The sequence below is a fragment of the Parapedobacter pyrenivorans genome, assembly GCF_014636865.1.
Taxonomy (GTDB): Bacteria; Bacteroidota; Bacteroidia; order Sphingobacteriales; family Sphingobacteriaceae; genus Parapedobacter; species Parapedobacter pyrenivorans.
The window spans coordinates 215-57,066 of the sequence record NZ_BMER01000003.1; the positions used below are offsets into that span (position 1 = coordinate 215).

Annotated in this window: 57 protein-coding genes and 1 tRNA gene (1 of these 58 cut by a window edge); 19 read left to right on the forward strand and 39 right to left on the reverse strand. The window is 48.7% G+C overall.

Features of this window, described 5'->3' with window-relative positions; all coding sequences use genetic code 11:
• A partial coding sequence (locus IEV98_RS14700; RefSeq protein ID WP_194444873.1) for a choice-of-anchor Q domain-containing protein occupies positions 1 to 2,877 on the reverse strand: 2,877 nt, incomplete at its 3' end.
• A gap of 329 nt (positions 2,878 to 3,206) precedes the next feature.
• Between IEV98_RS14700 and IEV98_RS14705 the strand changes: the two genes are divergently transcribed.
• Both IEV98_RS14705 and IEV98_RS14710 read left to right on the forward strand, forming a co-directional pair.
• Positions 3,207 to 3,539, forward strand: a complete 333-nt coding sequence (locus tag IEV98_RS14705) for a hypothetical protein (protein WP_188506785.1) — start codon at positions 3,207 to 3,209, stop codon at positions 3,537 to 3,539.
• 53 nt (positions 3,540 to 3,592) lie between these two features.
• Positions 3,593 to 4,099 (forward strand): hypothetical protein, encoded by a 507-nt coding sequence (locus IEV98_RS14710; RefSeq protein ID WP_188506786.1) that lies wholly within the window; start codon positions 3,593 to 3,595, stop codon positions 4,097 to 4,099.
• Between the two features lie 19 nt (positions 4,100 to 4,118).
• Here IEV98_RS14710 and IEV98_RS14715 read toward each other — a convergent pair whose 3' ends face one another.
• From IEV98_RS14715 to IEV98_RS14805, 19 genes are all read right to left on the reverse strand, one after another.
• Positions 4,119 to 5,333, reverse strand: a complete 1,215-nt coding sequence (locus tag IEV98_RS14715) for an exo-beta-N-acetylmuramidase NamZ family protein (protein WP_307726860.1) — start codon at positions 5,331 to 5,333, stop codon at positions 4,119 to 4,121.
• Between the two features lie 5 nt (positions 5,334 to 5,338).
• Positions 5,339 to 6,190, reverse strand: coding sequence for a LamG-like jellyroll fold domain-containing protein (locus IEV98_RS14720; protein WP_188506788.1), 852 nt, complete (start codon positions 6,188 to 6,190; stop codon positions 5,339 to 5,341).
• 130 nt (positions 6,191 to 6,320) lie between these two features.
• Positions 6,321 to 7,613, reverse strand: a complete 1,293-nt coding sequence (locus IEV98_RS14725) for a hypothetical protein (RefSeq protein WP_188506789.1) — start codon at positions 7,611 to 7,613, stop codon at positions 6,321 to 6,323.
• A 9-nt stretch (positions 7,614 to 7,622) separates the two neighbouring features.
• Positions 7,623 to 8,930, reverse strand: a complete 1,308-nt coding sequence (locus IEV98_RS14730) for an ATP-binding protein (protein WP_188506790.1) — start codon at positions 8,928 to 8,930, stop codon at positions 7,623 to 7,625.
• Between the two features lie 6 nt (positions 8,931 to 8,936).
• Positions 8,937 to 11,687, reverse strand: coding sequence for a contractile injection system tape measure protein (locus IEV98_RS14735; protein WP_188506791.1), 2,751 nt, complete (start codon positions 11,685 to 11,687; stop codon positions 8,937 to 8,939).
• Positions 11,684 to 13,135: a hypothetical protein gene (locus IEV98_RS14740; protein ID WP_188506792.1), complete on the reverse strand. Its 1,452-nt coding sequence runs from the start codon at positions 13,133 to 13,135 to the stop codon at positions 11,684 to 11,686. The genes IEV98_RS14735 and IEV98_RS14740 overlap by 4 nt, the downstream gene beginning before the upstream one ends.
• 7 nt (positions 13,136 to 13,142) lie before the next feature.
• The gene (locus IEV98_RS14745) at positions 13,143 to 13,913 is read right to left on the reverse strand and encodes a hypothetical protein (protein ID WP_188506793.1); all 771 of its coding nucleotides are present in this window, start codon (positions 13,911 to 13,913) and stop codon (positions 13,143 to 13,145) included.
• The gene (locus IEV98_RS14750; protein WP_188506794.1) at positions 13,910 to 17,044 is read right to left on the reverse strand and encodes a baseplate J/gp47 family protein; all 3,135 of its coding nucleotides are present in this window, start codon (positions 17,042 to 17,044) and stop codon (positions 13,910 to 13,912) included. Before IEV98_RS14750 ends, IEV98_RS14745 begins: the two co-directional genes overlap by 4 nt.
• Complete coding sequence (locus IEV98_RS14755) at positions 17,041 to 17,448, reverse strand: GPW/gp25 family protein (protein ID WP_188506795.1); 408 nt, start codon at positions 17,446 to 17,448, stop codon at positions 17,041 to 17,043. Before IEV98_RS14755 ends, IEV98_RS14750 begins: the two co-directional genes overlap by 4 nt.
• A gap of 4 nt (positions 17,449 to 17,452) precedes the next feature.
• Positions 17,453 to 17,752 carry a PAAR domain-containing protein gene (locus IEV98_RS14760; RefSeq protein ID WP_188506796.1) on the reverse strand — a complete coding sequence of 100 codons (300 nt, stop codon included), beginning with the start codon at positions 17,750 to 17,752 and terminating at the stop codon, positions 17,453 to 17,455.
• 34 nt (positions 17,753 to 17,786) lie between these two features.
• Positions 17,787 to 19,574, reverse strand: coding sequence for a type VI secretion system tip protein VgrG (gene vgrG, locus IEV98_RS14765; protein WP_188506797.1), 1,788 nt, complete (start codon positions 19,572 to 19,574; stop codon positions 17,787 to 17,789).
• A complete protein-coding gene (locus IEV98_RS14770) occupies positions 19,574 to 20,224 on the reverse strand; it encodes a CIS tube protein (RefSeq protein WP_307726861.1) in 651 nt (216 codons plus the stop codon). The genes vgrG and IEV98_RS14770 overlap by 1 nt, the downstream gene beginning before the upstream one ends.
• Before the next feature lies 1 nt (position 20,225).
• The gene (locus IEV98_RS14775; RefSeq protein WP_188506799.1) at positions 20,226 to 20,387 is read right to left on the reverse strand and encodes a DUF5908 family protein; all 162 of its coding nucleotides are present in this window, start codon (positions 20,385 to 20,387) and stop codon (positions 20,226 to 20,228) included.
• A complete protein-coding gene (locus IEV98_RS14780) occupies positions 20,387 to 20,860 on the reverse strand; it encodes a phage tail protein (RefSeq protein ID WP_188506800.1) in 474 nt (157 codons plus the stop codon). Before IEV98_RS14780 ends, IEV98_RS14775 begins: the two co-directional genes overlap by 1 nt.
• Before the next feature lie 27 nt (positions 20,861 to 20,887).
• Positions 20,888 to 21,337 (reverse strand): phage tail protein, encoded by a 450-nt coding sequence (locus IEV98_RS14785; RefSeq protein WP_188506801.1) that lies wholly within the window; start codon positions 21,335 to 21,337, stop codon positions 20,888 to 20,890.
• 46 nt (positions 21,338 to 21,383) lie between these two features.
• Positions 21,384 to 22,883 carry a phage tail sheath family protein gene (locus IEV98_RS14790; protein WP_188506802.1) on the reverse strand — a complete coding sequence of 500 codons (1,500 nt, stop codon included), beginning with the start codon at positions 22,881 to 22,883 and terminating at the stop codon, positions 21,384 to 21,386.
• A gap of 20 nt (positions 22,884 to 22,903) precedes the next feature.
• The gene (locus IEV98_RS14795) at positions 22,904 to 23,608 is read right to left on the reverse strand and encodes a hypothetical protein (protein WP_188506803.1); all 705 of its coding nucleotides are present in this window, start codon (positions 23,606 to 23,608) and stop codon (positions 22,904 to 22,906) included.
• Positions 23,609 to 23,610: 2 nt separating this feature from the next.
• Positions 23,611 to 24,159, reverse strand: a complete 549-nt coding sequence (locus tag IEV98_RS14800; RefSeq protein WP_262892487.1) for a Pvc16 family protein — start codon at positions 24,157 to 24,159, stop codon at positions 23,611 to 23,613.
• 57 nt (positions 24,160 to 24,216) lie between these two features.
• Complete coding sequence (locus IEV98_RS14805) at positions 24,217 to 24,606, reverse strand: hypothetical protein (protein ID WP_188506805.1); 390 nt, start codon at positions 24,604 to 24,606, stop codon at positions 24,217 to 24,219.
• Positions 24,607 to 24,893: 287 nt separating this feature from the next.
• On the opposite strand from IEV98_RS14805, the gene IEV98_RS14810 reads away from it, so the two are divergent.
• Positions 24,894 to 24,981 (forward strand) — tRNA-Ser (locus IEV98_RS14810).
• Positions 24,982 to 25,400: 419 nt separating this feature from the next.
• Here the strand turns inward: IEV98_RS14810 and IEV98_RS14815 are convergent.
• The 3 genes from IEV98_RS14815 to pdxR all read right to left on the reverse strand — a co-directional run bounded on the left by IEV98_RS14815 (position 25,401) and on the right by pdxR (position 29,706).
• The gene (locus IEV98_RS14815) at positions 25,401 to 26,027 is read right to left on the reverse strand and encodes a response regulator transcription factor (RefSeq protein ID WP_188506806.1); all 627 of its coding nucleotides are present in this window, start codon (positions 26,025 to 26,027) and stop codon (positions 25,401 to 25,403) included.
• The gene (locus tag IEV98_RS14820) at positions 26,024 to 28,012 is read right to left on the reverse strand and encodes an ATP-binding protein (RefSeq protein WP_188506807.1); all 1,989 of its coding nucleotides are present in this window, start codon (positions 28,010 to 28,012) and stop codon (positions 26,024 to 26,026) included. The genes IEV98_RS14815 and IEV98_RS14820 overlap by 4 nt, the downstream gene beginning before the upstream one ends.
• 212 nt (positions 28,013 to 28,224) lie before the next feature.
• The gene (gene pdxR, locus IEV98_RS14825) at positions 28,225 to 29,706 is read right to left on the reverse strand and encodes a MocR-like pyridoxine biosynthesis transcription factor PdxR (RefSeq protein ID WP_188506808.1); all 1,482 of its coding nucleotides are present in this window, start codon (positions 29,704 to 29,706) and stop codon (positions 28,225 to 28,227) included.
• An 88-nt stretch (positions 29,707 to 29,794) separates the two neighbouring features.
• Between pdxR and IEV98_RS14830 the strand changes: the two genes are divergently transcribed.
• Positions 29,795 to 30,241, forward strand: coding sequence for a GNAT family N-acetyltransferase (locus IEV98_RS14830; RefSeq protein WP_188506809.1), 447 nt, complete (start codon positions 29,795 to 29,797; stop codon positions 30,239 to 30,241).
• A 29-nt stretch (positions 30,242 to 30,270) separates the two neighbouring features.
• Positions 30,271 to 31,002: a YggS family pyridoxal phosphate-dependent enzyme gene (locus IEV98_RS14835; RefSeq protein WP_188506810.1), complete on the forward strand. Its 732-nt coding sequence runs from the start codon at positions 30,271 to 30,273 to the stop codon at positions 31,000 to 31,002.
• A 109-nt stretch (positions 31,003 to 31,111) separates the two neighbouring features.
• Here IEV98_RS14835 and IEV98_RS14840 read toward each other — a convergent pair whose 3' ends face one another.
• From IEV98_RS14840 to IEV98_RS14855, 4 genes are all read right to left on the reverse strand, one after another.
• Positions 31,112 to 31,546, reverse strand: coding sequence for an SRPBCC family protein (locus IEV98_RS14840; protein ID WP_188506811.1), 435 nt, complete (start codon positions 31,544 to 31,546; stop codon positions 31,112 to 31,114).
• Between the two features lie 144 nt (positions 31,547 to 31,690).
• Positions 31,691 to 31,975 (reverse strand): chaperone modulator CbpM, encoded by a 285-nt coding sequence (locus IEV98_RS14845; RefSeq protein ID WP_188506812.1) that lies wholly within the window; start codon positions 31,973 to 31,975, stop codon positions 31,691 to 31,693.
• A gap of 11 nt (positions 31,976 to 31,986) precedes the next feature.
• On the reverse strand, positions 31,987 to 32,892 hold the full coding sequence (locus IEV98_RS14850; RefSeq protein ID WP_188506813.1) for a DnaJ C-terminal domain-containing protein: 906 nt from the start codon (positions 32,890 to 32,892) through the stop codon (positions 31,987 to 31,989).
• Between the two features lie 128 nt (positions 32,893 to 33,020).
• Positions 33,021 to 34,178, reverse strand: a complete 1,158-nt coding sequence (locus IEV98_RS14855) for a tetratricopeptide repeat protein (RefSeq protein WP_229738781.1) — start codon at positions 34,176 to 34,178, stop codon at positions 33,021 to 33,023.
• 108 nt (positions 34,179 to 34,286) lie between these two features.
• Here IEV98_RS14855 and IEV98_RS14860 point away from each other — a divergent pair, with 108 nt between their 5' ends.
• Positions 34,287 to 34,586: a hypothetical protein gene (locus IEV98_RS14860; RefSeq protein ID WP_188506815.1), complete on the forward strand. Its 300-nt coding sequence runs from the start codon at positions 34,287 to 34,289 to the stop codon at positions 34,584 to 34,586.
• Positions 34,587 to 34,790: 204 nt separating this feature from the next.
• Here IEV98_RS14860 and IEV98_RS14865 read toward each other — a convergent pair whose 3' ends face one another.
• Entirely contained in the window at positions 34,791 to 35,612 is an 822-nt protein-coding gene (locus tag IEV98_RS14865) for an alpha/beta hydrolase (protein WP_188506816.1), read from the reverse strand.
• Between the two features lie 11 nt (positions 35,613 to 35,623).
• Positions 35,624 to 36,508, reverse strand: a complete 885-nt coding sequence (locus IEV98_RS14870; protein ID WP_188506817.1) for a hypothetical protein — start codon at positions 36,506 to 36,508, stop codon at positions 35,624 to 35,626.
• A 69-nt stretch (positions 36,509 to 36,577) separates the two neighbouring features.
• On the opposite strand from IEV98_RS14870, the gene IEV98_RS14875 reads away from it, so the two are divergent.
• Together IEV98_RS14875 and IEV98_RS14880 are read left to right on the forward strand one after the other, a co-directional pair.
• Positions 36,578 to 37,918 carry an MBL fold metallo-hydrolase gene (locus tag IEV98_RS14875; protein ID WP_188506818.1) on the forward strand — a complete coding sequence of 447 codons (1,341 nt, stop codon included), beginning with the start codon at positions 36,578 to 36,580 and terminating at the stop codon, positions 37,916 to 37,918.
• A complete protein-coding gene (locus IEV98_RS14880) occupies positions 37,918 to 38,415 on the forward strand; it encodes a rhodanese-like domain-containing protein (protein WP_188506819.1) in 498 nt (165 codons plus the stop codon). The genes IEV98_RS14875 and IEV98_RS14880 overlap by 1 nt, the downstream gene beginning before the upstream one ends.
• Positions 38,416 to 38,435: 20 nt before the next feature.
• Here the strand turns inward: IEV98_RS14880 and trxB are convergent, their stop codons facing one another.
• The 3 genes from trxB to IEV98_RS14895 form a co-directional block, all read right to left on the reverse strand.
• The gene (gene trxB, locus IEV98_RS14885) at positions 38,436 to 39,389 is read right to left on the reverse strand and encodes a thioredoxin-disulfide reductase (protein ID WP_188506820.1); all 954 of its coding nucleotides are present in this window, start codon (positions 39,387 to 39,389) and stop codon (positions 38,436 to 38,438) included.
• Positions 39,390 to 39,478: 89 nt separating this feature from the next.
• Positions 39,479 to 40,468, reverse strand: coding sequence for a 3'-5' exonuclease (locus IEV98_RS14890; protein ID WP_188506821.1), 990 nt, complete (start codon positions 40,466 to 40,468; stop codon positions 39,479 to 39,481).
• Positions 40,469 to 40,679: 211 nt separating this feature from the next.
• On the reverse strand, positions 40,680 to 41,969 hold the full coding sequence (locus tag IEV98_RS14895; protein ID WP_188506822.1) for a serine hydrolase domain-containing protein: 1,290 nt from the start codon (positions 41,967 to 41,969) through the stop codon (positions 40,680 to 40,682).
• A gap of 335 nt (positions 41,970 to 42,304) precedes the next feature.
• Here IEV98_RS14895 and IEV98_RS14900 point away from each other — a divergent pair, with 335 nt between their 5' ends.
• On the forward strand, positions 42,305 to 42,952 hold the full coding sequence (locus IEV98_RS14900) for a DUF6266 family protein (RefSeq protein WP_188506823.1): 648 nt from the start codon (positions 42,305 to 42,307) through the stop codon (positions 42,950 to 42,952).
• A gap of 8 nt (positions 42,953 to 42,960) precedes the next feature.
• Here the strand turns inward: IEV98_RS14900 and IEV98_RS14905 are convergent, their stop codons facing one another.
• From IEV98_RS14905 to IEV98_RS14915, 3 genes are read right to left on the reverse strand one after another with little or no spacing between them, the layout of a single operon-like run.
• Positions 42,961 to 43,188 (reverse strand): hypothetical protein, encoded by a 228-nt coding sequence (locus IEV98_RS14905; RefSeq protein ID WP_188506824.1) that lies wholly within the window; start codon positions 43,186 to 43,188, stop codon positions 42,961 to 42,963.
• Between the two features lie 19 nt (positions 43,189 to 43,207).
• Positions 43,208 to 43,588, reverse strand: coding sequence for a hypothetical protein (locus IEV98_RS14910; RefSeq protein ID WP_188506825.1), 381 nt, complete (start codon positions 43,586 to 43,588; stop codon positions 43,208 to 43,210).
• Positions 43,589 to 43,618: 30 nt separating this feature from the next.
• Positions 43,619 to 44,167, reverse strand: coding sequence for an RNA polymerase sigma factor (locus IEV98_RS14915; protein ID WP_188506826.1), 549 nt, complete (start codon positions 44,165 to 44,167; stop codon positions 43,619 to 43,621).
• A gap of 103 nt (positions 44,168 to 44,270) precedes the next feature.
• Here IEV98_RS14915 and IEV98_RS14920 point away from each other — a divergent pair, with 103 nt between their 5' ends.
• Positions 44,271 to 45,407, forward strand: a complete 1,137-nt coding sequence (locus IEV98_RS14920) for a cysteine desulfurase family protein (RefSeq protein WP_188506827.1) — start codon at positions 44,271 to 44,273, stop codon at positions 45,405 to 45,407.
• Positions 45,408 to 45,483: 76 nt separating this feature from the next.
• A complete protein-coding gene (locus IEV98_RS14925) occupies positions 45,484 to 45,693 on the forward strand; it encodes a hypothetical protein (RefSeq protein ID WP_188506828.1) in 210 nt (69 codons plus the stop codon).
• On the opposite strand, the gene IEV98_RS14930 is transcribed toward IEV98_RS14925, so the two are convergent.
• Entirely contained in the window at positions 45,690 to 46,022 is a 333-nt protein-coding gene (locus IEV98_RS14930; RefSeq protein WP_188506829.1) for a tetratricopeptide repeat protein, read from the reverse strand. The two genes, IEV98_RS14925 and IEV98_RS14930, sit on opposite strands and share 4 nt — an antisense overlap.
• Positions 46,023 to 46,116: 94 nt before the next feature.
• On the opposite strand from IEV98_RS14930, the gene IEV98_RS14935 reads away from it, so the two are divergent.
• Genes IEV98_RS14935 through IEV98_RS14950 form a run of 4 tightly spaced genes read left to right on the forward strand, consistent with a single transcriptional unit; the run spans position 46,117 to position 49,773 of the window.
• Positions 46,117 to 46,854, forward strand: coding sequence for an electron transfer flavoprotein subunit beta/FixA family protein (locus IEV98_RS14935; protein WP_188506830.1), 738 nt, complete (start codon positions 46,117 to 46,119; stop codon positions 46,852 to 46,854).
• 39 nt (positions 46,855 to 46,893) lie between these two features.
• Positions 46,894 to 47,868 carry an electron transfer flavoprotein subunit alpha/FixB family protein gene (locus IEV98_RS14940; protein ID WP_188506831.1) on the forward strand — a complete coding sequence of 325 codons (975 nt, stop codon included), beginning with the start codon at positions 46,894 to 46,896 and terminating at the stop codon, positions 47,866 to 47,868.
• A 55-nt stretch (positions 47,869 to 47,923) separates the two neighbouring features.
• Positions 47,924 to 48,535, forward strand: coding sequence for a bifunctional nuclease family protein (locus tag IEV98_RS14945; protein ID WP_188506832.1), 612 nt, complete (start codon positions 47,924 to 47,926; stop codon positions 48,533 to 48,535).
• Between the two features lie 11 nt (positions 48,536 to 48,546).
• Entirely contained in the window at positions 48,547 to 49,773 is a 1,227-nt protein-coding gene (locus tag IEV98_RS14950) for a nucleoside permease (protein WP_188506833.1), read from the forward strand.
• Between the two features lie 2 nt (positions 49,774 to 49,775).
• On the opposite strand, the gene IEV98_RS14955 is transcribed toward IEV98_RS14950, so the two are convergent.
• Together IEV98_RS14955 and IEV98_RS14960 are read right to left on the reverse strand one after the other, a co-directional pair.
• Positions 49,776 to 50,252: an RES family NAD+ phosphorylase gene (locus IEV98_RS14955; protein ID WP_188506834.1), complete on the reverse strand. Its 477-nt coding sequence runs from the start codon at positions 50,250 to 50,252 to the stop codon at positions 49,776 to 49,778.
• Positions 50,252 to 50,713: an Xre family toxin-antitoxin system antitoxin gene (locus IEV98_RS14960; RefSeq protein ID WP_188506835.1), complete on the reverse strand. Its 462-nt coding sequence runs from the start codon at positions 50,711 to 50,713 to the stop codon at positions 50,252 to 50,254. The genes IEV98_RS14955 and IEV98_RS14960 overlap by 1 nt, the downstream gene beginning before the upstream one ends.
• Positions 50,714 to 50,906: 193 nt before the next feature.
• Here IEV98_RS14960 and IEV98_RS14965 point away from each other — a divergent pair, with 193 nt between their 5' ends.
• Complete coding sequence (locus IEV98_RS14965) at positions 50,907 to 51,581, forward strand: hypothetical protein (protein ID WP_188506836.1); 675 nt, start codon at positions 50,907 to 50,909, stop codon at positions 51,579 to 51,581.
• 224 nt (positions 51,582 to 51,805) lie between these two features.
• Positions 51,806 to 52,420 carry a hypothetical protein gene (locus tag IEV98_RS14970; RefSeq protein ID WP_188506837.1) on the forward strand — a complete coding sequence of 205 codons (615 nt, stop codon included), beginning with the start codon at positions 51,806 to 51,808 and terminating at the stop codon, positions 52,418 to 52,420.
• On the opposite strand, the gene IEV98_RS14975 is transcribed toward IEV98_RS14970, so the two are convergent.
• Positions 52,388 to 55,750 (reverse strand): DEAD/DEAH box helicase, encoded by a 3,363-nt coding sequence (locus IEV98_RS14975; RefSeq protein ID WP_188506838.1) that lies wholly within the window; start codon positions 55,748 to 55,750, stop codon positions 52,388 to 52,390. The genes IEV98_RS14970 and IEV98_RS14975 overlap by 33 nt on opposite strands.
• A 134-nt stretch (positions 55,751 to 55,884) precedes the next feature.
• On the opposite strand from IEV98_RS14975, the gene IEV98_RS14980 reads away from it, so the two are divergent.
• Positions 55,885 to 56,382 carry a TlpA disulfide reductase family protein gene (locus IEV98_RS14980; RefSeq protein WP_188506839.1) on the forward strand — a complete coding sequence of 166 codons (498 nt, stop codon included), beginning with the start codon at positions 55,885 to 55,887 and terminating at the stop codon, positions 56,380 to 56,382.
• A gap of 3 nt (positions 56,383 to 56,385) precedes the next feature.
• On the forward strand, positions 56,386 to 56,852 hold the 5' portion of the coding sequence (locus IEV98_RS14985; RefSeq protein ID WP_188506840.1) for a thioredoxin family protein. 148 nt of this gene lie beyond the right edge of the window; the window shows 467 of its 615 coding nt (coding positions 1-467); it begins with the start codon at positions 56,386 to 56,388; its stop codon lies off the right edge, out of view.

Sequence of the window (56,852 nt, forward strand, 5' to 3'; positions counted from 1 at the left end):
TTCATTTTCAACGATATTCGTACCTCCGGCGGTGGTACCGATGGAAATGCGATAGCCATCGGCGCCATCCGCGGCCGTCCAGGTAATCCCCGCTCCCAGCCCCGCATCCGTGGCTCTGTCTTCCGGACCGGTAATCGTCGTGCATTCCGGTGCAACTAAAAGCGTAGTGGTGGTGAAGCTGATTTCTGTGCAGCCGTCTGCTTCCCCGGCGGCATTATACGGGATGACGGTAACGTAGTAGGTCGTGTTTTCTTCCCAGTCGGTCGCGTGGTTGTATGTCGTACCGTTTACTTCTTCACCGTCAACGATATCCGCACCTCCGTCCGAAGTGCCGATGGAGATGCGGTAGCCATCAGCGCCATCAGCCGCCGTCCAGGTAATCCCCGCTCCCAGCCCCACTTCCGTGGTTCCGTCTTCCGGACCGGTAATCGTCGTGCATTCCGGTGCAACCAAAAGCGTGGTGGTGGTAAAGCTGATCTCCGCGCAGCCATCTGCTTCACCGGCGGCATTATACGGGATGACGGTAACGTAGTAGGTCGTGTTTTCTTCCCAGTCGGTCGCGTGGTTGTATGTCGTACCGTTTACTTCTTCACCGTCAACGATATCCGCACCTCCGTCCGAAGTGCCGATGGAGATGCGGTAGCCATCAGCGCCATCAGCCGCCGTCCAGGTAATCCCCGCTCCCAGCCCCACTTCCGTGGTTCCGTCTTCCGGACCGGTAATCGTCGTGCATTCCGGTGCAACCAAAAGCGTGGTGGTGGTAAAGCTGATCTCCGCGCAGCCGTCTGCTTCCCCGGCGGCATTATACGGAATGACGGTAACGTAGTAGGTCGTGTTTTCTTCCCAGCCGGTCGCGTGGTTGTATGTCGTACCGTTTACTTCTTCATTGTCAACGATATTCGCACCTCCGGCCGAAGTGCCGATGGAGATGCGGTAGCCATCAGCGCCATCAGCCGGCGTCCAGGTAATCCCCGCTCCCAGCCCCATATCCGTGGCTCCATCTTCCGGACCGGTAATCGTGGTGCATTCCGGTGCAACCAAAAGCGTGGTGGTGGTAAAGCTGATCTCCGCGCAGCCGTCTGCTTCCCCGGCGGCATTGTATGGCACCACGGTAACATAGTAGGTCGTGTTTTCTTCCCAGTCGGTCGCGTGGTTGTATGCCGTGCCGGTCACTTCCTCACCGTCCAAAATGTCAACTCCTTCTGAATTGGTACCAATATAAATCCGATACGCGGTTGCATTGGCGACTGCGCTCCACGTAATTTCCGCGTCGAGCGCAACATCTATGGCACCATTGGCCGGTGCGATAATCGCAGGACATGTTGGAAGAACAATCGTGGATGGGTCTATTTCATACACCCCCATATCAATATTCAGTCCTTGAGCCCGCGCATTCCCATCCAAATCTGAGGACGACGCAGCAGGGGTACCCGAAATACCATTAAATAATACAACCCTACCCGCATCAATTGCGGGACTGCCGGTTTGTAGCCTAAAATCATTGGTGTTGTCAACAAACAAAGGATTAACACCCAACTGATTAGCTGAAGCGATATACTGTTGTAGAATATTTTGACGGACATCCTGCGTGCTTAAATCCCTACTCAAATCTTCGGAATGGATATCCGCGCGGTATCCGCCAGGTTTTGCCGTATTCAGGTAAAAAATCGAGTTGAAAATATGGGTTACACAGTGATTATATTCAGACTGCGCGGCTTCGGACATAATCAATGCAGTATTGGTGTTCCTCACCAAAGTAGTATTCGTAATTTCAATAAACCTATTATTGAAAATCGCGCCACCCCTATCCGTTGCCTGATTGGCAACAAACAGCGAACTGACCACCCTTAGCCCCTCTTCGCTATAATTATATATCGCGCCACCCTGATCAGCGGTATTTTCGTTGAACGTTGCTCGCGCTATCGTGGACGGTTCCGCGAAGCGGTGATTATAAATAGCGCCACCTTTCTCTTGACTGCTATTTCCTTCAAAGCTTGTGGTGACAATTTCGATTCCTCCGAAATTGGTAGCCAAACCACCGCCATTTACTGCCCGGTTGCCTGCAAACCTACAGTTATGAATATTGGTAAGATCACTTCGTATGTATAAGCCGCCACCATTTTCCTCGCTCTCATTATCCTCAAAAATACAATTCTCAAAACGAGTCCCCTCCCCCCAGTTGTGTACGGCTCCACCTGTATATTTCGAATCATTATTCCTAAAAGTTGTATTGACTATCCGCGTATTGTTTCCGAATCGGATATGGATCGCACCACCGCCCATATTTCCAGATGAGCTCACATTTTCAACTACCCTGTTGTTTTCGAATAAGCAATCCGCTATCCGAATATCGTCGCACGACCATAGGTATATAGCGCCCGATCCGATCCGGTGAGCGGAAACGTTATTCCTAAAAATGGAATTGGTTATCGCTAAATTGTTGCTCCTGACATAGATCGCACCCCCGCCTGAGCCATCATTAACATCAACTCCCGTTGCGGCAAAGCCCTCCAAAAAAGTCAACCCATCGATTTCAACTCCTGCAGCGTCGATCTCCATGATTTGGATACTGCCACCACCATCCAACACCGAAGGGTTGGCAGTTATATTTCGATTTGCTCCTACGCCGGTATATCCACCGTTGATGATTAGCTGTTGGGTAATGGATAAAGTGGTTGTGATGGGGTACGTTCCACCGCGCAATCTTAATTCTGAGTTATACGCAGCCGTTGTTACGGCATGCTCAATACTGGAAGCATTTGCCCATGAGGAGCCATCACCTGTGCCATCCGGTGAAACATATATGATGGTCTGGCCCAGCACGAGCGTGCTTGACAACAGCCAGGTAAAAAAGAATGTCAATACGATACGCTGCATGATGCTGCCCTCATCCCTGTCAAAAAAACAAATTGAATTTTTTGTGATTTTATACCGGTAGATATCAGCTGCAAAATTACAACGCTGGAGATTCGTAGCATAGCATCGCACATATACGTCCTATCTACAAGGTTCAGAACGTTATATACAAACTATCTACAGATTAATAGATGCAGCCCAAATCCAGACCGTCCAGAATTCCATTTCCTGGCTATTGATATGATCTTCAAAAAAGAAAAATACGGTTCGTTTTTTTATCTTCGTATCAGGTTAGGATGTCATTTCTTCTGCTCATTAATCATCGAGGGCTGGAAATAAATTAATGTATTATGAACCTAAAAATCGAATCAGAAAACACTTCGTATCTACCGGTAGCTTGGGAATATCGAGAGGTTATTGATGAAGAGATGAACAAAAGGACTACGGGTAAGATTTTCTATTTCTGCCGTAGCGAAGGGATTTGCGAGGCAAAAGGCAGCGTTGCCTTCATGAAAGAAGAAAAACAGAAAGGCCTGTTTATCACGCTTGATACCGGGGCTAAAATAAGGGTGGATCGAATAATAACGTTGTTTGGGAAGCCAGGTGCCGCTTACGACGAATATGATTCGTATGCTAACGCCTGTTTGGATTGCATGGGCGGATACGAAAAAGACGCGCTTTAATGAACTACTGATTTCGCATGTAATCAGCCAATGAAATGGGCTAAATGATAGGTATGACAGTATTTAGTAAAGTCTTTTTTTGGTTTGTAACATTGTTTTCGCCAACCTGCCTCTGCGGCATCTCAACACCTGAGAACAAAAGCTCTGTTTCAGAATTTCAGAATAAACCTGTTGATGAGCGGCTGCACAATGACCTTGCTCACCTGTCGCCACTTGATTTTCTTATCAAACGGTTGCGATCGAAACAAAAACAGTTAACGGATACATTGACCACGAAAGGCTTTTTTGAGGGTAGCGAGCCGTTTTGGAGTCTCAAGATCATAAATAATCGTTACGAATTGCATTGCATCAATGATACGGAAATAGGTGTCTTAACCTTTTCTCAAAAAGCGAAACACAGCGAAAGTTTCTCGTTTAAAGCGGATAAAATATTCGGCACCATCCGGAAATCTAATAGTGGCGGATGTTTGATAGACATCACCGAGGAAGAAAATCCGACACATGAAATTGTATTCAGCTACAAAAACACAACTTACGCGGGTTGCGGGAAGTTTGAATAGAATACCCCCGCTCTCCTCACTAGGGATATAGTAAATATTGCTTACGCATTTCCTTGTAATGGCTCAAGCCCGGTTCCCAGGATTCCCTGATTTCCGTTTCACTCACTCCATCCATAATCTGCTTTTTAAACACATCATTTCCAATCAATGCCTCAATCCTTCCCATCGCTTTGCTCTGCGAGGAGTCGAAAAAGCGTTCTTTCTCTGGAAACGCTTCGTAAAATTCTATCATCCACTGCAGATTAACCTTTCCCGATTTATGTAGCGCTTCAATATCATATTTCCTCAGGTCCACGCCGTAGCAAACGTTATCCTGGTGTAAAGGTGTCTCAGACATCCCCGGTAAGCTCACCGGATTAAACGAAAATTCGTATTGTCCTTTCAACTCCGGTGCCCCAAGCACCGTAAAGGGCATGTAAGTACCCCTCCCTTGGCTGATAATCGTGCCTTCAAACAAGCATAGCGAAGGATACAAGATGATGGAGGCTTGCGAGTTGAGATTTGGCGACGGGCTTACAGGCAGTTCGTAATATAGGTCATGGCTATAGTTCTTTACCGGAATAACCTTAATATCACATTGAACGCCATCGGTCAACCATCCTTCACCATTAAGCATATGGGCAAATTCACCAATGGTCATTCCGTGCGTAATGGGTATCGGGAACTTTCCGATACCCGATTTAAATCGCATATCCAGTATTGGGCCATCGACAAATCCATTGGGATTGGGGCGATCCAGAATAAGCAATTTCTTATCATATGCTGCACAGGTTTCCATGATTTCTGCCAGGGTATTGATATAGGTATAAAATCGGCAACCCACATCTTGGACATCGAAGATGACGATGTCTAACGAGTCCATCTGCGCTTTTGAGGGTTTTCGATTCTTACCGTACAGCGATACAATAGCTATCCCTGTTTTCGGATCGATCTCATCGCCCACCGCCGCACCATTACTTGCATCTTGACGAAAGCCATGCTCGGGACCGAAAATCGTCTTTATATCGACCCCCAATGTAAGTAAGCTATCCACGCTCAATTTATCGCCGATGATGGAAGTCTGGTTAATAACCATACCTACCCGCTTGCCTTCCAAGTACGGAACGTAGGCTTCGATTTGATCAGCACCGGTAATAACGCGATTGTTGTCGAGTGCCTTAGTTTCACCTGACTTTCCGCGCTCCCCCATACAGGAGGACAGCATAATCAGCATAACAAGTAATGTGTTCGTCATTTGTATCATGGTTGTGCTAAGGAATAGTATGCTGTCAGCTTTCCGGCTACTAGGTTTAACTCGCTTTGAGTAAGCGGTCTGTCATACAGGAGAAACCTCGCAATTTCGCCGACGAATGACTCGGTGCCGGGATGTTCAATCGCATCCCGTTCTTGACCAATGGCTAGCTTTGAGGCGTTTGCCAACGTATTTACGGGAAACGGCAGGCTTGCAACAGGTGTTTTGGGGTCATTGATATACAGCGAGAGGGTAACCTGCCCGGTCCCAGCTTCCATATGCCCCATCAGCAGATAATAATCCTGCTGGTTGAGCTGCTCATTGCTTAGCACCATCGGATTATTGGCATCCCAGCGCCCGAACGTTTTGCCGCTTCTGCTACCCATCCAAACCTGATTATTATCAGCGAAACCTCCCCAGAATCCTTCGTAATTCCCCCCGTTTCGTAAGTTGCCAAAAAACGAATTCACATCTTTCAGCTCACCTGACTGCTTACCTGCCTTTATGACACAAAACCACGTATATCCACTACCGGTAATCAGATGGTCAAATGCATCTTCCTCTGCTGCCAATAATTCCTGCTTATTAAAAACAATGGTATTATGGCCATTTAATTCATGAACACCTGTTTTTAGGCGTGGCATTCCTGACCCCTTTATTTTCCGCCCGCCGTCTGTCTTCTCAAATGAACCAACGGAGAAGGTATCTACCTGGTTTATCCATTTTTCGACCCGATTGTCCGGACCAGCAACCACACCGCTATCAGCATTCAGGTCCACAATCAATCCCTTTTTAACAATGGGCGTGTCGATTTCGGTAGTTACGGTGCCCCAAAGGCAAAAGATGATGAGCGGGATCATATGATGATTCTATATTGTCAAGCAATTTATAGTTACGCAAAAAAGTAAAAAGCCGTGCCCCGCAAATTACAACTTAGCCGTCGGTTTTACAAACGTTGCCCCGCTTTATTCGTTACCTCTCGATATTCCGTTAGGGTATGCGGCGCTTTACGGCGAGTGCCCGTAACATCGGAACTACGAGGACGACAATGAGTGGGAATGCAAATATCAATACCGGATTCTTAGCAAAAAGCGTAAAAGTATCCTCCACGCACATGTACTGAAACATGTTGATGACCAGCGCCAGCACTTCCAATAGCAATACCGTACAAATGAGTAGCACGCTCTCCATGTTGTTGTTGACAAACATAGAGAATGATACGTTGAAAAAATAGAAGATGGACACGGTGACGAGCGCCACTAATACGCCGATGAAAATATAAAAATAAATCTCCCAATAGTTTTCCTGATAATCCACCCACAACAACTTGCTAACGTCTGCTACGCTAAACGACGTCATATTGGCAGTCATGGCGTCCCAGCTTCCGGGATAATATCTGGCGATATAATAGTGGCTTTTCAATTGGTCAAAAAAGCCCGGCGTCATATCAGCACGTATCAACCGCTTACCGAGTAGTACAAAATCATCGGTTGCGTTATTCTTTTCTAAAAGCGTCAGCGAACTCCCTTCTATACTTAATGCATACAGGAGATCTTCGTGGCTTGCGGTAGAATCTTGTTTAACGATAATTACATTGAGCTCGGTCTGTCCGAATTTGAAATCCTTACTTGCATCCATCGTCAGTCGGACTGTCTTAACAAACTGCACAAATTGTCGCTTGTCTTGAAAACGATAATCGGGAAAAAACAAGTGGATCCGTTTCACGCTATCGTACGCGGCCATCGATGAAAAAAGGGCGGAAATCGCTCGCTTCATCCGGATGGTGTCTCTCACAAAATGGTAGTCAGCATCCTGTTCATCAATACGGAGCAAGAATTCGGGTGTACACTGTCCGCCTTCGTTTGGACACCTGTAGCTTAGCCTATTGGCGGTGCCGGTTTCATCTAAATAGACCTCCCGCATGGCGAACTCGGGAGAGAGCCGATGTATGGAATCAAAAGGAAGCAGGTAATTGTAGTATACCTGTGCGGTGATGTCATCAATCTTGCCCAGCGAATCCATCAACGCATTGTAATAGTCAAATTGCTGCAGCAATGATGAAAGTGAAACCGTGTCTCCGAGCATCTGCTTAAAAAAGGGATCGAATCGACTCACAAAGATCGTGTCGCGGATGGTATCCCTGGGAAGTTCCTTGAGCCGCTCAAAAGTATCCTCTGTTTCCAAGTAATATTTTGGAAACTCATCGTCATAATTAATCTGCGACCATGCCGCTGAGCAGATGAGCATCAAAAGGAAAGATAGGCTAATTACGCGTGTCTTCATAACCAAATATTATTGTAAGACCAATTTGCTATGTTTCTCCTGCTCAGCCCGCAGCCCATACCGCAGTATTTCCTCGGTGAGTTGAGGTTTATCCGCCCCATGCAGTTTGATGGCGCATCGCTGCACGACGTTTGCAATGCTGCCTCCCGATAGGTCTATCGATGCGGCCAACCGCAGTAATTTGGCCGTTTCCGCATCACTCCATACCGATGGCACCATACTTTCCCACAACCGTAACCGCATGGCTTGATCCGGCATCGGAAAATAAAGCACAGTCTGAAAACGGCGAAAAAAAGCCTCATCGATATGGTCTTTCAAGTTAGAAGCTAAAATGACTGTACCAGGAAAATCCTCAATGCGTTGCAGCAAATAGGCAACTTCCTGATTGGCGTGGCGATCGTTGGCACTATTGGTTTCCGATCGCTTGCCAAAAAGCGCATCAGCCTCATCGAAGAATAGAATCCATCGCTGATGGGCGGCCCGATCGAATACTTTGGCCAGGTTCTTTTCGGTTTCACCGATATATTTTGAAACGGTCATGGAGAGATCAACCCGGTATACGTCAAGATGGTGCTGTTTACCAAGCAGCGTCGCCGTGAGTGTTTTCCCCGTGCCGGGGGGGCCATAGAACAGGCAGCGGAGCCCGGGCTTAATGACCCGCTCCAACCCCCACTGCTGCCTAATCTGGTCCCCTTCTGCAATCCAACACGAAATATCATCCAGCTCATCACTAAGGTAATGGGGTAGTACGAGATCATCCCATGTTAACAGCGTGGTAATGCGTTTGGCCGGAAAATCCACACTATAATCCGGATGGTAATGATCGTTGCCAAGAAGTCTGGCAAGAAATTCTTCAGAAAGGCAAAGACGGCCACTCAGCAATGGCTCATCGCTGCTCCCCGCCTCCAGTCGAAGGATGTTACGCCGGTAAAACCAATGTTCGCGGCTTAGCAAGCGTACAGCAAGCTGCCTACCGTCGGCACGCGCAATGGCAAGTATAAAGGCGGCAGTGTCACCTGTGGGCAGAAAGCCACTATGCGTACTTCCCCGCCAACCACCAAACTCGGTGTAAGGTCGGTCAAGCTGTTTATTCTGGATAAAAAACAAATCAAGTGCCTGAGGATAAATATGGGGCATGATGGCTAACAACAGAACCACCTGTTCTTCCCACCGTAAATCACAACCCACCAGATCCGAAAATTGGTCATCTTCCGGAATGGGAACGTCCTCCAAAGCCGTGTAGTCACTGTCCTGTTTAAAGTAAAGCGCAAACGCTGCATGCAGCAATGTTTGGAAGTAATGTATTTGAGCGTTCATTTTCACTTATCTCCAGTGTACGATCATGGGTTTCGCCATCCATGGGTAGCGAATGTTCCGAAATTGCCAAGGTACCGAATCGATCAGTACATCATAGGTTTGTTCTTCAACCGTGAGTTCATAGGTCTCTGCGGTTTCCACGAGCTTTCCACGCCTACACAGAAATGCTTCTCGAAACCCGGCAGGTGTGGTATGCTTCATTTTCTCCCAGTGGCCCAATGCGCCATTGATGAGTGAATCGATTGTCGCTATTTCTGCATCATTTAGCTCAATGGCCATCGGTACCGCCGTAGTAACCGGAAGACCGGCCAGCAGTTTCATCAATGGTAGCTCGTGCTCCTCCGCCTCCGCATTGCCAGTAGCAAGGTATTGCAGCACAAAAACGGCCCGCAATGCGGATTCGTGACTGGCAAATCGATTGGCTACAACCAGCTCCAGCATATTCACCAATCGTGGCAGAAAAGGCGAGAGCAATACAAGGCCTGCGCCATGCAGGTCGAACAATGGTTCGCTAAGCGGACGCTCCGATTCCCGTTTAGGTCGCTCAGGAGGGGCCGGCTCGATTTCGCTTTCACGCCAAGAAAAAGCCAACTGCTTTTTTGTATTAGCAAATGCGTAAATGAGCGGCTTCATAAATGTAGGAGCCATGCGTCGGAGACGGATATGATAATGTTGCAATTGGGCAAGTTCCGTTTCGGTGAGCTTACGGATAGAGAATAGCCACAACCAGCGCAGCAGCTGCATGTGGTCCCGCCTACTAGGGTGCCCTTCAGGTAAAGCGGACCATTGGCTGCGCAACAATTCTTCATCGTTGAAATCCACACGCCAAAGTGCTCGAAAGGCTTGCTTAAACCACTTCAGCCATTCCTCAACAACGGATACTTCTGCTGGTATCTTTCCTGTGGCAATCAGCGGTACCTTCCGCTTTTTCAACTGCTCCCGATCATAAAGGCGGTGGATGATATCGGCGAGCGGGCGAAGCAATTCATTCGACGAGCCAGCCAGCGCACCATAAAGATATTCCAACAACTCAGCTGTGTACAGATTATAATGTGCAGCGATTCGATGCAGGATAGCATAAGTGAATTGTTCACGGTTAAACGCCGAATCTGCTTGTTCGATCAATACAGCAAAAATGAATCCCCATTTCAGCCTCCGGAACTCCCCACCTGCCTTTCCCTGCAAAAGCCCGGCTTTTTCATGATGATGATCTAACGCCTGGGCACAGGCAATCACGTAGGTTGCCGCTGATGGATATAGCAAGCGCAACAAAACACTATCCTGCTCTTCTGTCAGGCGGTCCAACAGTGACTGTCGTTTGTCACGATTTGCCAATATAACCTTGAGTTCGCTTACGGCATCGGCACGAAGTTCGCGCGTTGCCGCGTATTGGCGCATGAGCTCGGCCAACCAAGTGACTGCCTCAGCACGGGCGGCCTCAGCGGGTGGTGGTTTGGCATGGGTCTCTGCCTGTAATGTATCCAGGGCGATACGTAGCGAGTTCGGCACGTGCAGTTGGTCCAGGACGCCGTAAAGGTAGGTCAGAATTTCCTGCCATTGGAGATTATAATGCGCCGCAATAGCGATTAGGACCGCTTTTATGAAATGTCTACGGTTAAAGCCGGTGCCTTTATCGTCGAGTAGTATTGGGAAGATAAATTGCCATTTGACTTGTTGAAAATCTGAACCAACACGCCCTTGGAGGTGTCCGTAACGATGCGCATGCGTCAACGTTTTGGCATAGGCGACAACAAAATCACCTTCTATCGGAAAAATAAGGTAGACGATCCGATGGATGGCATCTTCGCTGAGCGACCTGAGGAACACTCGGCTGCGCTCGGCACTGGATAGGTTCGTTAACAGCTGCTGCCTGGGGCTGATGCCCTGAGAAGACATCGACTCCGCTTTCAGTTCACGAAGAATGAGCAGCAACTCAATGGATTTATGTTGTCGGGAAAGGTAGTGATCCAACTGCGTAGTGACCAATTGAACCAGTGTCTGATAGTTAACATTATACTTAGCCGCTAGTCCACCAATGGTATGCTTTAAGAAAGCTTTACGGTCAAAATACGAACCTCTATCGGTGAGCAGATACCCCAGCACGATGCGCCAAACGGCACGCCTGTAGTCGGATTGCTTGGTATCAGGCCTTTCAATTAACCGGTATTTGGTAATCACCAGGTGGGCATAGGTACAGATAAACGCACTATCTGCCGGCACCAATAAACGTATAGTCTGGACGATTTCTTCATCGCGGAGCTGAAATGCCAACCGCTCCTGAAGGGAAGTGAAATGACCATATCGTTGGAGAAAACGTTTGAATTGCCGAGCGTATGTTTTTAACACATCTGTATAGAGCGATTTCAACGACCGTTGGCTGCCCCTCGCATGCCAGGGTAAGCTGCCATGAAGCAAGAGGTGGCACAACACCTCCAGATCATCGGCCTCGGCAGTCAGTCGTTGATAGCTTACTTCCGGAGCATCGGCAGCGAGGACATCGCGCAACGCTTCTTCGAGCCGTTCACGCAGGCGGACAGGAAAGTCTTCATCGAACCGATCCGGATTGATCACTCCCAGATCGACTTCCAGCCGTTTTAGATGAATGGTCATCCCGCTTTGCTCATGCGCATCGATAACGGATTCCATAATCGGCAGTACGTGCATTTCAAAGAACGTGTCCCAACGGCCATACAGCTTATGCGCAAACGATTCGTCTTGCGTATCAAACAGATGGTATAACTCAGCTATTTGGTTCATAGCAGTTCACGCAACTTGGATGAATGAGCAATAACGGCCGAAAGGTTTCGCGCTGCCCAGGCCTTTTTCCAATTGAAGTATTCGGATTCAAATTGCGCTATCCGAGGGGATGCTGCCCAACGGTAATGCACTAGGAGGTGGGCTGGAAGGCGCGCCGTAAACAGATCGGTAATTACCGATTTTCCGAAGCGCAGGCCAATTTGCTCATCAAGGACAACCGTAAGTTGTTGATGGTGCTTAGGAGGTCTTCCGGCAGCATCAAGCAGCAAAATATCTTCTACAATATAGAACGTTTCATGGAGTCTCCCTTTCTTCGCTGCCTCGTGGTGTTCCAGGTTTCCCAGCAGTGCACTAATTAGCTGCTTAACGGTTGGGATACTCCTCAGGGTCGTATCGGTGATATCCATCGCTTTGTTTCTTACCCTATTAAAATCGACCAAATGCTCAAGAAGATTAGCGCGCTGCGTGTTGGCAGCGGCATCCGGCTTGATTGTATGCGATGCTGGCAATGGTTGGGTATTTTCGCCATACACGACGTCAAGCACATCGAAATAAGCAGCCTTCGTTTGATGCATCACCAAGTGGTCCAAAAGCGTCTCTGACTGCATTTTTGCGTGGTCCAGCAGCCGCTCAGGATCTTTGATTTCCCTCGGCGAGAACGGCTTTGGTAGGTCTGCCGACAAGCCCAGCAAAACACCCATTTGTGCAACCTGCTGCTGCGTTAGTGAAAGCATCTGATCAAAAAGCATCAAATAAGCACTGAGTTGCATCAGTTGTGCATGCCGTTGCGGCGATATACCAGCAGGTGCCCCGCGATCGTTCACACCATAGCAATCAGGCAGATTATACCGAATAGGCCGATATTCCGGGGTAAATGGAGGAGCCGGTTCGCGATCTCGAAAGACTCGTGCTATTTGGATATCATCCGGCAAACCGCTTGCAGGTGCACGCTTATCTGATACATCGTCGAATCTGATTTTATTGAGTTGTTCGCCGAGGTTACGGTGGCGATGATAAAGCCGGAAAATTTCCGTACGTACCTGTTTAGCACTGCTGAGGTCATCCAGTACCACACGGATGGAATAATAGCCGTTGTCCAGCTGCACTTCGCAATCCCGGATACCCTGGATGTGGCTTTTCAGGAGCATTTCGTAATCTCCTGTGGTCAACACGGTCGGCGAAAATACCTGGTCCGCCGGCAAAAACCCCAATTGATCGAGGGATGGCTTTCGGGTGGATGGATCGACCAGGTAACTGCTGAAGTCGAAATCAAATTTATAATGTAAATCCAACAACCCGTAGCAAACAACCTCCATCAATGTCACACCGGGATCATGGGCATTATAATCGGTCCATCGTTTACCACTGAGCCGCTGCACCAATTGCAAAGTTTCCGTATTCAAACGGCTATAGGTACTTGCCGCCCTATCCCTTCTTCTTAACACCATGATGCCGTCATTTTTGATGTTGATTAACCATGGAAAACGGATGCCACATTTTCGGATTATCCCATAGACTGCTGATATGGTATTCGATCATCACTCCCTCGTCGTATTTGAAAAGGGTCTTCAATTGCAGCCGGCAGGAAAACGTACCTTTTACTTTCTGCCATCGAATGCATATGCGGTTGCCGAACAAACCATAATATGATCTTGTGCGTCGGATGCGCCTTTTGCTACCGAAGCAGTGCATGGCAAGTGCAGATAGCAACGCGTAACGGCCCTTGTTGTGGTGGCCACAACCCGCTGCGACCTCAAACATCCAGCAGCCTTCATGCTGAACTTGCTTTTCATCGAGCAAATCGTGCCATTTACCGTCGGCCGGTACCCGTCCGTTAGCGAATGCGCCTTTTCTACCAATGCTGTGCACCAATCCGTTAACCACCACATCGCCACCATGTTGGCCGATCTGCTTATCGTCGTCGTATTTGATTGTGATCGCAGGTTCGGGAGATGTGTCACCATCGCGACGCCGGATAACTAGATCTTTATTCGAACTGTTTAGTGCGATTTCCCAAATCGGATGGATATCTCCGGGTTTCAGAAAGGTAGAAATAACAACACCTTTTTCAGTTTGCGGGGCTAAACCAATGCCGATCTGAGGTGAACTTGAAAAGCCGTCGTCAAGGGTATTCAGTGTCGAATCGATCAGGTCACGAAACGCCGACTCCGTAGGCCTGCTACCGTTTTTGAAATATTCTTTCAGCGTATCCCGGTTTCTCCTCATAATACAAAGTTTTCGTCGATGCTCATTTCATTGATGCCAAATTGGCGATCCAATGTGGATGAAACCACATGATAGGAAGCGGGCACCATCACCGCGTGTTGTCGGGTGGGTGCTATGGACTCCTGCAGATTTACTTCGCTTTTGAGTATATAGCGTGTCTTATCTCCGTTAATCAATTGTATAACCTCCAACTGTTGGATATCCTTGATTTGTGGCAATACACTCAACTCGTCTTGAAGTTGTTGCAACGTAAACGTGTAGCCCAATATCGGCGCCTCATCGGTGCCACGCCACGGCGCAATGCAATGGTTGATCACATTAGTCGCAAGCAACTGGAAATTATCGTCAGCAGCGTGATCGAATAATACCACCTGACACCGAACCATCACTTCTTCGCAAATCGGATTGATCGCATCTATACGCGTCACATAGGCCGATACACGCGGACCGAGGTATTCTTCGATATCCAACAAAAGTTCTGGCGAACATCGTGCAAACGGCTGCGTCGCCGCGGGATCTGTTTGTGGTACGACAACCAAGGTGACCACACCTGGTGTCGTAGCTGTTCGTCCGTGATTTTTCTTGACGTCGGTAGCCGGCAAACACTTAACCTTCCGTACAGTAGGAAACTGTTGCAGTACCATTCGTTCAAAATCCCGTGGGGTAACGGCTCGCCCGCGATGTGAGCTGTATTCGGATACGCGTAGCAACTTTGCTTGTGCAGACTCTTGCGTAATCTCACCGGTAAATGGCGTGATCTGCTCAACGGTGGCGATGCCCGGGTGCTTGACTTCGGTTGCATCCAGTACGAACCCATCTGGCAGTGCTGTCTGAAAATATGCGGGATCTCGTTGTACCTCCACCGAATTGATGACAATACGTTTGATACTGGAAACGGCATGTTCGTTTTGCGTGATGGCCGCACAAAGCCAAATACGCCCATTGCAATCGCGTATGCCCTGTTCCGGCACTGCCGGCAACCGGAATTTAATCATTCCACTGGTCAGAAAATTACGGGTCGTATTTTTCAGTACGGTACCGCTCGGCAATTTTTGCCACTGGTAGCTATCACCCCAATACCATGTGACAACGGGTATTTCCTCGCGGCTCACCTCCCGGTTTTGGGGCATAAATTCGATATAAAACTGAAATTCATCGTGGCTCTTTGCTCCATCCAACTCAAACAGTAAATTGGCATCATGTGGTGTTGAATACGCAAATGGAAGCGGTGCTTTTTCAAGGGTTGGATAGATTTTCTTCGTACCGAACGGATGGACATGATAAAGCGCAGTTCCCTGCGGTGAGGGATCAATCAACACGTTTATCTCGTCTCTGGCTGTATAGGATAGCGAAATCCGTTTAATCAATGGATTAACCGGTGAATTAACACTGATTTTACGTCTCTTCCGCAGCGCCTGTTTGATGAGCGAGGTGGTAAATAAATCACGGTATACGTGTTCCCCGAATCCGATATCGGGGCCTTTCAGTTCGAAATTGACAAACCCCGCCTTAGACCGGAAGCCATAGTCATAGGTAGCTTCATCGATCTTGATGGGAGGCATATTGGCTACATTCACGTTCCGCAACATGCTTTCTCCAACAAGCTTTCCGGCCGGCTCAGGTCCACCCGATGGCAGTTCGTCCTCGGTCGCAAAGAGAAAGAGCGGCTTGCGTTGATGTGTATCCCGCCACTTGTAATCCGCGAGGTAGCTCGGTTGTATTACGAAAGATCGGTTATCAATATCGGCTCCGTAGTGCGCATAATGTGATTGGAGCCCCCCCGGGATGATCGGCAATTGCTGCCATTCGATAGACAAGTCTAACGACTCCGTATTTTTACTGGCCATTTCATAGTTGCCTACCGTAAACCATGCGCCGAGCGAGGTGTTGATGCCAAACGGTGCGAAGGGCGCAGACAGGTCTACCCTACCCAGATCATTGTAAAACAGAATGTCCGTAATCCCTTCCACCCGGGCATCGATTACGATCTTCGTCAATAGCAAATGTTGCAACCATGCATAGGGAAACAACCAAGAGTCGCGGTTAATCAGGATTTTCAACATGGGGTATTCCGAAGCGATACCATGCGAATCGTTGCGACAGGGCACGGTAGCGGCAAATTGTTCAGAAAGCTCAAACTTCAGCGCAAGGGCTGAGTCCATCCCACCGATGGAAAAAAAATAGTTCGGGATGGCAGTCCAGCCGTCAGCGGTACTGATCTCCAGGTAAAACAGCTGGTTGAATACCTTTTGGAGGCCAATGAGCTTGGCTTCCTTCCAAGGGGTATTGAACGGCAGGGTAGCCTGTAGCGATTTCAATACGATCACCACCTTGCGAAGCTGACTGAAACCGCCAAGGCGGAGTTTTTCGGTCACAAATGATAGGGTAACATTGCGTTTCCCCTCCCGCAGCAGTAATCCCGGAGATGCAATTTGCAAACCAATAGGTTGCTGTTCGCTCCGTCCTGCATAAAAGTCGGTCCCAAACATCAATCGTGAAGCTGAGGGGTTTTCCAGCAGGTTCATTTTTCGTATTGCCGTAACGGCTTCAAATATATTGGCGGGGAACACCTCTGGATGGCGTTCAAAATATAACAGATAGGCCGCGTGTACCCGGACATCACAGATGGTAAGGTCTTCCACGAGCCGATAACGTATGCGCTGGTTGAATTTTGCATTTCCATCCGTGATGGACGTCGCCCTTGGCACGATAACCACATCCGTGCCCTTTTTTTGGAAAGTGATCACGGCGCGGTCGGCAACCGGTGGCAAGCTATCCACCTGCAGCACGTCGCTTACGTACCAATCGGCCAACCCGTGCCACCTATCATTGAACCCATCAGCGAGGCGATGTAATTGTTCCAAAAATGCATACAATAGCGCTTGTCCCGGTTCCATGTACCCTTCGGGAATCCCATTCGCGCCACGATCAACCGATAGCAATCCCTCCAAATCAACCAATAGTTGATCAAAATAGCCATCTGGTATATCGTCTGCATTATGATAACGAATGGCTCCTGCAATTGCCAACACCTGCTTCAGGAGTACTTCCCTAGCATGGTACACCGGTTTGAAGCGGTGCAAAGCCGCCAACCGGGCTATTCGTTGTTGCTGACTCAAGCCGTCTTTCATCGTACGATCGTTCCTTCTGCAAAATAATAGGGGTAGACCATGTTGCTACGTGTATTCGTTTGCTGTACGCGGTACTCCAAGTGAATGAACAATATCCCCTCTTCTTCATCTTTTGTTCGAATCGTTAACTGTTCTACGGCTATCCGAGGTTCGTGATAAAGAATAGCCTGTCGGATACTGTCTTCGATGAGCGTACGCGTGGAAAGATTCATTTCATGGAACGTCCATTTGTTGATTTGGCATCCATAATCGAAACGGAATATCCGCTGGCCCGGAGATGTGGAAAAAAGGATGTGCAGGCTCTGCCTGATATCCTCCTCCTCACTGACCATAGCCGCGCCCTCCCCTTTTACGAATTGCGGGGGAAACGCCCATCCGCGACCCAAATATGCTTTATCTTCCATATGATTATCCTCCTATCATGACCGTTGGCAATCCCAAAATAATGCTGCCCCCATGCGCGCAGCTATCGCCTTGGCGCGCCGCCGGCCGCCCTCCGATAAAGACGGTAGTAGATCCCATCACCACCGAATCTGGTGGGCCTACGCAAGTGCAAAGATCGCCGACCACCGAGGCAGGTAACCCGCCGATTAACACCGTAGGAACCCCAGGGCCTACAATCGGGCCACCGACATGGGGCACGGGCGGCAAGCCCGGGGTTTGCATCGGACATGCGTGCATGTCTGTTATTCGTGCTGCTGGTGGCATCTGTTTTCTATTTTTGTATACCGCAACGACCTTGTTAATTGATCATAACCATGGCTCCCCGCAAAACAGTCTGCCCCGCTGCCGACACCTCCGCCTTGGCATTGCCTTTTAAGGTAAGGGCCATATCAGCCTTAGCTTCTACATTGGCTGCTCCGATTTCCAATGACGTCTTCGCGGTCGCTTTCAGTGCTGTACCGGCATTGATGCTTACATCGGTCTTTGCATTGATTGTCAGCGAGGATGCCGATTCAATAACCACACCACTACTCCCCATTTCAATCTTATTTTGGTTCATGTCAATTAGCCGCATTGCTTTGTCTTTGTCATTCAGTTCGATGCTGTTACCGGAGGGGGTTTTCACGGTTACCACCTTATTTTCTTCGTCCAATTCGATAACGATACCCGAGCGTGTCGTGATGGCCCGTATCGCATTTTCCGCAGTGATTTCGTATGCCGGTTTCCGCTTACTGCTGTACAGGCTTCCCAATACAATGGCATGAGCAGGATCTCCACCCAAAAACCCGAGTACAACCTCGTCTCCTACCTCGGGCATATGGAAGAGGCCAAAGCCGTCACTAGCCCACCCCTGTGCTAGCCGCGCCCAAATCAACTGGTTGCTTTTGTCATACATGGGCAATTCTACCTGAATGCGATATTCATTGCTGGGGTCGGCATCCAGCTTCGACACCACACCGATGCACAACCCATGCACGCCGGGGACGAATCCAAACGCAGGCGGCACGGTCACTGCAGGCAGTTGCGTAATATCGTCCGAATCCAAGCCCAGCTGCACCGTGGTGTACCAGCCCGTCTCATCCAGCGTGTGTTCTACAGCACCTACATAAGCGTTACCGTTGAACCGACTACCTAAGCCCTCCAATTCCAATAGCCCCCCGAGCACTACCCCCGCATCGCCGTTGAATTTACACGTACCCCTGATACGGGAAAGGCCCAAACGCAACACCTTCGCATCCGCCCATGCCTGCAACGTTGCCTGATCGCTGGTGGCATTGAAAATCGTTTCACCTGTATTGGCAATTGCGGCTGCCAGCTTCTGTTGATCGATATCCCCCTGGTCATTCAATGTTGGACTGGCGCTCTGTGTTTCCACAGTCGATTGCGTGGCTGGATCCCAACCCAACGCACTGACCTGATCCTGCTGGCCAGCGGCGTTGAGCTCGCCGTGGAATTCCAGCAGGTCGATTCCGTAGGTGACCCGAACCGTGGGCGCTCCCGATACGTCGGGCCTCGCTACGCGGACGGCCTTTCCATCGGTTATGATAACCAATCCGTTTGCATCCGCCCGGGAGGTGATAAAATCCCAATCGGTTGAACAATGCTGAACGACCTCGGGATGCACGGCCGACGTGGAAGCCACCGATGCGTCGATTTGAGAATAGGCGCCAAGCAATGTGGCGATGATATCACTATCCGTTTTATCGTTGAATACCCGATTGAAACGGCTTTGAGTTGTTTGTACCGCGTAATGCCGGCACTCTACCTCCAAGGTGGTATCATTGGCACCGAGTACCCTCACCGAATGAGAAACCACGACACCTTCAAATAACACCTCTTCGTCATCGCCGTATCCGGCAGCGATACTGACAGATTTTCCGGGCAAAAATGTGGACTCTTCACTTTCTGGGATGGTGGCATTAGGCATATCACCTGCCCGGAAAACAAGCAACGCTTTACCAATACGGTTTACTTCGTTGCGAATAGTAAAAGACAGGAGCTGAAACAATGGATTGATGGCAGCTCCATCACTCATTACGGTATACCGCACAGCCCCGCCTATACTTGCTGATACTGCTCTTGCCATTACCTTACCAATGGTGGAAACGTCAACCGCGTTCCGGGTTTCACATCCTTTATGCCGGCCAATCCATTAAGCCGCGCGATATCCGTACAATACGTTGCATCGCCGTAGATTTCATTACACCAAAACGGGATACTCTCATCAGCTTTCAGCTCGATAACCCGAGAAAGGTCTGGAGACTTTAGGTTCGCCTGTTTAGCTGCCTGCCATTTGTCCATGTAGCCGATCAGGTTGAACATAATGGTCACGCGGAGCGGCTTTCCACTTGATGCGAAAAGCGTAAACTTATAATCCAAGCTTACTAACCCTCCCTTGAAAATGAAGCTGCCCCAATTTACCTTCAAGTAATTTGGGGTGTGGATATCACCGTTGATTTCATAGACCACCTGCTCCAGTTCATTGATCTGTTGGGGAATGTCCCGGCTGTCTGTCACTGCGCCCGTGCTATCGAGCAATGTTTCAAACTGGAAAGAAACCGGATCGTGAAAGGCATATTCGGGTGTCTGATTCTGAACACCCAGGGCATTGCCGTAACTACTCTTGATTTTCTTGCTGTAGCTAATCGTCGAAGGATTGACCTGCAGCGCAAATGATTTCCCCGTATCGCGTTCGAACTTAACGTCCATATACGCGTATATGACCATTTTCGACATATTAGCGTTCCTTTTTCCAATTGCTTTTACGCTCCTGTTCGAGGCCTACTTCGCGCAGCAAAGCGGTTTTCAGTTTCGCTACGGCGGCGCTATCCATCGCCGGTTGTGTTGCGGACTTTTCGACAGTGGTTCTGACCACCATTTCCTTGATGATGATTGGCATTATTTTGTTTGTTTTATTGTCTTGCAAGCAAACTCCAGGTTAATAATCGCAACCGCATTTTTCTGCGATTCGAAGCTTTCTGTAGCCCATTTGACCGGGTAAGCCCCGCCACACTCCCACAGGTGAAGTGTTTCTCCTTTGGCATCCAGCAAGTGAATCAGTAAATCACGGGGCTGTATTGGCTTGCCTTCGTCAAAATTAAGCGTGTTCGTTATCCACTCCGTGAGGCTGGCACCTGCCCCGCTCCCTACAGGCAACATCGCACGCTTCATACTCACCCGGCCTGTCTTTATCCCCTTCGGCAGGTGCAGCACAGCATCATTTACCCCGCCTTCTTGCTGGGTCTCTATATCGAGCTCTGCACTAAGTCCCGATACCTCTTGGAAGGCAATGTCTTCGATGCCCTGCTGCCCCGAAAATGTTACTTTGAAGTAGAAGGCCACCGGAAGTGACCATCCTGATTGTCCAAACATACCGATAGGTTATCCCAACGTGGGTGATTAACTGTTGGCAATGGTGATGCCCTCATGCGCCACTTCCATGGTCTCCACGGCCACCTCGTTTCCATCGGACTTCATATCCGTACCCGTTATCTTGGTGGGCCATGCATTGATCAACGTCCAAGTCATCGTCGGATTACCGCCTTCATCCAACAAACTGATCACCATAGATTTACGCTCAATGGTATTCATCTTGATCTTGTTAAACCAGTCCCAGAAGAAATTATCGCCTTTGAACACACCCTTCTTCAACGTAACGTTGCTTGACTTCTTGATGCCCGGCATTTTGATCGTGGAAAACTCTGGACTGTTGCCATGCCGGTATTCAACAACCTGCGCTTCAATATCCAACCCGGAGACCTCTTGAAAGGCAACTTCCTGATCGGCAACTTTGACCTGAAAATAAAACTTCGGCAACGGCCATACTTTATCTTGTGCTTCTCCTGCCATGATATTCGATTTTTAAAAGGATTAAAAAATGTAATTGTAATTGAACTTAACTTTTTTGCATTTGCTGCTGAAACGTGATCTCGATGAACTCAGCCGGCCGCACGACAGCTACCAGCACGGTCACACGCATGATGCCTTCCAGAATATCTTCCGGGGTCATGGTCTCACCCAGGCCGATATGCACACTGAATGCATCATCCGGTGTGGATCCAGCCAGTCCGCCCCGTTTCCACACGCTCGTCAGGAAGTTACTGACCATGCTCCGCACACTTACCCACGTATTGGCTGTGTTAGGATCGAACACGTATGCACGAGCGGCATTTTTGATCGATTCCTCGATCATGATGATCGTACGCCGTACATTGATGTAACGCCAATCCAGGGAATTGCCATCGAGCGTACGCGCTCCCCAAACTTTGATACCCTCGCCAACAAAGGAGCGTATGGCATTGATCGCTTTCCCGCTGATGGGCACGTTGAGATCCTCTTGCTGAGCGTGCGATACTGTACAGCAGGGGCTATTTACAGCAGCAATACTGACGTTTGCAGGGGCTTTCCAAACCCCTTTTGAATTGTCAACCAGCGTAAATACGCCCGCCATAGCGGCCGAAGGTGGCAACGTGTTCAATTTAAAGCGGATTTCCTTGAGTATATCCCGGTATATCGGGCTCACCTGGTAGAGTATCTTGTGATTCGTTGTGATCACTTGCTTGGCTTCTGCCGTAAGCTCATCGTCTTTGGTGGCTTCCAGTCCGTCCACAAGCTCTGAAAACCCTACGATTGCGCTTTTTTCGGCTTCTTGCTTCAGCAGGTCCTTCAAGGGCCCAATATCCGATAGGCTACGGTAGTCCAGATCCCCATCTTGCACCAGTGTTGTATTCAACCAGGGATAATATGCCGCACCAAAATCCAGAAAATTACTGCCAATATATTCGCGGAAGTCATTGACCACATCACCAGCTGGATCCGTGCGTTCTTTGTTACCTTCAAACACATCTACAATGGCGAACCTGGACCTCATCTCATAACCGCAATGCTTAAGCATCGCTTCCTGGACAGTTTTGCACCCATCGCTACTTAGATTCACCGCTTCTGGGATGACCAGCATCGTCGGCTCCTGCTCCCTGAGCAATTGGTTGATACCGCCTAAAAAGGCATCGGCAGCGGGATCACTGGTGTAATCGCCCACCGAGACCACGTAACATGGCCCGCCACCGTTGGCAAAAAATAGCAGCATATTGTAATACAGCGAAAAGGTAGTCTCCCGCGTTACATTGAAGCGTCCATAGGCGCTCACCAAATCCGCCTTTTGACCATCCTCCGATGCGCTAAGTGTGAAAGCTGGTGCTGGTGCTCCCCCGAAATATGCGTGGTATTCGGCCATGGAAGCGATCCGCCACGGCTTATCCAGCAGGGACTTGTTACCATTTTCGGCTTTTTCCGTAAAGCCGACAAATGCCGGAACGGCAGTTGCCACTTCGACAACGGAACTGGGGAACGCGTTCTTCTCAACGACATAAACCCCGGGTGTTTTCATAATAGACATAAGCATTAAGAATATAAAGATTAACAATAACAATATACTGTAATCGCCCCCTGAGGGTCGAAATGTGATGATACAGCGGGTTGGGGTGCGGCGATACCGCAAAGTGTTATCCGGCTCTGGCGCAACTGTTCCATCAAGCGGATACGGTAGGGATACCGGTCACGAAGTGAAACCGGTGTCAGCGATACAAAACGTAAGGCTTGATAGGCAACGCCAGGCACTTCAACCGGCGTTCCTTCGGAAAACGAAAGATGTCCTTGTTCGTCTTCCAAAGTCAACCGATTACTCAGCTTTCCATGTTTGGAAAACAAGATGATTTCCCAGTATTTCTCCTTGCTGCGAATCGGTATTACCGATGTTCGGTCGCTCCCATCAAATGCATCCGCACTGACCGTCATCAAGGCCCATACCCCCTTCTTACCCACGTAAGTCAGCGAATACGATGCATCTTTGGGTACATCGTCGTCAAAACGCGAATAATAATAAAAAGATGGTGCGTGGTGCCTGATTTCAAAATCCAAGGCTGTAGAATGGCTACCGGCAACCACCGAGCAGAGCACAACCCAGGTACAGGCATCTTGCTGCCGGAAAAGAAACCCGCCGTTATTCATTGCCCGAAGCGTTGCTCCCGTAGGCACCACATCCACGCGGCAAGTGCTGTCGGTAAAATAATCATGGCTGATGACCACCGTATGGACTACTTGGTATGAGGTGTGACTGCCCATGATTAAACGGTTCCGGTGTCTAACTGTTGTTCGCCGACCACCGCAGATAAGTCGATGATTTCCTGCTCATCGATCGTCAGCATTCGCATCCGGCAAAACACAGAAGGGATATAGCTAATCCCCATCATGCTCCATAAGTTCGAAAGGTCATGAGATGACAGGTTAACAGGATCCACGGATACCGGCCGATCCACATCGTCCAGCGGAAGTACCGTGTTTTTTTGCAGATAAGAAATGATTGCGGTCAAAATACGTATCGACTCGCCGTATTGCTTTTCGGGGAATACCACTGCAATGAGTACAAAAACATTGAGATGCCATGATGGTGCCGAAAGGCCTACCTTGTTTTGTCCTGCTGGCCTCTGGCCGAAACTTATGCCTCCGGCAGTTTCGCGCTCAATACCTGTGAGGCATATACTGACACGGTTTGTAGGCAGGTTTCCGGAAGTATCCTTAAGCGGCGAAAGAAGTACGATATCCTCCTTCAGCCGAAACATGATCCGTAAATGATCATTTAGTGAAGCGGTCAAACCGGACAGAATCTTGTACATAGTCGTATTGCAGGTAGCTGTTTTTGCACCACTAAGCTATCACGGGATGGCGAAGTTTTACTTCGCCTGATAAAATCGTTTCATTTTATCGACGATTGCATGCAATGCCTGGGTATGCTTACCGCCAAGGTCATCTGCCATAACGCTGCAAATGGTCTCCAGTAAATCTACCTCCTCATCGGTGAAAGAAAGGGGATGCAGGGTGAAATCGCGTTTTGTATAATAATACGATTTCCGCTTCCGGCAATAAGCAATAGGCGCATAAATACCCAAGAAGGCATCTTCTTTCATGGCACAAAGATCCAACTGTATCGTTCGTTGCGATACGGAATAGCCCAATTCTTGCTTACACAGGTCGACTAGCTGAGCAGTTTTTACATACGTGTTTCTTCGGAAAATCCGGTCGATTAGCTTGTATCTAGCCAATGCGTATTTGTTTTGAGGCATGTTTTGGTAAGATGTTTTTCAAATGGTATCATGTGGATGCAATTAATAACGTAATAACGGTTCCCAGTCATTTTCCAGCAACAGCATAGGTATAAAAATGCTCGGAAGGTCGATTAGCCGAATTAATACGGCCATGCTTTCATGGTATTTGTAGTATTTGGTAGTGTATCGTATTTGGTCGGAGACTTCGCCTCTTAGCCCGTAAAAATACAAAAAGGTTTTAATATGGCGAATTCAGCAATTTCATTTGAATTACTAAAATAAAGGCTTATTTTTGCAACCCGCTCGGAGAGGTGTCAGAGTGGTCGATCGAGCACGCTTGGAAAGCGTGTGTACTTAACGGTACCGAGGGTTCGAATCCCTCCCTCTCCGCCAACCAAAATGAAGCCCGACGAAAGTCGGGTTTTGTCGTTTACGGGCCGAGCCAAGCTTGCTTAAGCGAGGGTGCGTTAAACGGCAAAACAGGCTCACGAAGTGAGTATGGCTTCATTTTGGTTGAAACCTCCCTCTTGGATGGCTGCGGCCCTTGTGTGTTGGGATTGAGCAACGCAGCCAATCCCTCTCTCTCCGCGACAACGGAATCGTTTAGTATCAAACCCCTATAGCAATGTGTTTATAGGGGTTTTTCTTTTAGTAAGCCTTCCGACCATGGATTCTTTTTGTAATAAAAATCAGTAAAACCCTGAGCTTACCTGGGCTGACCGATGAAGATTTTTATAGCTATAGTTTGTTGTTGTACCGACCTATAGCCGGTGCTCCGCTTGCGGTGATCAGGTAATGAGCAGATCGTTTGATTAAACATATTTCATCTCGGTCGCTTTATGTATCAGTGCCGCAGCATTGGTAACCTTGAATTTTTGGAGTAGGTTGCGCCGGTGGCTCTCCACCGTAAGCGGGCTGATGAAAATCTTTTCGCCGATTTCTACCGAACTCAATCCGGCTGCCAACAACGCAAGCACCTCCTTTTCTCTGCGGGTTATAACGGGAAGATCGCCAGTCTTAAGATCATTTAAAATATCCTCAATGCCTTTGCTAAAGACCATCTCACCTTCCATGGCTTTTTGGATTCCCATAACAACCTCATCGGCTGATGCGTTCTTCAACAAGTAACCATTGGCGCCTGCAGCAAGCATACGTTGGATAATGCTATATTCATTGATGTTGCTGATGGCAATTATCCGCGTATCCGGATTGAGCTGCTTGATTGCTTCGCACAAGTCAATACCATTCCTATCCGGCAGGTTGATATCGAGCAGTATGACATCAACGGCGTTATGTTGCAGATAACCTAACGCCGTTGCTGCATCTGCAAACTTCCCCGCAAACCTTACGCCTTCCACATCCTGCAGCATGTATTCGAATCCCTGCAATACGACGGGATGGTCATCGACAATAATTACGGTAATCCGCTCTTTATTCATTTTAAAGGTATCTGAATGTTAAACGTTGTTCCTTCTCCAGCATTCGATTGTGACTCCATACTCCCATTTAATAAGGCAATTCGATTTTCGATATTCGTCAGCCCAAGACCGTTTGCCTGGTCATTTTTTATCAGTTCCATCCCTTTCCCATTATCTTCCACGGTAACGAACAGCCAGTTGTCCAATTCACTGCATTGCAGGATGATCTTACCAGCTCCAGCGTGTTTGACCGCATTGGTCAGCAACTCCTGTACAACACGATATACGGTGATACGCAATTGCTCGGTATAACTATCTTTCAGCCCGAGGTCCTGAAACACGACTTCGATCTGGGGCGTACCCATATAACGGCACAGGTCGGACAACGCAGGGACCAAGCCACCATAGCGCAGCGATTCGGGCATCATGTTATGGGCAATCCGCCGCAGCTCGTCAACCGAATAATCCAGCTGATCGATAACATCGTGAACGGCACCGTTGCCGCCCGAATCATTTCCGGCAGCTTTTGCTACGATCGAAGATAGCTTCAATTTTACACCTGCCAACAGCCCACCCAAACCATCATGTAAATCTTTCGCCAAGCGGCTTCTTTCAGCCTCCTGACCCTGGAGCATGGCATCGTATTGCCGCAACCGTTCCTGCTGGCGGACCGAACGAAGCTCTTCTTCATGCAACAGCTCATTTTGGGCAAGCAGCTTTTTGTTATTCCTTCCTATTTTCCAAGAAAAGAAAGCGATGGATAGGGCCAATAGCAATGCCGCACCCAAAGCCACTCCCCACCAACGGCTCCTAGCTATTTTCAGTTCCTGCTGCTGGTTCTTTGCTTCCAGCCGAAGGATCCGGTTTTCCCTTTCGGTAGTTTTATACTGTTGCTCAAAATTCAACACTTTTGAATTTACATCTTCTTGGTAGATGGAGTCCAGCAGTGTCCTTAAGGTATCCATTTGATGGTAAGCCGACCGGAAATCACCCAGCTGGTACTCCAATCGGGCCATCTCATTATGGTATAGTGCACGATTTTTCACGTTGTTGAAATCGTCATACCATGCGCGTGATGAAGCAAGATATGTTCTAGCTGCTTGATACTCGCCTAAGTCCCGGTATAGGGCATAAAGCTCAAAATTGAGGTCCATGAGCATGTAATCATCGCCCAATGCTTTGGCAGCCGAGATTCCCTTTTGATAGCTCTGCAATGCGTTGTCTTTTTCTCCGATCTGGCGGAAATAGGTTAGTTCATTTCGATAAAAGGCGGGAATATTGGTTGAATGCGGGAGCGACTGCACATAAAGCCCAGCACTATCCAAATAGTCTTTTGCTTGATCAACATCTTTCATCAACAACGCGTTCTTTGCAGCATTGTTGAGTATTTCCAACCTTTTATCCTCCTTGCCCCTAGCGAAGCGCAAAGCTCCAAGCGCCTGTCGGTAGTACGCGGCAGCTTTTTTATAATCTAATACATTGCCCAACAGCAGCCCCATGGTTTGCAATTGCATACCCACCTGTGCGCTATCGCCGGATAATCGCGCATAAGGCAGGCTTTTATGGACGACAACTTCCATAAAGGCTTCACTTTTATCTTCTTTTTGAAGCACTACGCCATAGTTGTTCCAGAGTTTGGACCGGTAATAATAACTTTTTGGAGAAACTTCGGTCGCCAACAAACTGTCCGCCACAGCAAACTCCGTCTTCGCCTGTAGCGGATGGTGGTCCATTAAGATATTGGCGTGATAAAGATGGTACAATCCTTTCTGAAAGTCAGTGGGCAATCTGCCCATCTGTTGACGGGCTTCAGTCAAATATTCACGAGCTTTTACGGTATCATAATCCGTCCAAAAAATGCTGACATCCAACAGCCCTTCGATCTTTGATGCCGTAGTGGGTGCCCGGCGAGCATTTTCCAACAGGCTGTCGGCATAGCGCGAAACAGCATCCTGAGCAGAAAGGGTGCGTATTCCAAAGACACACAACCCAAGCACTAACTTCATAATTAACCACCTGTAACAGTTAGCGTTGCAGCCTACGACCCACATGATAGATTTGTTTTCACCAGCATCAAATTTAAACTCATTTTTCAGGATACGCAACCTCAAAGCCAAAGAGTAGGATGCTGAAGTCAGCAACGATCAACTTCCTGATTTGTTACCTATCAAATGTAACAAGGGCGATTTTCCTGCGCAATCCACGAAAACAAGGGTTTCTACCGTTGAGTTATCTGGTTAGCAACACCCCCCTCCATACGTTGCAGCCCCGTTTCTAAAAGCCCGACCGCTTGTTCCAGTTCCGTCTCGTCCAGCGATGCGAAGCCAAACCTGAATGCATTCCGCTCTTTGTCAATCTTGGAAATCCGGAGCCGGGGATTTAGCGCTAGCTGTGCAAGGGAGAAAGCAGGATTCAGTTTTATCCAAATCGCCATTCCTCCGGTAGGCAACACATAAGAGACATACTTCTCCAGTTTTTCCTTCAATAGGTTATCCAAAAATGACCGACGCCGGTGATAGATTTTCTTTGCCTTTCTTATATGGCTTTTAAGTTCACCCCCATTCATCAAGGTAGCTAAAGCATTCTGCATATATCCATCGCCGCTGACGTCGATGACGCTCCGCAAAGCCATGCATTGTGCAACGAAGTTCTTAGGAGCAACCATGAATCCAATGCGCAGCGATGGGTCCAGTATCTTGGAGAATGAACCGATATAGATCACGTTTCCACGGTGGTGGGCACTCGCCAGTGGCAGGTACGGAGAAGATCCGTAGTGATAGTCGTAGTCGTAGTCGTCCTCGATAATAGCGAAAGAAAACCGTTTGGAAAGTTCCAACAATTTCATCCGCCGTTCGACATTCAGGGTTACAGTCGTAGGGTAATGGTGATGTGGAATAACATATACGGCATTTATTCTTTCTTTACCGCAGATGATCTCGATAGCGTCCGTATCGATTCCCTGGTCATCCACATCGACTTCGATAACCTTCGCACCTGCTTCTTCAAAGGCCTTGTTGGCAACCGGATAGTTTGGCTTGCCCACAATGACACGGGATGAACGCTCCAAAAGCAATTGCGCGGCTAGGTAAATACTCATTTGCGCGCCATGTGTAATTAGTAGGTTTTCAACGGAACTATTCAATCCCCTTGTCACCGATAAGTAACTTACCAACGCTTCCCGCAGGCTCAAGGTGCCCTGTGTTGTTCCGGTATGTGCGCTTTTAATGGCGTATTTCCGGGAAGTGAGCGAACGATAGGTTTTCAGCAAATCGGCTATGGGTGAAAGCCTGACATCGGGATGCCCATCATCGATAATGATTTCGGGAACGGATCCGGCATCTTCATCGGCAATATGTTCCTCAACAATGCGAAACGGTAGATTCAAATCATTTTCATAGGATGCGGGTATGTCTCCAGCGATCCATTTCTGGGGTTTAAGCGACGGAATATGTGCCGCGACCGAAACACATTTCCGTGGAATCACCGTGATCCAACCCTGGGCATCCAGTTCCTCATATGCGGCGATTACGGTCTTGCGATGAATGCCCAATGTTTTGGCTAATTCCCGGCTGCCCGGTAAACGCGTTTCGGCTTTTAGTATGCCGTTCCTGATTGCATTGGTGATGGAAATAGCAATCTGGCGGTAAACTGGAATCTTACTTGCTCTATCGAAGTATATGACGTGTTCGTACGGAAACATACTGGACTACCTATTGTATAAAATCTGGACCACAAAGGTAGTCCTATAAACAGGTAGTTTTGCCACATACATCAATATAATTTAAGTAATGGACTACAAAATCAAGAAAGCAAACCTGGAACATGTAAACGAAGTAGCAGAATTATTCGATCATTACCGGGTCTTCTATCGCCAAGCAAGCGATTACGAAAAATGCAGAGCATTCATTCGCGAGCGGTTACGCAACAATCAATCCCACATCTTTTTGGTTTATGCCGGCGATAAAGCCGTGGGGTTTGTTCAATTGTATGAACTTTATCATTACATTAAGCTCGAGAAACAATGGTTGCTGAGTGACCTGTTCGTACACCCCGATCATCGAAGCAAGGGGCTATCCGTGGCGCTGATCGACCGCAGCAAACAGTGGTGCGAAGAAACGGGAGCCTGCGGCTTGATGCTTGAGACAGAGAAAACGAACGACATCGGTAACAGCCTATACCCTCGTTGCGGTTTTGCATATGATGGTCTGCACAACTATTATCATTGGTGGAACTAGCAATGAGTCAAACAGCTAACAACCGAAGCATGACCGAGAAAATCATCGAGAATATGGCGACCATAAAGGAGCGTATTAGCAACGCCTGCCGCGAGAGCGGCAGGGATCCAAGTACCGTGAAACTGCTGCTAGCCACCAAGACCGTTGCCGCCGAATGCATTAAGATCGCATTGCAGGCCGGGCAAACCCTCATCGCCGAAAACAAAGTGCAGGAACTCAAGGAAAAATACGGAATCCTGCAGGAAATTCCACACACCAGTCATTTCATCGGTCACCTACAGACCAATAAGATCAAGGACATCCTGAAATATGGCGTATCCTGCCTTCAATCGCTCGACCGCTTCGACCTCGCAGAAAAACTGAATCGGCGCCTGCTTGCCGAAAACAAAACCATGGATGTACTGATCCAGGTGAATACATCCGATGAGGAAAGCAAATTCGGCATAAGTCCCGACAAGACCGTCGAACTGGTAAAGCAGGTAGCAAACATGGAATCGCTGAACATCAAAGGGTTAATGACAATAGGCCTGTTAAGCTCGGAGGCCGAGAAAACACGACGATGTTTCCGGTTGCTCAGGGATATCCAACAACAACTGATTGCGTTGGCCCTGCCGGGCGTCGAAATGAAGGAATTGTCGATGGGTATGAGTGGCGACCTAGAAACTGCTATTGGAGAGGGTGCGACCATCGTTCGGGTGGGCACCGCTATCTTCGGGCAACGGCCAACACCTGATAGCTATTACTGGAATGAAAACAAGTGATAATCCTAACGGAAGCGGCCAAAATGGCTATCCAGGATGTTAAAGCTGGCCACTGTCTTTTGAAATCCATCCAGGCGATACACGGAAATCCCGGTCGAAAAAGCCGCAGTTAAAACGTTCTTGCCTGGTAAGGAATCCCCTTGCCATCTTCGCAATAAGACTTGAGACTGTAGAGGAAAAAACCCCAATGATAATTGCAGGACCTGAACATATCAGTCACCGCCCGCCATTTCTCTTGCTTGAGCGTAACGATTGTCTGGCCCTTATTTTCACGCAGGTCAAATGATATGACTGTACCAACCCATTCGGGGTCTGAATCAATAACCTCCCAAACAATTCGTTTGTCCTTTTCCAATGTGGTGATTTTCATCCTGTCGACAGCCGAACCGAATCGGAATTCATTCACAAAGCCTACTATCGGTTCCACCGACAATTCCCCTGTCCATACCTCGGCCAGTCCTTCAGCGGTAGTCAATGCGCCAAATACGACTGAAGATGGCACCTTGATATCAACCAGATGTTCTATATTGTATGTTTGCTCCATAATCCAGTATTATACCATTCAATCTCTTTTCTTTCCTCAGCCTTAATGAAAGTAATCCTTTGCCTGGGTTCGTCCGTATTGATCGCGTCCTGAGACCCAATGACGGCTAAAATAAAAAAAAATAGGTGAATCATGGCGTCCCGTTTAATGCCTACGTATATCCCGAAGTCGTTTTAATTCCTGTTGGAGATTTTGCAAACGCTCAAGGAGGTGCCCGATGGCTTCCATTCCAGCGATGTTGATTTCCAATTCATCATGCATCCGTATATACTTTTCCAGATTGGGCAGTTGGTCATATTCGATAAACGACTTTTCTCCGGAACGGCTCAACTCAATCAAACCATGTTCATGCAATTGCACGACAAATGAAGTTTCGATGTTGTAATAGGTACAACATTGTTCCACAGCTATTCTTTTTGTTTTTTTCATGGCTGTATCGGTTAACGTTCCTTGGAAAGTTGTTCAAACAGTTCTTTTTCTTTGGCGGTAAGCCCCGTGGGTAACTGTATTTGGAAGGTAACGTAAAGATCACCAAAAGTACCCTCCTTTTTATAGACCGGGAATCCCTTGCCCTTCACACGCACTTTGGTACCGTTCTGTGTCTCCGGCGAAACTTTCAACTTCACCTTACCCGATAAGGTGTCTATGATCTCCTCGCCGCCCAGCATCGCCTTATAAAGATCGAGCGGTATCTGCTTATAGAGATTATTCCCCTGTCGTTCAAAAGAAGTATTGTTTTTAACGTCAAATGCAATATAGAGGTCGCCGTTTGGCCCACCGTTTACGCCTGGAGCACCGTAGCCGGGCAGCTTGATCTCCTGTCCATTTTCAATACCAGCAGGCACCGTTATACGGATATTTTTCCCCTGTATGGTAAACACCTGTTGATGGGTATGGTATGCTTCGGACAAGTCGACCGTAAGGGATGCATGATAATCCTGCCCCTTGAATTTAGCCGGTCTGCCGGCACCGCGGTTCCCAAACATGGAAGCAAAGAAATCCGAGAAGTCGCCACCACCGGTATACGAATATGCCCCACCGCCGAAGTCGCCTCCGTCCCCAGAGAACGGATTACCATGCCCGGTCGCCTGCTGTTGCTTGGCTTGTTCAAATTGTTCCGCATGTTTCCAATCCTTCCCATACTGATCATACCTTTCCCTTTTTTGCGGGTCTCCCAATACTTCATTCGCTTCATTGAGCTGTTGGAAAAACTTTCCAGCTTCTGGGTCATTGGGATTCAGATCGGGATGGTGCTTCCTGGCTAGCTTCCGGTAAGCTTTTTTGATATCATCGGCAGAAGCGTCTTTGCCTACACCCAAGATTTTATAATAGTCAACATAATCCATTTAAAAAAAGCACTGATTGATTCATCCCTTTATACTTTTTATTGTCCACTTACCGCATTAGCGGTTTCAGTACAACAAAAAAATCAAGCAACTGTTGGTTTACGGCAGCTAATAATTAAACGTTACCGCTATTCCAGTTCCTTGATCCGCTTTTGTACGTAATCGATGTAAATACGTTCTTCCTCTGACAGGTTTTGCTTCAGGTATTGCCGATAATACCGCAAGGCGTTACGTGCATCGCTCAGTTTGCGATCATACACGATGGCCATACTGTAATAGTGCAACGGAATGACCTCAAATTGAAAGCTGCGCAAATAGTTAGATACCGCGGCGGATGGTTGGTTCGCGAGGTCGTGCAGGTCGCCCTTTCGCCCATAATAGAACGCCGTATTCGGAGAAATTGCAAGCGTCAACACCTTATCCATACATTCCAACCCCTCCTGATATCGCTTCATTGCCCTATAAGCCATCGCCAGATAGTAGTAATCGGTCTCCCCCATCTGCCCATGGACCTCCAGCAACTGTTTGTACGTTTCCTCGCAACGAATGAAATCATCCGTATGGAAATACCCACGGGCCATTAACGACAGGACCTGTTGGCTGTCATCGCCCTGTTCGAGCAACTGCCCGCCTACCGTTATCACCTCCTGGTATCGCTTCATTTTGCCGGCCACTTTGATTTTACCCAGCAGCAGCAAACCGTTGTTCGGATCTGCTTCTAAAGCGCGCTGTAAGACAGAATCGGCCCGTCCGTATTGTTCCTGGTCCAAGCACAGCTGGGCAAAATCGAATGCGACTTCGCTGTTCAGTGGCTGAATATGATTCGCTCGTTGCAGGTAATCATAGGCAGACGCCGCATTCCCGCTGCGTTTCATCAGGTGGGAAAGCGCGCGATACGCCCTTACGTGGTTGCTATCTATCGCAATAATACGCAGGTAATATCCTGTTGCCTGCGGATAAAGCCTACGCTGCACATTGACGGTCGCCAGATTCAACAACGTAGAAACGCGTAGGCTATCCATCGCATATAACTGTTGGTAATATCGCTCCGCTTGTACATAATCACCCGCCATGCGATAGCAATAACCCAAACGACCCAGCACCGCCGGATCCGTTATCGTATCGGGATAAAACGTTTGCAGATATACTGCAGCCTCACGATATTGTTGGGTTTGATAAAGTTCGAGCAACTTATCGTTGTCCGGCCGTTGTTCCTGGGCACGGCCCGTCGCACCCCACAACAGCACGGTGCATAATGCCGAAACGTAAAGGATAACCTTTGTCATATCATCCAATTCTTTCATAACTAAAACCTTCGCAATATAACTAATTAATTAGTTAAATAAAAACCTTTTCCGCATTTCCTTGTTATGGTAAATAGAAAAAAAGGTATTATGGATAAGTTGAAGAAATTTGAATTGATGGAAAAAATCGTCCGCGAATTGGATGATTTGAAACGAAGCCAACAAGCGGTTCTGGAAAAGATCGGCAAGATTGAAGTGGACAACATCGAATTGGGCGACAGTCGGCTGGAAAAGATACTCCCCGATATCTATCAGCGTACAGCGGAAAATTCAGACGCAATTACCGAACTACTGGGCACTTTTTCGGAAACAACCGAAGACTTCGGCAACAAGAACAATGTCGATCAACTCCGCCAACAGCAGGAAATGGACGGTAATCGGAATGGATAATACGTTATCGAGCGGTAACAAAAAGTCCCGATTGCTAAGCAATCAGGACTTTTTGTTAAGTTTATAATTAATTGGTTTGCGCAATAAAAATATGGAAAATAAGTCGACATTGTCAACTTATTTATTCAAAAAAGTCAAAATTTTTCGGCGCACACCCATAACCTATTGTCAATCAACACCTAGCGGCATTTGCTAACCGTCACATCACCCTTTCCTGAAAAAATCGTTGAAATACAACAACTGGTACGGAATCGATTGCCGCCAATAATCCCAATTATGTGCGCCCGGTCCGGTGATGTACGTATGCGGGATGTTTCTGTCTAATAATTTCCGGTGCAGCTGTTCGTTAACTCCGTAGAAGAAATCACTCGTTCCACAATCGATTACCAAAGCCAATGCATTTGGTGTCAGGCGATGGAGCAGGTTGATCACCGTATGATCTTCCCAACGCTCAGGATATTCGGCATAAGTTCCCAACCGTTTGGCCATATCCCAGTTCAAGGGAAAGGGTCGGATATCTACCCCACCCGCCGTACTGCCGGCCGCACCGTATACGTCCAGGTGCCTAATGGCCAGGTACAGCGCACCGTGACCACCCATGCTCAATCCCGTTATCGCCCGCCCGTTGCGGTTGGGGATCGTTTTGTACTGCGCATCCACCCAGGTTACGAGTTCGGTAGCAACAAACGTTTCATAGCAGAAGTTCCCATCCATCGGGCTATCCCAGTACCAACTGCCGAACCCGCCGTCGGGACAGACAATGATCAAGCCATACCGATCGGCCATCTCCTTAATATCTGGTGCATTGTTTACCCAATCGGCGTAGTTGCCACTGTACCCGTGCAACAAGTAAACGACGGGCAACGAGTCGCGGTTAGGATAGTCATCAGGGGTAATGATAACCGTCTTGATGGTCTTGTTCATGGCGGTGCTGGCTACAGCTACCGTATCCACTTCGGCGGCGTGCAAGCACATCCCACCCACAATCAATAATGCAGTACTAAAAAGCGTTTTTATACGATTCATTTTTGCTGGTTTTACAATCGCTGGTAAAAATACAAAAAGGGAGTCATTCCCAAAGCCGCTTCACTTAAGGTGTAGTAGCCGCGCCCGTCGTGCGCAAATGAGATCGCTTCCCCTTGGGGTTCAGGTTTATAGGGTAGTTTTATGGCGGGTCGGCTTAGTGCTGCCGGTATCGACTCTTTTGGCCTCCGCTTCCAGTAAAAGACTTCCATCAGACTTTTCAGGAGTATTTCGGTGCCGTCCGGGCTGATCGCTGCCGAGGTAATAAAGGTATGGGGCAGCTTTCCCACCTTACGGAGTATCATGGTGTCCACCGGAGTTTCCGGCAAATCCGAGCTGTAGATCCCCACTTCCAATTCCCTTTTGCTGATTACGTAAATGCACTTATCCTGCGGATCGAAAAACAACGATTCAGCATCCCGCGGGCCGTCTTCATACTTCAACGTAAAGGTGCGTATCTGTTCCTTCAAAATCGTATCCACGGTCAGTTTCCCTACGTCGACCACAGGTTCCTCGAAAACATGCAATTGGACGTAAGGCCGTTTCCCACGATTGTCGCCGATATCGCCCACCACCATATAATGACGCCCGTTGCGTTCCATCATTCCGATATCCTCCCAATCGCGCGCAGTAATCCCCCCCAAGTAAAACGTGGCCTTATACGCTGCCGATCTGTCGATGAGAAAAATGCGTGCTTTGTCCCCACTATCGTTGTGTGTCCAAAAATGATGCGGGTTTCCCACGGCAGCGATCAACCCCGAAGCTTCACTGATATCGGTTCTCTCTATTTTTCCCAACGCGCGGCCCGGACCGAATACTGTCGCATGATCTTGCCCCATAGCGCTTTCTGCTACCAGACAACACACCACCCACGCTATTAATTGTCGTCTTAGCCTCATGCCGCCAAAATACAAATTAATTTCGCCCAAAACATTTTCCTTATCTTTGTCTTCACAATCGCAACATACATGAATGTATACCAGTTTTACGATAACGGACTAGCACACGCCTCCTACGCCATATTGAGTGAAGGCCAAATCGCATTGATCGACCCGGCACGCGATCCACAACCTTACCTCGATTATGCTAAGCACCACGGGGCAAAGATTTCACTCGTCATTGAAACCCACCCCCACGCCGATTTTGTGAGTTCACACCTGGAATTGCATAAACTTACCGGGGCTAATTTATACACCAGTCGCTTAGTCGCGGCTGAATATCCGCATATCCCGTTTGACGACGGCGACCAAATCCTGTTGGGCAATGCGTCGTTAAAAGCAATCAATACCCCCGGGCATTCACCGGATAGTATCTGCATCCTGCTGTCAGACGAATCAAACCTACCCTATGCGGTATTCACCGGTGACACGTTGTTTGTGGGAGATGTGGGTCGACCGGATCTGCGGGAAAACGTGGGGAACATCACCGAAAAGGCGGTTGCCTTAGCGCAGCAGTTGTATGCGTCCACACGGGAAAAGCTGATGACGCTACCCGCCGATGTCATCGTGTATCCTGCCCACGGTCCCGGCTCGCTTTGCGGTAAAAACATGAGTGACGACCTGCAAAGCACCATTGGAAGAGAAATCAGTGATAATTATGCACTGCAGCCCATGAGCGAGGAAGCCTTTGTCGCCTTAATCATGGACCAGCAGCCTTTTGTCCCGAAGTATTTCGCCTATGACGTGATGCTCAATAAAAAAGGAGCGCCCCCCTATTCAGTGGCCATCGCTGCCATTCCGACACTTAACAGCCTGGAAGAACGAACCATGGATACACTGATTGTGGATGCACGGCCCGCGGCACAATTCAAGGCCGGACATTTGCCCGGTGCCATCAATATACCGGATGGATTACGCTTCGAGACCTGGCTTGGTTCTATCGTCAATCCCGGTGAAGTGTATTATTTATTGGCCGAAGATACCGAACAGCTGCAATTACTTACGGCGAAAGCGGCCAAGATAGGCTATGAGCAACAGGTTGCCGGACTGGCAGTGATCACGAAGGGGCCGCTGCTGTCCGCCCCGTTGGACCTGGCGAATTTCACCAATAACCAACAGGATTACACCATCGTGGATATCCGGAATCGTCAGGAAGTCGACGCCAATCCCATTTTCAACGGATCTATCAATATTCCCCTCCCCGATCTTCGTGAACACCTCCACCTATTGCCCGGCAAAAAGCCTATCGTTGTCCATTGTGCAGGGGGCTACCGTTCTGCCATCGGCTCAAGTATCATCACCGCTGCATTGCCTGATGCGGTTGTATTCGATTTGGGTTCACACATTGCCGAATTTACAGCAGTAAGCTAATGTGGCCATTCGTAACCTTTTTGTGCCTAACGTGGGGGCACGGGCAACAAGATTCGACCCACAACCCCGAGTTTGCCGAGCGCCTGAACAGCATCTACCGCCACAGCGTACCCGCCGTTACCGTGAGCGAATTGAAGGTCCTGATGAAGCAAGGTGTCATTGTGCTCGATACCCGTGAAAAAGATGAGTTTGACGTGAGCCACGTCAAATACGCTCGTCACGTCGGCTATATCTGGTTTGATATGCGCGAGGTCTATGACATCCCGAAAACGGATACCATCGTGGTTTACTGCGCGATTGGCAACCGGAGTGAGCGCATCGGTGAGAAGCTCCACAAAGCGGGTTACCGGCATGTCTATAATCTATTCGGCGGTATCTATGAATGGGTCAACCAACGCAATCCGGTGTATAACAACCGCGATGTGCAAACCACAGAAGTACATGGCTATGACAAAAACTGGGCGCAGTGGCTCGATCGTGCCACGCGTGTGTATTGACGTCGGTTTTGTTGGGTCGGCTATGCGATCGAAAACTCCTTAGCTGCCAGATAACGCTCGGCTTCCAGAGCCGCCATGCAACCGGTTCCGGCAGCTGTCACAGCCTGGCGATAAATGTGATCCTGTACATCACCACAGGCAAACACCCCCTCAATATTGGTACGCGTGCTATCCGGTTTGGTAATCAGGTAACCGTTCGTATCCATATCCAATATCCCCTGGAATAACTCGGTGTTCGGTTTGTGGCCGATCGCAACGAAGAACCCTGTCACGGGAAGTACCTTCTCCTCGAGTGTCTGGTTGTTGTACACCCTCACCCCCGTTACGTTTTGTCCATCACCTACGATTTCCTTGGTTTCCGAATGATAATGTATCTCGATATTCGGTGTATTCAATACCCGATGCTGCATGGCTTTTGACGCACGGAATTCATCCCTGCGCACCAGCATGTGTACTTTATTGGTCAGCTTGGCCAGGTAAGTAGCTTCTTCTGCTGCCGTATCACCCGCTCCCACGATAGCCACATCCTGCCCCTTAAAAAAGAACCCGTCGCATACCGCACAGGCAGATACCCCGAAGCCGTTGTATTTTTGTTCGCTTTCCAGCCCAAGCCACTTGGCTGTAGCCCCTGTGGCAATGATCACTGTTTCGGCAGTGATGGTCTTCTCCGCATCTACGACTACCTTGTGCACGTCACCAGCGAAATCCACCGAGGTGATGTAACCAAACCGCACATCCGTGCCAAAGCGCTCCGCCTGCTTCCGGAAATCCTCCATCATCTGCGGCCCCTGCACGCCATCCGCATAGCCGGGAAAATTCTCCACGTCTGTGGTTTGCGTAAGCTGGCCGCCCGGTACGATACCCGTATAAAGGACGGGCTTCAAATCAGCCCGTGCGGCATAGATTGCTGCGGTATATCCTGCCGGCCCGGAGCCGATAATCAGGCATTTTACGTGTTCGGTTTCTTGTGACATTGTAATCAATAAAAGTGAAAGGCAAAGGTACAGATTTACACCGCGCAATTCAATAGCCGTTTGTCAAGCATCGGTAAGTATTGCGCCCGCTACTTCCCAAATTTCTCCTGCAGGCTTTTCAGCATATCATCCGTTATCGGGCCTGCCTTCCGCTTAGGACGCTCCTGCTGCTGTGGCCGATGGCTATAACCTTTATCCCGCGCGGGCTGACGGACTTCAGGCGTTGGTTTTGCGGGCATTTCGGGCTTGGGAGCCACTGCACGTTGTTCCTTTTGCTTTGCCCGGAAACGTTGCCATATATTATCCAGACACTTTTTGGTATACATCGGAAAATCGCCCTGCATCATCCACGAATAATAACTGGGTTCCATGGCAAAAACCGCTTCCACTGCACGGCCTTTATGTTTACCGAAATTGAAGACCTCCTCGCCCTGCTCGTTAAATACCATCCGGCCGGCGAAATCCACGGGGCGGCTCAGGTTGGTAAATTGATGCAGCGCTTCTACGTCATTGACTACCGGGATGGACTTATTGCCCGATTTATCTTCCCATTCCGTATCCTGATAGCGGTCCAGCTGTGACTTCAACACTTCGTAGGTCGCTTTCACGTCGTCTTCGGCGCTATGGGCGTTATCGAGGCTCTTATCGCAATAAAAACGGTAAGCGGCTTTCAACGTGCGTTGCTCCATCTGGTGGAAGATATTTTGCACATCCACGAAGAGCCTCCCCTCAAGGGAAAAATCCACGCCCGCACGGATAAACTCCTCCATCAGCATCGGGATGTCGAATTTATTCGAATTGTATCCCGCCAAGTCCGCATCACCGATGAAATCAGCCAATTCTGCTGCCACCTCCTTGAAGGTGGGCGCCTCCTTGATATCGCTATCGTAAATACCGTGGAATACGGACGATTCAACAGGTATCGGAATTTCAGGGTTTATTTTCAGCGTTTTTACCGCTTCGCTACCGTCTGGCGAAACCTTCAGGATAGAAATCTCCACGATGCGGTCTGCGGATAGGTTTATGCCGGTCGTCTCCAGGTCAAAAAAAGCCAGCGGACGTTTTAATTTAAGGTTCATTGTATCAGTTAAAAAGACTACTCGACAATCAACTAAAGATAATTATTCCCAACAGAATACCAACCACCATAATAACATACAGTAGTATTTCATTTCCGGCAAAACGTTTGTATTTCGTCCAAAAGCTATAATCTTCGCTATCCGGCTGTTTGATTTCCATTGTGGGGCAAAGGTAAGGAATATTTTTCATCCAAAGCCTGTGTCGTTTCCATCAATCATCTACGGAAGCTCCTACCAATTGCTTGAACTTCCAAGCCGTTTGATCGTTAACTGGCCCCTGCGTCTGCTTCATGATGATGCCAACTATCCCTTCTTCGGGATCAGCGAAATACTGCGTATTGAAATATCCGCCCCACACAAATGTTCCCTCACCGCCCAGGCCACCTTTGGCCACACCCCCGGCAGTGAGTACACCGAAGGCCAGTCCGTAGTGCTGCTCAGTACCACCGAAGAGGTCGCCCGTCTGGTTGGCCATCATGGTCGCGATGGTGGTGCGGCTCAATATACGCACCCCATTCAGCTCACCGCCGTTGAGGTACAGTTGCAGGAACGTCGCATAGTCTTTCGCCGTGCTGGATAGTCCCGCTCCACCAGAAAAGAAGGCCTTGGCGCCTTTGATGGGATAATCCACGTCATAAAACGTACTCGGATAGTTAGCCCATTTGCCATTTTCCTTTTGCTGAATGGCCACCAAGCGGTCGGCTTTGCTTTCAGGCAGGTAAAACCAGGTATCATCCATGCCCAGCGGATCGAAAAGCCGTTCCCTTAGGAAACGGTCGAATGGCATGCCCGACACCACTTCTACGAAATATCCCAATACATCCAAGCCCATGCTATAAGTGAATTTTTCGCCCGGGTTGTGATGGAGGGGCAATTTAGCCAGTTTCTTTACGATGTCGCCGATGCGCACATCGTCAGTGGTAAACAGGTCGGTGGTACCCGCCTTTTCGTAGATCATCTTCATCCGCTCATCACCGTCGATCACGCCATAGCCCAATCCCGATGTATGGGTAAGCAAATGCCTGATGGTAATTTCCTTATCGGCCGGCCGGGTGGTGTAGCTGGTATCGGTGTAACGGAACGATTGCAGCACCTGCGGATTCTTGAATTCGGGAATGTAGTTTGAGATCGGATCATCCAGCTGGAATTTCCCTTCTTCCCAAAGCATCATTACAGCTGTGGCGGTGATGGCCTTGGTTTGCGAGGCAATGCGAAAAATATCGTCCGTTTGCTGTTTGCGCCCCGCTGCTGCATCCGCTGTACCGAATGCTTTGTGGTACACAATTTTACCGTTGCGGGCTATCAGGGCCACTGCGCCGGGGATATCACCGTCTGTCACGGACTTCTCGAGCATGGCGTCTATCCGGGTTAGCCGTTCGGCCGATATGCCTACGCTGCTTGGCGAAGCCGGGCTAAGCGACGGCGATTTTTTGCTGGATGGTGTTTGTGCATGGAGCGACAACGCAGCTGCAACGAACAAAAATGTGGAAAGGGTTTTCATATTTGGGTATTACCGATGGTTATTTATGGGGGCAAATTAAGGAAATTTGCCCAATCCTGCGTGTATTTTCTCCAATTCGAAAATCATCCGAACGGCATGTGCGCATCCTTGTTGTAAAAGCGCCAACCCATTACTATCAATAAACGGTACACCAACGTTCCTACATCTTTTCAAATAAATAGTATTTTATAGGGGGTTCATAGGGGAATCATAGGGGTTTAATTGGTCAGAATACCTATGAAATTACTCTTATCCATTACTAAAAAGTGGTTTATATTTTAATTAATTAAAGAGATAGTGTACTTTTGGATATAAACCAATTAGGAGACCATACCATGGCAATACTCAGAAACGGGCCCAACGGGGGATTCAGCGGAAAAGTAGGAAGCGTTGTTGGTTACAAATGGAAAGGGAAAGACGTCATCCGCGGATTACCCCGGAAGAACAACCAGCCACGAAGCGAGGCACGGCTTGCCAACGAACAGGCCATGAAACTTATCATGGGGGCGCTTGCACCGCTTAAGGTCTTCATCCGGGCGGGATTCCGGAATGCCGTGGAATCACTGGACATGACCGCATTCAACCTCGCCCTTTCGCTGAATAAAAAGCAGGCCATCAAAGGGGAATACCCCAACCTGGAAATCGAGTGGAGCAAGTTCCGGATCAGCCAGGGCGAATTGCCGGGGCTGGAGGATGTGACCGCAGCCTGGGGGGATAACGGTTTAAAACTCTCCTGGCGGGACGGCACCGGCGCAGCAAATGCATACGGCACCGACAGCCTTTCCGTTGTTGTTTATTCCCACCAGACCGAACTGTGGTACAACTTCCTCAATAATTCGAGCCGCGATGCCCGGCAATGTAATTTGCCTGCTCACGAAAAATGGGCAGGCTCCGAAGTCGAGGTATTCCTTTCCATGGTATCTTTCGGGGGCGGGCTGGTCTCCGACAGCATGCATATCCATGTACCGGCCATCAGCACGTGATGTAACTATCACAGCTCGTACACCATATGCTCACACGCAACCCCTGCATTGCCCAGCAACTGCGCGATCGACTCAGCCTCGAAATCGGGCGATACAACGACGCGGAGAATCCGGTCACAATCTTCCAGATCGAAACTCCATTGCTTGATTGACTCGACGGCCCCGAATAACATGGCCACCTGCTGTACGTGCGCTTGCGTGTGTACGCTGGTCTTGAATATGAATATCTCGGTCATCAGTATGGTATTTTCAGGGTTATTTATTTGATGTATCATCGACGTTATCCTTCTTTTCCGGCGCTTCGTCGACATCCCCCCAACAATGGGATCTCGATCGCATATATGCCCGCACGCGTTCTTTTTCGTCATCGCTCATCCTGTCGAATTTCTGGCGCATGGCTTTCCGCCTGCCCCATGGTCCGCCACCTTTCCCACCGCCACCGCCGAAACCGAACAGGATTTTGCATAAAAAGAACAGCGCCATAGCCTGCCATAACGTAATGGTGCCCACGCCGAATATTACCGGCAGGGTGTAATTCCACAGGTGCATGACGAGGAAACCTACCGCAAAAAGAAACGCGGCCGCAATTATTGGGATTAAAACGAAGCGCATTGGGCTTCTGAATAACTTTCTCATATGATGTTCGTTTAATTACTGCTATTTCAATTACTTTTCTATCAATTCGTCGTAAAAGATTTTCAATCTCTTGCGCAGATGTAATACGGCATAGCGCTTGCGCGACACCAACTTGCCAACCGGCTCGCCGGTGAATGCCGCGATTTCGGCAAACGGAATACTTTCCAGTTCATGCCACACAAACACATCGCGCTGCGCGGCCGGCAACTCATCCAGGGCCCGGTACAATCGTTCCCAAACCATACGCTCCTGGTACTGGGTCTCCGGATTGCTATCTGCCGTGGCGGATAGCGCTTCGAGCTCGGAACTTTCCGGCTGGTCGGACGTTGTCCGTTCCCATGATGATTCGGTCTTTTTCCGCTGTTTATCAATAATCCTGTTGGTCGCTACCCGGTAAAGCCAGCCGCCTACCTGCTCTACGGGGTGGGAATTGATGACCGCACTCAACCGGTACCAGACGTCCTGCAGGATGTCTTCGGCATCGGCGTCGTTCCGCACACGTTTCCGGATGAAGCCAAGCAATCCCTTGCCATAGGAAGCTATGGTTGCGGTGATTTTGCCGTGCTTTTCACTGGTCATTTGCCGTGTGATTAATCGTCATTCCGTTTACCGTTTATTGATATAGACGAACGAGCCGCCAAAACATTTCAAAAAAAATGCATTTTGTTCTTACCTTTGCACCATGCAAGTATACCTGGACAATGCGGCCACCACACCGCTTGACCCTGAGGTCATTAAAACCATGGTCTCGACCATGGAAAACGATTATGGCAACCCCTCGTCTATCCATGCACATGGTAGGCAGGTGAAGACCATGGTAGAAAAAGCCCGCAAAACTGTGGCCGGGCTATTGAATGTATCGCCTTCCGAAATATTTTTCACCTCAGGCGGTACCGAAGCGGATAATACGGCTATCGTAAGGGGAATCATCGACAACGGCCTCACCCATGCGATTACCTCACCACTGGAACACCATGCGGTGCTGCATACCTTGGAGGAAATGGAGAAAAGCGGTGCAATCCGGTTGAGCTTGCTTGCTGTGGATAATAAGGGCAATGTCGACTTGCATCAATTGGAAGAGCTGCTGAAGGAAAATCCACGATCGCTGGTGTCGCTCATGCATGCCAATAATGAAATCGGCACATTAACGGATATCGAATATGTATCGGCGTTGTGCAAGCAGTACCACGCCATCTTCCATTCGGACACGGTGCAGACGATGGGGCACTACGCACATGACCTCACCAAGCTGCAGATCGATTTCGTGACGGGAGCCGCCCACAAATTCCATGGGCCGAAAGGTGTAGGATTCCTCTATGTAAACCACAACACGAAAATCAAGCCGTTTATCTACGGCGGCGCCCAGGAACGCAACATGCGTGGTGGTACGGAAAATGTCTATGGTATCGTCGGACTGGCCAAGGCACTCGAAATTTGCTATAGGGACATGGCCGAACACCAGCAACACATCCAGGGGTTGAAAGACTATATGATTGCGCAACTGAAGGAAAACATCCACGATATCCGCTTCAATGGTGATATGAGCCCGGAAAATAGCCTGTACACGGTGCTTAATGTGTCTTTCCCGTGCACCGATATGGCGGACATGCTGCTATTTAATCTGGATATTTGCGGGATCTCGGCTTCAGGCGGTAGCGCGTGCAGCTCCGGCTCGGATATCGGTTCGCATGTATTGCGTGCGATCGGTGCCGACGCCAAACGGCCCTGTGTCCGGTTTTCATTCTGTAAAAACAACACGAAGCAAGAAATTGACTTTGTAGTAGGCAAGCTCCGTGAGCTCTGCTTGGAAAAGGCATAATCCAATCCATCCAAACAATGGTTTCTTTCGGCTGTTAGATTGGTTATAGTACCAACGAATAAAGGAGGAAAACACCATGGATCCGAAAAAGCCATTTCAAAACCCGGAAGACGAACGGTTTGAACACCCTACTGATGCGTCCAAACTCCACGACGAAGATACGGACGGAGATACCGATGCAACAGACGCGGTAGATGACGCCATAGACAGGGACAGTTATGCCGACCGCAAACATAAGAGAACGCATGACGGACCTGCTGATATCAGCAATCCGGGCACCATCTAATCGTCATCATCATCTATTCCAGCAGCGCTGCGGAACGCTGCTTGCAATTCAGACAAGGCATGCATATCGCGCTTGTTTTTGGCGGCTTGCATGCCTTTTTCATATACCGATATCGCATCGTCTTTCCTGCCCATCGCCTCGTACAGCTTGCCTAAATGGTAATACGTGCCCACGTATTCGGGATGCTTGTCGAGTAGCTCCTCATAGTACCGGAGCGCGGATTCCGTATGGCCTAATTTGAGGTGTTCTGTAGCAAGCGCGTATTTCAAAAAGGGATCGTTGGGACTCTCGTGGAGGAAATCGGTAAGCTGTTGTAGTCGGTGACTCATGCGGCAAATTTACCAATATGAAGTGACAAACAGATGAAATACTATGCTTGCATAATAAAAAAAGTTTACCGAGTTTTGTAGAAAACCAGTTGTCATGAATATATTAGTCTGCATCAGTAACGTTCCGGATACCACATCAAAAATAACCTTCGGCGACGGGAATACCACCCTCAATACCGCGGGGATACAGTACATCGTCAATCCCTATGATGAAATTGCCCTTTCGAAAGCGATTGGTTTGGTGGAGGGTGGCAAGGGCAAGGTAACGGTGATCAATGTGGGTGAAGCCAGTACCGAGGCCACGATCCGTAAAGCGCTGGCTACCGGGGCGGACGAAGCGGTACGCGTGGATGCCGCACCCCGCGATGCTTGGTTTGTGGCCCATCAGATAGCCAGCTATGCTAAGGACAATGCATTCGACCTGATCCTGACAGGTCGCGAGTCGATCGACTACAACGGCAGCCAGGTGGCGGCATTTGTAGGTGAATTGCTGGGCATTCCTTCGGTAACTACGGCAAAGAAACTGGAAATTGAGGACAACACGGCCACGGTGGAACGCGAGATCGAGGGCGGTAAGGAGGTGCTTGCTATTCCGCTGCCGGTGATTGTCGGTACTGCCGAGGGTGTGGCCGAGCCGCGCATACCCAATATGCGGGGCATCATGAGTGCCCGCTCTAAACCCCTGAATGTGATTGAGGCGATATCGGTACCCGTGTTATCGAAGATCGTCAGCTATGAATCGCCCGAACCACGGGGCAACGTATCATTAATCGATGCGGGCGAGGTGGAAAAGTTGGTGGATATCCTGCACAATAAAGCCCGGGTGATCTAGGAAAAACAAAAAAGCAAAACACAGAAAAAACAGCTCAACATGTCAGTTTTAGTATATGCCGAAAGTACAGACGGAAAATTCAAGAAGTCCGTCTTCGAAGTGGTTTCTTACGCCAAGGCCATCGCAGATGCCGTTGGAACGTCGGTAACGGCAATTTCCATCGGCAATGTAGCAGCTGCCGATTTGGCTTCGCTGGGCAACTACGGAGCCTCAACCGTGCTGCATGTCGCTTCGGAGCAGCTCAAGCAATTCGTCAACCAGGCCTATGCTTCGGTAATCGCCGCAGCGGCTCAGCACAGCGGTGCCGACTTGGTGGTCATCTCGAATTCGTTCAGCGGTAAGGGTCTGGCCCCACGTGTGGCGGCCAAATTGGAGGCCGGATTGGCCGATGGTGCCGTAGAACTACCCCAAATCAATGGTGGTGCGATGACGGTGAAAAAAACGGCCTTTTCCGGAAAGGCATTTGCTATTACGGAGCTCACGTCGGCCAAAAAGGTTGTGGCACTCAATCCAAATGCCTTCGAAGTGCGTGAAACGGGTGGCAGTGCCCAAGTGGAGGCGTTCAGCCCGGATATCCCGGCAACAGATCTCACCACGGTGATCCAAGACATTGTCCGGTCGACAGATCAGGTGTCCTTACCGGATGCGGAAATCGTTGTATCGGCCGGCCGCGGTCTTAAGGGCCCGGAAAACTGGGGAATGATCGAGGAATTGGCAGCGGTATTGGGAGCGGCTACAGCATGTTCTAAGCCCGTATCCGACGCCGGGTGGCGACCCCATTCGGAACACGTGGGCCAAACGGGAATTGCGGTCAGCCCGAACCTGTATATTGCCATCGGCATTTCGGGAGCGATCCAGCACCTTGCGGGCGTGAGTGCTTCGAAAACCATCGTTGTGATTAATAAGGATCCGGAAGCGCCATTTTTCAAAGCAGCTGATTACGGTATTGTAGGCGATGCTTTTGAGGTGGTACCCAAGCTTATAGCCGCGATCAAAGCCTATAAAGGCAACTAATCGGTTGGTTTTTCAATAACAATTCGCATCTTTGTATTCCTGCATCAAATCAGGTATGAAGAAGATCAAATTAGATATTGTCGGGCTGTCCTACAGCCAAACCCAGTCGGGAGCTTATGCGTTGGTTTTGGGGGAAATATCCGGGCGGCGCCGGTTACCTATTATCATCGGCGGATTTGAGGCGCAGGCCATCGCCATCGAAATCGAGAAAATGAAGCCGAGCCGACCATTGACCCATGATCTTTTCAAGACGTTTGCCGAGACGTACCATATCCGGATTGATGAGGTGATTATCTACAACCTGGTAGATGGGATTTTCTACGCCAAAATCATCTTCAACGACGGCCAGAAACAAACGGAAATCGATGCTCGGACTTCAGACGCCATTGCATTGGCTGTACGTTTCAAAGCCCCTGTCTATACGTATGAATTCATTCTGGCATCCGCTGGTATCGTGATCGAGGGAAACGACTTCGTATTCCTCGAGAATATCGAATCTGCGGGCGGGAATGACCCCGAAGCCATGGTTTCAAAAGACATTTCTTCGTCGTATTCATCGATGAGCGACGACCAATTGCAGGAAACATTGTCCAAAGCGTTGGCCGATGAGCTGTACGAAAAAGCGGCCCGTATCCGGGACGAAATTACACGACGAAAATCTTCCTAGGTGAACGGACTATGCCGATAAGACTCCGATTGACGGCAATGAACTTCCTTCAATTCTTTATTTGGGGTTCATGGCTGATTTCACTCGGTGGTTACATGGGAAGCCAATTGGGATTTACAGGCCTGCAGATCGGATCGGTTTATTCGACGATGGGTATTGCTTCCGTGTTTATGCCCGGACTATTGGGCATCGTGGCCGATCGGTGGGTCAATGCCGAACGGGTATTCGCGGTTGCGCATTTCATTGCAGCAGGCGCCCTTATCGCGGCAACCCGGGTTACCGATTTCCAGACCTTTTATAGCCTGATGCTGGTTAATTCATTGTTTTACATGCCCACGTTGGCCCTATCCAATTCCGTCTGCTACAATGTACTGACGCGAAAGGGATTCGATGTGGTGAAAGACTTCCCTCCCATCCGCGTGTGGGGAACCGTCGGCTTTATCGTGGCCATGTGGGCGGTGGATTTGATGGGGTGGACCAAGAGCACCAACCAACTTTACCTGGCCGCAGGTGCCGGACTGTTTCTCGGATGCTACGCATTTACCGTACCCCCATCCCCGCCTTACCTGGACGAAACCCGCAAAAAAACACTGGTATCGTCATTGGGACTGGATGCGTTTGTCCTCTTCAAAAAGAAAAACACGGCACTTTTCTTTGTCTTTTCGTTGATGCTGGGCGCCGCCCTGCAAATCACCAATGCCTTCGGAGGGCCGTTTTTGGACGATTTCAAAACCGTATATCCCGACTCCTTCGGCGTGCAGCACCCCAATCTACTGCTTTCCATCTCCCAGATTTCGGAGACTTTTTTCATTCTGCTGATCCCCTTTTTCCTTACCCGCTTCGGTATCCGCAAGGTGATCCTGTTTAGCATCATTGCATGGGTGCTCCGTTTCGCCCTATTCGGATTGGGCAATCCCGACGACAAGCTTTACTTGTTGGTGTTGTCTATGATCATTTATGGGATGGCTTTTGATTTCTTTAATATCTCAGGCTCCCTGTATGTGGAAAAAGTAGCCGAACGGAAAATCCGTTCCAGCGCACAGGGATTATTCATGATCATGACCAATGGCTTCGGTGCTATCATCGGTGGCTACGGCAGCGGCTGGGTGGTAGACCACTTTACCCGGGCGGGCATCAGGGATTGGCCCAGTATCTGGTTTACGTTCGCCGGTTACGCATTGGTACTGGCCGTACTTTTCCTCCTGGTATTCCGCAATAAACGCATCGAGGTGACCTAGCCTTATCGGGTCTTAATTTTGATCAGGCGGTTGTCTATCGGAAGTTGTTCTGTGGTGGCAACGCCAACCAAATCGTGATAACGCGGGAACAACGGGTTCAGCAGGTAATTGTATTCCTTGGGGTTTACAGCAGACCGTAAGCGGATACCCAGGTATTTGGCATCTCGCATCCATTTATCACCAAGACGCTTGTTTTCTAGGTTGCCGAGTTTCATCCATTGTTTCGGATAAGCCGTATCGGGCAAGGTATAAATCAGTTCGGGTGCCCCGTTTATTTCAATACCCATAATGAATAGCTTGGGCGGTATAATGTCCGAATCGAAGTGCACCAAATTCTCGAGATAGGCCAACGAACTGTTCTCACTTGTATACAGCATATAGGTGCCCGGGTTATTCCAGCGCCCCCCAAATGTATACGCACCCGTACCGGAAAGATCGGTGGCACGCTTTTGTGATTTGGCAATCCGGTAGAGGAGCATCAGGAATATACGCCTTCTTCGATACGCCCCAGCACGGTATTGACCAACATCAACCCGGTGGGTGTGTGAAACAAATCAAACGGCCGCATGCCATTCAGCGCCCTGTTGGATGTAGCTAACCAATCACGCACTTTGTCTTCATCTTCAAAAACTTCCATGGCATGCTCCACCACTTTCGCAATTTCAATGATTAGCGACGACGTACGCCGGTCGAGCCGGTCATTGCTTTTCTTGCGCTCAACGGTCTTGATCGACATATCGAGGATGGTTTCCACAAACAACTTACGCGGTACCTGCAAAAAGGCAATCAGTGCATCGAGCGATACCCGCGTTAGCCCGTCATTACCCAATGCGATCAGGTCAAACTCCGTTTTAATACCCGTACCCATCACATCCCGCCCGCCTAAAAGCGATACCACGTCCCAAAACGTCTTCGTCTCTTTCTTATTACCTATAGCCATATGCGACATTTTATCCAAATGTAAGGATAATTTGTCGCTTATTAAAATTTGATTAGCTTATTTTAAACAATGACAACTTTTCTACTATTCCGGTAATCTTAAAAAATAATTGCTAAAAAAATTTGCATATATATCAAAAGATAGTATCTTTGCAGAGCTTAAACATTGTTAATTAACCTTAAAGAACCAAGCCATGAAAACCAAAAAACCAAAATGGAGACATTTCAATCACCTGACTAAAGAAGAATTCGAAAATCCGCTAATGCCGCTTCTCGAATTATGTTGCAGCGCCACGAGCCTGGAGTGCCATCGTAGCGATATCCATCATTTTGCCCGCGCTTCCTGTTGCCATAACACCGGATTTAGCCCAGTCGACTTCAGTGAAATGTACTTTCTCTATAAGCAGCTTTCCAACCATATCGAATTATTGTATCTTCTTATGCATCGCTATTCCGAATGGCAGATCTCATTAACAAGCCCGCTTTACCAATGCGAAGTTCAGGGATTATCGAAGATCATTCACGATGACGATATGTTCGGTGGTACAACCATGCATTTCGAGGCGTTGAGCAAAGCCGAGTTTATGGATTTAAGTGTTTTCATGAACAATTTCTTTAAGTTCAGGTCGCTGCGCAGCTGGCGAGAAACCATGCAGGAACTCATCGAAGCGATTTTCAGCGACGAATCGTTTAGCCAATACCAACACGACGCCCACCAGGTATTCCAATACCTTGATAAACTGGGCGAAGCCGCATTTCTTGCCTATGAACTGCGCGGCAAAGCTTACATGCTGGAGCACCACGCCGACCGCTTCGGCATAAAACGCAAAAAACTGGTTGACATCGAGCCGACTACAACCATTCAATAAAAGCGAGTTATTAATTAATCATCCAACAAATCACTTGAACCATGAAGACCACAAAAAAACTAAACCGGAAACACTTTAGGTATTTAACAAACAAAGACATTAAAAATCCTTTAGTTAATATAGCCGAATTTTGCCGATCCTGGACATCTTTGGAAGGATACCTAGATGATGTGAAAAGCATAATCTGTGCGAACAGGTCAAGGGATCCTGAAAAGCTTTCGACAATGGAACAGTCAAACTTGCTGTTCGAAGTCAAACTCACCCTTACGAACATTGAGTTGCTATATGTGCTACAGCATACTATCGACAGCTGGAAACTAGGCAAAAACTCTCCCTATTATACGTTAAAAACAACGGCCATGGGTGCGTACATCGAAGATGTAACGCTGCCCCAACGCCAGAAAACACTTCTATTCGAACAACTAACTAAAGCGGAAACCAAAAACATTGGCAAATTCATCAAAAAGTTTTTTCGAGTGCTCACACTCCGGGAATGGCAACGGCTTATGGACGATTTACAGGAGGATTTTTTTACTGTAGATGACCTTTCTTCACTTATAATGTATCAAGAAAATTTCAAGAAAATTTTCAAATACCTCAAAAAATTACCAGAAGCGATCTTTTTTATCTATGCAACCAAAGCCAAAGAACACATCTTCAAACACTATGTAGCGGAGTTCCGATTGGAAACATTCCTAAAGGAAGAAGCGACTGAACAATCCGGAGAAGAAGCACTCGAAAGCGAGCTGGCTCAGGAAACAGGCGAAGCGGATACACCGACGGAAAATCCCCGACTTGCCGGTGACTCACAACAATCCCAGCAACCCTTCCCTATCTAAATTCCTAAAAAACGACGTATCACTATCCACCAGTCCATCTGCCAGGGCATTTTTGGCCGCCTGTAATTGCAGCACCTTCTCCTCTACCGTGTTGGGCGTTATCAACCGATATGCCACCACTTTGTTATTTTGTCCAATCCGATGCACGCGGTCTATTGCCTGATTCTCCACGGCAGGGTTCCACCAGGGGTCTATGAGGTAAACAACATCGGCTGCGGTTAAATTAAGTCCCGTACCACCGGCCTTAAGGCTGATTAGAAAAACACGTACCTCCGGATCTTCCTGGAAGGCATTGACGACCTGCTCCCGTTGCCGTGTAGCACCTGTGAGGCTCACATAAGTCACACCAAGATCACGTAACATCTCTTCTATCAAATGCAGCATCGACACAAACTGCGAAAACACCACCAACTTGTGATAGGGCGACCTGTCCGCGATTTGCTCTTTTAAAAGTTCAATTTTTGCCGAAACGGCGTTGTTCAGCATACCGTCCGGCAATAACGCGGGCGAGTTGCAGATTTGCCGCAGACGGGTGAGTCCGCGGAGTACGTATATGGAGCTTTTATCCAACTTCTCGCCCGAAAGGGCGCAGATAAAATCGCGGAATTCTTTTTCGTAAGCGTCGTAAATCTTCCGCTGATCGTCACCCATTTCGCAGTACAACACTGCAGTGACCTTTTCGGGCAGGTCCGCGGCAACTTCTTGCTTTGTGCGCCGTAGGATAAAAGGTTTGATTTTCGCGTGCAGCTCTTTTCGCCGCTTCTGGTTTTTAAACTGATCGATGGGCTTGGCGTATACGTCACGAAAATAACGTTTGTCACCAAGTAAACCCGGAGATGCAATCGATAGCTGACCATAAAGGTCAAATGAGCTGTTTTCGAATGGTGTACCACTGATCGCTATCCGGTTGCGCGCTTTTAGGAGGCGAACCGCCTTATACCGCTGCGAATCGGGATTTTTTATATTTTGGGATTCATCCAGGTATACGTAGTTGAATACAAATTCCTTTAAAAAGCGGACATCGGCCAACAGCGTCGTATAGGAAGTCAATACTACATCGTACCGCGCCATAGCTTCGGTCGATTTTGTGCGGCCAGAACCGTACCTTGTGAGCAACCGAAGCGACGGTGCCATCTCAGCCAGCTCATGCTGCCAGTTGAAAATCAAGGTAGCCGGAACGACCACCAAATCGACCCCTGTACGCCCCGCCTGCCGTTGTGATAGCATGAACGCTATGATCTGTACCGTCTTTCCCAACCCCATCTCGTCAGCCAATATGCCGCCAAAATTGAGACCATCCAAGAAACAGAGCCAATTCAGGCCTTGCCGCTGATATGGGCGTAACCTCACGCGCAGTCCCGCCGGCTCATTCACAGGTCGGATCGATTCAATGTTATTAAGCCGTTCGCGGAGTATCTGCATCTCGCTAGCTGCCGCTTCATCTAACATAGCGGCATCATATAGCGTGGCGACCGTTTCGAAATTGGATTTTGCAAAGCGGATGGTTTCCTCATCAATCACCTCACCCGCTTGGAAATACCGAGCAAACTTTTCAATCCATTCCTGTGGGAGGATACCCTGTGTGCCGTCGTCCAATACCACATACTTGCTCTTATTGCGCAGTGCAGCCTGAACCTTCTTCAACGATGCCTTCTGCTTGCCGAAACGCACATCATGCACCGCATTGAACCAATTGACACCGCTAATAACCTTGATTGTAATCGTTATTTTATTAGCATTTAATTTATTGCCACTCAATTCGTTGAAACCAAACACCTCAATTCCTTCCTCACGCCAGGTATCGAATACAGGAAGGAACCAATCTTCGTCAAGAAAATATTGTTTATGTAAATAAAAATAATACAGCTGGTTGCCGAGCTGCTCCGCTAAATAAGGGTGTTGCTTGATCAGCAGCGTAATAAACGCCTGCTCAAAATCAGTATTCCGCGGAACCGTGAAATCATCACCTTTCTGGCCGATAGCCTGCACTTGTTGCTCCGTGCGCACAGCCACCTCCGCCTCGCCATAACGGACCACGGGAATGATCATTACGTGGTCGCCGAAGTCAGACAAATAAATCAATCGCTCAGGCGCCTGCGAAAAACCCGCCGCCGCAAGTTGTCGCATCGTACCGGGTTTTACATCGGGATATACAATCCGGATGCTTATCGACAACTTATCCAATAATTTCCGCTTGAATTCCTGATATTTACCCGTATGGATAAGCAATCGCCCCCCGTGTTCTTTCAATAACGTCATAACGGAAAGCAAGAGGGCATTATCCAATAGATACAATACGCCATCGAGCAAGAAAAAACAGCCGAATTTAACGGACAATTCATGAAGGAAGTAACTCGTTCCTGCAATCGTGATCACACCCGTGATGGCGTAAAAGGGACCTTCCGCAGCGACGGTCAAACAGACCGTACGGGGGGCAAAAGCCATCTTTACGGGTAGCAGGGTTTTGGTTGAAAAATTTTCACCCAATTGATCATCGTGATAGTAGACGGGATAGCTGCCATCGTTTCTCACTAGGATACGCAAGGCATCCAAGTCTGAAGCTGTCCCTTTGCTGCCACTTACGTCTTGGATCTTAGCGATGGCAGCATAAAATCTCGCCTCCTCAATTCCTTGCGCCGATGGCACAAGGTCCAACGGCCGCATACGGATAAATGGTGCCTTTAGCTTACCTATCTTAGTACGCGATACATCAATAAGTTCCACCAGCAAATTGCGATAGTATTTATGCCTGCTGATCACCAGAACAGTCCTCGTCGGTGAGGGCAATTCTGGTGGTTGGCGGTGATGATGGTCGTCGGCCGTTTTGCCGAGTTCCAAAAGCTTGGGCGATGTAAGTGGCAGCAACCCGCTCATGCGGGGCCGGATGACCAAGCGGCCCTCCTCAAGCAAAGGCATCAGGTAGCGATCCAGATTGGGCTCGTGCTCCAGTCCATAGGCAACGGCCGCCTGCCGTAACCTTCGTTGCCTAATGTTAACCAGGAAAAATACACCCAACTCCTCACGACGAAGGATAGCCAGCAGTACCGTTGCTTCTGCGGTGGTAAGCAAATCCGGTGCAGCGTGTGTGTCACTTGAAACCGTTACATGGCCATCTTCCTGAATCACCGCCACAGTGACGCGATCACCATGCATGGGCCGACTCGTAAACAATCCGGCGTCTACCTCCATTTCCATAGCCCGTACAGCCAATACTGATGTCGTTTCCACCACCTGCATTCCCCCAGTTGCCGAAGTGATCGCCGCTTCGGAAAGTTGGTCTAGGGTTACGTCACGAAAAACAAAAATATGACCTTCCGGGGATCCAAGCATCTGCAAACTTACCTAAATTGCACTTAGAAATCAATCCAACAATTTACAGGTGGCAGTACAACCGGCGAAGGAGAAAAGTAAATATTGCGTTACGAAGCTACCACTTAGTCCGTTGCTTTGCTAACTTTATCGCTATGAAAGGGTGTTTGATACTCACCGTCGCAATCGCCGTATTTTCGGCAAGCGGTTTACAAGCACAACAGGAAGTTCCACTGACCACGCTGGATGCGCTTGAGCGGCGATTGGAAAACGGCGCGGATACTACTTTTGTGATCAATCTGTGGGCTACGTGGTGTGCACCGTGTGTGGCCGAAATGCCGCATTTTGAGCGATTGCAACAGGTCTATGCCGCTAAACCTTTACGGATTCTTTTTGTTTCATTAGATACCAAGAAAGATCAGGATGCAGTGGCAAAATTCGTTGATACGAAAGGATTAAAAAATGAAGTATGGCTCCTCGATGAGAAAAATGAGCAACATTTCATTCCAGCGATCAGCGCGGAATGGTCGGGAGCGATACCCGCCACATTATTCGTAAACAAAAGCAAGGGAGTTCGGATTTTCAAAGAACAGGAATTCGATTACCAACAGCTCGAAAATAGTTACTTGTCAATTGTTCAACAAAAAAATTAAGCCATGAAAGCAATGAACGTTTTAGGGGTTGCACTGGTGGGTCTTATGATTTCGGCCAGCGCACCGGTATCCAGTCCGGGATACCAAATCGGCGATGTTGTAGAAGACTTCCGCCTTAAGAATGTAGATGGCAACCACGTGTCACTAACCGATTATCCCGATGCGAAAGGATTTATCGTAATCTTTACCTGCAATACCTGTCCGGTAGCCAAAGGTTACGAAGATCGCATTATCGCGTTGGATCGACAGTATAAATCGCAGGGCTATCCGGTGATCGCCATCAATCCCAATGATGCCGGTGTGGACCCGGGGGAATCTTATGAACAAATGCAGCAACGCGCTACAGACAAAGGGTTTACCTTCCCGTATTTGCTAGACCCCGATCATACCATCACGAAAAAATTTGCCGCAACGCATACGCCACATACTTTTCTGCTGCAAAAAGACGGAGATGACCATGTGTTGCGATA

Excerpts from the sequence above, each read along its gene's own strand:
- IEV98_RS14705 (WP_188506785.1), top strand. The coding sequence starts at position 3,207 with ATGAACCTAAAAATCGAATCAGAAAACACTTCGTATCTACCGGTAGCT.
- IEV98_RS14710 (WP_188506786.1), top strand. The coding sequence starts at position 3,593 with ATGACAGTATTTAGTAAAGTCTTTTTTTGGTTTGTAACATTGTTTTCG.
- IEV98_RS14715 (WP_307726860.1), bottom strand. The coding sequence starts at position 5,333 with ATGACGAACACATTACTTGTTATGCTGATTATGCTGTCCTCCTGTATG.
- IEV98_RS14720 (WP_188506788.1), bottom strand. The coding sequence starts at position 6,190 with ATGATCCCGCTCATCATCTTTTGCCTTTGGGGCACCGTAACTACCGAA.
- IEV98_RS14725 (WP_188506789.1), bottom strand. The coding sequence starts at position 7,613 with ATGAAGACACGCGTAATTAGCCTATCTTTCCTTTTGATGCTCATCTGC.
- IEV98_RS14730 (WP_188506790.1), bottom strand. The coding sequence starts at position 8,930 with ATGAACGCTCAAATACATTACTTCCAAACATTGCTGCATGCAGCGTTT.
- IEV98_RS14735 (WP_188506791.1), bottom strand. The coding sequence starts at position 11,687 with ATGAACCAAATAGCTGAGTTATACCATCTGTTTGATACGCAAGACGAA.
- IEV98_RS14740 (WP_188506792.1), bottom strand. The coding sequence starts at position 13,135 with ATGGTGTTAAGAAGAAGGGATAGGGCGGCAAGTACCTATAGCCGTTTG.
- IEV98_RS14745 (WP_188506793.1), bottom strand. The coding sequence starts at position 13,913 with ATGAGGAGAAACCGGGATACGCTGAAAGAATATTTCAAAAACGGTAGC.
- IEV98_RS14750 (WP_188506794.1), bottom strand. The coding sequence starts at position 17,044 with ATGAAAGACGGCTTGAGTCAGCAACAACGAATAGCCCGGTTGGCGGCT.
- IEV98_RS14755 (WP_188506795.1), bottom strand. The coding sequence starts at position 17,448 with ATGGAAGATAAAGCATATTTGGGTCGCGGATGGGCGTTTCCCCCGCAA.
- IEV98_RS14760 (WP_188506796.1), bottom strand. The coding sequence starts at position 17,752 with ATGCCACCAGCAGCACGAATAACAGACATGCACGCATGTCCGATGCAA.
- vgrG (WP_188506797.1), bottom strand. The coding sequence starts at position 19,574 with ATGGCAAGAGCAGTATCAGCAAGTATAGGCGGGGCTGTGCGGTATACC.
- IEV98_RS14770 (WP_307726861.1), bottom strand. The coding sequence starts at position 20,224 with ATGTCGAAAATGGTCATATACGCGTATATGGACGTTAAGTTCGAACGC.
- IEV98_RS14775 (WP_188506799.1), bottom strand. The coding sequence starts at position 20,387 with ATGCCAATCATCATCAAGGAAATGGTGGTCAGAACCACTGTCGAAAAG.
- IEV98_RS14780 (WP_188506800.1), bottom strand. The coding sequence starts at position 20,860 with ATGTTTGGACAATCAGGATGGTCACTTCCGGTGGCCTTCTACTTCAAA.
- IEV98_RS14785 (WP_188506801.1), bottom strand. The coding sequence starts at position 21,337 with ATGGCAGGAGAAGCACAAGATAAAGTATGGCCGTTGCCGAAGTTTTAT.
- IEV98_RS14790 (WP_188506802.1), bottom strand. The coding sequence starts at position 22,883 with ATGTCTATTATGAAAACACCCGGGGTTTATGTCGTTGAGAAGAACGCG.
- IEV98_RS14795 (WP_188506803.1), bottom strand. The coding sequence starts at position 23,608 with ATGGGCAGTCACACCTCATACCAAGTAGTCCATACGGTGGTCATCAGC.
- IEV98_RS14800 (WP_262892487.1), bottom strand. The coding sequence starts at position 24,159 with ATGTACAAGATTCTGTCCGGTTTGACCGCTTCACTAAATGATCATTTA.
- IEV98_RS14805 (WP_188506805.1), bottom strand. The coding sequence starts at position 24,606 with ATGCCTCAAAACAAATACGCATTGGCTAGATACAAGCTAATCGACCGG.
- IEV98_RS14815 (WP_188506806.1), bottom strand. The coding sequence starts at position 26,027 with ATGAATAAAGAGCGGATTACCGTAATTATTGTCGATGACCATCCCGTC.
- IEV98_RS14820 (WP_188506807.1), bottom strand. The coding sequence starts at position 28,012 with ATGAAGTTAGTGCTTGGGTTGTGTGTCTTTGGAATACGCACCCTTTCT.
- pdxR (WP_188506808.1), bottom strand. The coding sequence starts at position 29,706 with ATGTTTCCGTACGAACACGTCATATACTTCGATAGAGCAAGTAAGATT.
- IEV98_RS14830 (WP_188506809.1), top strand. The coding sequence starts at position 29,795 with ATGGACTACAAAATCAAGAAAGCAAACCTGGAACATGTAAACGAAGTA.
- IEV98_RS14835 (WP_188506810.1), top strand. The coding sequence starts at position 30,271 with ATGACCGAGAAAATCATCGAGAATATGGCGACCATAAAGGAGCGTATT.
- IEV98_RS14840 (WP_188506811.1), bottom strand. The coding sequence starts at position 31,546 with ATGGAGCAAACATACAATATAGAACATCTGGTTGATATCAAGGTGCCA.
- IEV98_RS14845 (WP_188506812.1), bottom strand. The coding sequence starts at position 31,975 with ATGAAAAAAACAAAAAGAATAGCTGTGGAACAATGTTGTACCTATTAC.
- IEV98_RS14850 (WP_188506813.1), bottom strand. The coding sequence starts at position 32,892 with ATGGATTATGTTGACTATTATAAAATCTTGGGTGTAGGCAAAGACGCT.
- IEV98_RS14855 (WP_229738781.1), bottom strand. The coding sequence starts at position 34,178 with ATGACAAAGGTTATCCTTTACGTTTCGGCATTATGCACCGTGCTGTTG.
- IEV98_RS14860 (WP_188506815.1), top strand. The coding sequence starts at position 34,287 with ATGGATAAGTTGAAGAAATTTGAATTGATGGAAAAAATCGTCCGCGAA.
- IEV98_RS14865 (WP_188506816.1), bottom strand. The coding sequence starts at position 35,612 with ATGAATCGTATAAAAACGCTTTTTAGTACTGCATTATTGATTGTGGGT.
- IEV98_RS14870 (WP_188506817.1), bottom strand. The coding sequence starts at position 36,508 with ATGAGGCTAAGACGACAATTAATAGCGTGGGTGGTGTGTTGTCTGGTA.
- IEV98_RS14875 (WP_188506818.1), top strand. The coding sequence starts at position 36,578 with ATGAATGTATACCAGTTTTACGATAACGGACTAGCACACGCCTCCTAC.
- IEV98_RS14880 (WP_188506819.1), top strand. The coding sequence starts at position 37,918 with ATGTGGCCATTCGTAACCTTTTTGTGCCTAACGTGGGGGCACGGGCAA.
- trxB (WP_188506820.1), bottom strand. The coding sequence starts at position 39,389 with ATGTCACAAGAAACCGAACACGTAAAATGCCTGATTATCGGCTCCGGG.
- IEV98_RS14890 (WP_188506821.1), bottom strand. The coding sequence starts at position 40,468 with ATGAACCTTAAATTAAAACGTCCGCTGGCTTTTTTTGACCTGGAGACG.
- IEV98_RS14895 (WP_188506822.1), bottom strand. The coding sequence starts at position 41,969 with ATGAAAACCCTTTCCACATTTTTGTTCGTTGCAGCTGCGTTGTCGCTC.
- IEV98_RS14900 (WP_188506823.1), top strand. The coding sequence starts at position 42,305 with ATGGCAATACTCAGAAACGGGCCCAACGGGGGATTCAGCGGAAAAGTA.
- IEV98_RS14905 (WP_188506824.1), bottom strand. The coding sequence starts at position 43,188 with ATGACCGAGATATTCATATTCAAGACCAGCGTACACACGCAAGCGCAC.
- IEV98_RS14910 (WP_188506825.1), bottom strand. The coding sequence starts at position 43,588 with ATGAGAAAGTTATTCAGAAGCCCAATGCGCTTCGTTTTAATCCCAATA.
- IEV98_RS14915 (WP_188506826.1), bottom strand. The coding sequence starts at position 44,167 with ATGACCAGTGAAAAGCACGGCAAAATCACCGCAACCATAGCTTCCTAT.
- IEV98_RS14920 (WP_188506827.1), top strand. The coding sequence starts at position 44,271 with ATGCAAGTATACCTGGACAATGCGGCCACCACACCGCTTGACCCTGAG.
- IEV98_RS14925 (WP_188506828.1), top strand. The coding sequence starts at position 45,484 with ATGGATCCGAAAAAGCCATTTCAAAACCCGGAAGACGAACGGTTTGAA.
- IEV98_RS14930 (WP_188506829.1), bottom strand. The coding sequence starts at position 46,022 with ATGAGTCACCGACTACAACAGCTTACCGATTTCCTCCACGAGAGTCCC.
- IEV98_RS14935 (WP_188506830.1), top strand. The coding sequence starts at position 46,117 with ATGAATATATTAGTCTGCATCAGTAACGTTCCGGATACCACATCAAAA.
- IEV98_RS14940 (WP_188506831.1), top strand. The coding sequence starts at position 46,894 with ATGTCAGTTTTAGTATATGCCGAAAGTACAGACGGAAAATTCAAGAAG.
- IEV98_RS14945 (WP_188506832.1), top strand. The coding sequence starts at position 47,924 with ATGAAGAAGATCAAATTAGATATTGTCGGGCTGTCCTACAGCCAAACC.
- IEV98_RS14950 (WP_188506833.1), top strand. The coding sequence starts at position 48,547 with ATGCCGATAAGACTCCGATTGACGGCAATGAACTTCCTTCAATTCTTT.
- IEV98_RS14955 (WP_188506834.1), bottom strand. The coding sequence starts at position 50,252 with ATGCTCCTCTACCGGATTGCCAAATCACAAAAGCGTGCCACCGATCTT.
- IEV98_RS14960 (WP_188506835.1), bottom strand. The coding sequence starts at position 50,713 with ATGGCTATAGGTAATAAGAAAGAGACGAAGACGTTTTGGGACGTGGTA.
- IEV98_RS14965 (WP_188506836.1), top strand. The coding sequence starts at position 50,907 with ATGAAAACCAAAAAACCAAAATGGAGACATTTCAATCACCTGACTAAA.
- IEV98_RS14970 (WP_188506837.1), top strand. The coding sequence starts at position 51,806 with ATGGAACAGTCAAACTTGCTGTTCGAAGTCAAACTCACCCTTACGAAC.
- IEV98_RS14975 (WP_188506838.1), bottom strand. The coding sequence starts at position 55,750 with ATGCTTGGATCCCCGGAAGGTCATATTTTTGTTTTTCGTGACGTAACC.
- IEV98_RS14980 (WP_188506839.1), top strand. The coding sequence starts at position 55,885 with ATGAAAGGGTGTTTGATACTCACCGTCGCAATCGCCGTATTTTCGGCA.